Source organism: Saccharothrix sp. (assembly GCF_031180885.1).
Classification (GTDB): Bacteria; Actinomycetota; Actinomycetes; order Mycobacteriales; family Pseudonocardiaceae; genus Actinosynnema.
The window spans coordinates 1-56,110 of record NZ_JAPSLK010000027.1; the positions used below are offsets into that span (position 1 = coordinate 1).

The following is a 56,110-nucleotide window of genomic DNA, read 5'->3' on the forward strand; positions in this document are numbered from 1 at the left end:
GACCGTCGAGCAGTTGGACGCCGAAGTTACCGCGGAGGCACGGCGCATCGTCGTGTCCGACTCCACAGGGCCCGGAGTATGAGCGCCTCTTGCTGGTGTGCCGACCAGCCTGCTTGACATTGAGGCAGGGGAATCCGGCGGTGACCACGTCGACCGGTGGCACCCGCCGCCAGTCGACGGCGCGCAGGTCGCCGAGGTTGGGGACGTTGGGCATGCGGGTGGCGAGGATGGTGGTGATGTGGGGGTCGTTGTCGGCGCACCAGGCGATGCGGCCGGTGCCGAGTGCGGCCAGGACGCCGAGGTCGAGTCCGCCGTAGCCGGTGCACAGCGAGCCGATGAGCGGGGTGGTGTCGGTGGTGGTCATGCCGCCAACCCCTGGGGTGCGGAGTGGACGGTGCGGTCGCGTGGGGTGCGGCGGTGTGCTGTGGCGTGGGTGTTCGGGGTGGGGTGTAGGGGTTGGCGGAAGACGAGGACGTCTTCGTGGGCGATGAGGTGTAGGGGGAGTCCTGCGTCGCGTTGTTTGCGGATGAAGTCGCGTTGGAAGAAGCTGCCGCGGGCGACGAGGTCGGTGTCGGTGGCGCGGGCGAGTAGGGCGACGTTGCGTTCGACGGGGATGAGTCCGGCGTTGCGTCCGCAGGTGAGGATCTGGGCGGGGAGGTCGATGAGTTCGGCGTGTTCTCGCCAGGGGCGGATGGTGATGGCGACGTGCCCGCCGGGGCGCAGGAAGGTGCGTAGGGCGGTGAGGATGCGGGTGAAGCCGGCCAGGAGTCGGTGGTGGCCGATGTTGGCGAGGTTGCCGCGGTCGAGGGTGTTGCCGTAGAGGTGGTGGTACTTCTGCACCCCCTCGCCCGGCGCGACGACGACCTGGCCGTGGGTGGAGGGCCCGTAGGGCGGCGAGGTCACGACGAGCGCGACCTGGCCGACGTAGTCGTTGGGTAGCAGGGTGAGTAGTTGGCGGGCGTCGCCGTGGAAGACGCGTGCGTCGACGTCGAGGCCTTGGTCGCGGGCGAGGTCGAGGTTGGCTTGGGCGACTTGGACCCAGTGGGGTTCGTATTCGACGCCGATGGCGCGGCGGCCCAGGCGGACGGCTTCGACGAGGGTGGTGCCGATGCCGCACATCGGGTCGAGCACCAGCTCGCCGGGCTTGGTGTAGTGGGTGACGGCGTGGCGCACGATCTCGGGGAGCATCTTGGCCGGGTGCGCGGTGGACTCGGGCGTGTACTTGTTCTTGCGCTGCGCGGCGGGGGAGGACTGCGCGGTCGTCCACACCGACACGGCCGGGTCGTCGGGGGTGTGCGGCGCGGCGTTCATCGGATGTCTCCGTCGAGCGCGGCCCGGCTGGTCGATGTGGTGAGTGGTGGTGGGCGGTGGTCGTGGGGTTGGGCGAAGACCAGGACGTCGGAGTGGATGCGCAGGTGCGGTGCGGGTAGGCCGCGAACGAGTGCGCGGTGGCGCGTGCGTGCTTCGGCGTCGGTGTCCTCGTGGTGGGCGAGGTGGAACTCGCCGTCGCGCAGGGGTGTGTGCAGGGCGACGATGTGTTGGAGGTAGAGCAGGTCGGCGTTCTGTCCGGCGGTCACCACGGCGCCGGTCGGGTCGGTCAGCTCGCCGGGTGTCCAGTCGCAGTGGGTGAGCACCGCGAGGGTGCCGCCGACGCGGAGCAGTCGTGTGGCGAGCGCGGCGACGACGTCCGCGGACTGTTCGCTGGAGTGCTCGGAATGCAGCGACGCGATGACGAGGTCTGCGTCGTGGACGCTGTCGGTGGCGACGCTTGTTTCGACCGGGTCTGCCGCTGCGGACTGAACCGGTGCGGTGTCCGGGATGCGCAGCAAGTGGGCGGTGCGGCCGAGGTGTTCGATGGTGTGCAGGGCGTCGGCCAGTTCGGGGTCCGGGTGGGTTCCGGGTGTGTGGTGGATGACGCCGTGCAGGTTCGCTTCGTGTCGTGTGGTCGTGTCGGGGTGAGCGAGCAGGACGACCTTCGCGCCGGGTTGGCTGAACGCGGTGACGAGCTTGTCGACCAGCGCGGCGGGCCACGCGGCGTCGAGGTCGATGGGGTGTTGTCCGGCGTTCCATACGGTGGCCGGGATGGGGTTCTTGGCGGTGGTGCGTGGCTGCTTGTCGGTGGGGGCGGTGGGTGGCTTGGCGGGGCTGACGCGGGTGGTGGTCGGTGCGGTCGGCCAGGCTCGGCGTTCGACCGTCCGGCGCGATACTGGGCGGCTGGGGGCCGGGCGGGTGGAGTCGTCGCGTCGTCGGGGTGAGCGGCGGCCAGGGTGCTCGGGCTGGGTCACGGGTGTCCCCTTTGCCGGGGTGGGGTGCGCCCGTCGATGCGAGCGCGATTACACCCCTGAACTCCGAAATACCGGTCGACCCGGGACAGACTGCCGCGACGTTTTGAGCGAGTGTTCTGGGTCGCGTCCGGAATCTCGACCGCGCCCGGTGAGAAAATCTTGGGAGCGACTTTTTGTTCCAGGCTTTGAGGTCTGAAGCGGGTGTGACCGAAGTGGTACCGGCCTAGTACCGTCGCGCCATAACAGCAGCTAGTGGCCGTGATGTGTGATCGACTGGCAGGCGGGTGACCAAGCTTGCCAGTCGGCTCGGCGAAGCCGTTCGGGATGTGCCGGTGCCTGGTTGGTAATAGTTCGGTACCTGTTTGGTGAGTGGTTGGTACCAGGTGGTGTGGCGTCCTGTGCGGGTCGTTGTTCCGACCCGTTTCGGGGGTTCGCCATGAGTTCGCGTGATGCTGTTCCGCGTTCGGGTTTCGAGCGTGGTTCGATGCCGTTGGACGTCGCCAGGGCGGCGTTCGAGTGGCTGGTCGTCGGGCCGCATCCGCTGTCGTTGGACGGCCGCTTGTTCCCTGGTTTCCCGGCGCGGCGGGTGCCGTTGTCGGAGGTGCGCGACCGGTTGCTGCGCCGGCGTTGTCCGCAGTCGTTGCGGGACACGGTGTGGTCGCATCTGGTGTTGCTGACCCGTACCGAGAGCGCGGCGTGGGTGGTGGGTGCGGTCGGGGTGGCGTTGCCGGCGTTGACCTCGATCGCCGCGACGTTGACGGCGCGGTTCGCGGGGGCCCCGAGTGACATCCACGCCGCGGTGTTGGCGGGGTTCGTCGCGGAACTCGGTGAGATCGATCTGCGTCGCCCGCGCATCATGTTGCGGTTGCGGTGGGCGGCTTACCGGGCCGGGCACACCGCGCTCCGGGAGGCGTTGGATGCGCCGGTGCCCTCCGGTCACGCGTTCCGGTCGGCGACCCCGCCGCCGCCGTGGGGTCACCCGGACTTCGTGCTCGCGCGTGCGGTCGCCGAGCACGCCATCACGGCGGCCGAGGCGGAGCTGATCGGCGCCACTCGGCTGGAGGGTGTGCCGCTCGCGGACGCGGCGATCGCGTGTGGCCTGTCGTACGAGGCGGCGAAGAAGTCGCGTCAACGCGCGGAGCGTCGGCTGGTCGCGTATCTGCGCGGTGATGCGGTGTCGCGTGAGGACGACCTGGTGACCCGGGTCGCGGACGCGGTGCTCATCGACAGCGCGACGCCGTGGTCCCGGACACCGACGAAGCGAGGGCCGGTGTCCCCGGGCGGCCGGGATTCCGGAGTTCAGGGGTGCGGGAGCGCACCGGCCGCGCCCGCGCACACCACCTCCTCGCCCGACCTGCCGCAGCGGTCGTCGGGCTCGAACCCGGGAGTGCCGCGATGCGCCTGACCCGAACCCTGGACCGCCGTCCCACCGACAACCGACCCTCGGGACAAGGCCGTCCTTACTCCGGTCGTCCACATCGGACGGGCTCTACACCTCCGATGTCTGTCCGGTTTGCGGGCGGGCTGGATCGCTGTGGCAGGGCTGTGTTGTTCGCCGAGTTGGTCGTGGCCGCGATGGTGTTGAGCGCGACCGCGGCGCATGCGGACACCGTGGTGCTCGCGGTGGTGGACAGCGTCGAGCAGGTGCTGACGAACATCCGGAATTGGTTGATGGGCATCCTGGCGCTGTTGGCGACGGTGTTCCTGACCATCGGCGGTGTGCGTCGCGTGTTCGGCGGCGGTGACCCGGGCGAGCAGGAGAAGGCCAAGGAGGCGTTCAAAGCCGCGGGCATCGGCTACACGCTAGCGATGCTCGCCCCGGTGGTCGTGTCGGTGCTCAAGGGCATCGTCGGGGGCTGAGTCATGACCCCGTCAACCAGGCTGACGGCGATCGCGGTCGGCGTGCTCGTGGCGCTGGGCGGTGTTCTCGCCGCGGCGGCTCCCGGCGCGGCACCGGTCCACCCTGTTGTCCTCGCGCAGCCGTTGCCGCTGCCGACGGGTGACCCGGACCCGTGCGGACCGGGCTCGCCGCTGTGTAGCTTCCCGACACCGACATCGTCACTGTCCACTCCGGTCACGCCGCCGTGCGTCGGCGAGGGCTGTATCCCGCGACCCACAACACCCACCGCGCCCACGGTGGTCGACCCCGGCCCAGGACAGCCGGGGCACATACCGGAGAACAGCGACGACTGCGGACTCACCGACATTGGCGCCTGTCTGAGTGAGGCGATCGACGAGTTCTTCCGGAACATCGTCACCGACGCGCTCAACCCGTTGCTGGACCTGGTGGCGCGCACGTTGTTGACCACGACGGTGCCGGATTCGCTGCCCAGGCTGGTCGAGTTGTGGGACAACTCCTGGCACATCCTGCTGGTGTCCTACGGGATGCTCGTGCTGGTCGCGGGCGTGGTGGTGATGAGTCACCAGACGTTGCAGACCCGGCACTCGGTCAAGGAGCTGGCGCCGCGCCTGGTGGTCGGGTTCGTGGCGGGTGCGTTGTCGTTGTGGGTGGCGACCAAGGGCGTGCAGGTCGCCAACGCGGCCGTGGCGTCGATCATGGGTGGCGGTGTCGACGCGGCCACCGCGGCCGAGCAGTTGCGGGCGATGCTGGTCGGGTCGACCACGTCGGGCGGGATTTTCGTCCTGCTGATCGGGATCGTGCTGGCCGGGATGCTGGCGGCGTTGCTGGTCTCCGATGTAGCTCGCGAGGCGGTGACGATCGTCCTGGTCGCCGGGGCGCCGTTGGGGCTGATGTTCCACGCGTTGCCGCAGACCGAGGCCATCGCCTACTGGTGGTGGCGGGTCTACGGCGGCTGTCTGGCCATCCAGGTCGCCCAGAGCCTGACCCTGATCACCGCCGCGCGGGTGTTCCTGGCACCGGGTGGGTTCACGATTTTCGGGCCGACCGAGTCGGGCTTGGTGAACATGCTCGTCGCACTGGCGTTGGTCTACATCCTCGTGCGCATCCCGTTCTGGGTGCTGTCGTCGGTGCGCGGCGGCGGCAGGTCGATGGTCGGTTCGATGGTGCGCAGCCTCATCGCGTTCCGGGTTCTCGGGCTGTTCGGCGGAGCGCGCCGGCACGGCGGAGCGCCCAGGCCGGTGCCCACCGGGGTTCCCTCCGGTGTCGGCGGTCGAGGTGGTGGGCAGCCGGATCCGCCGTGGCCGGTGACTCCGGTTTTCGCGCCGACTCCGGGGCTGGTGGCCAACAGGCTGCGGGACGCCTACGACGCCGAACGGGTTCGTGCGGCGCGCCGGTCCCGGGTCCCGTCGCAAGCGCCGCAGTTCCTGCAGCCCCAACCCCAGCAGACCGTGCACGACCCGGCGGTGACGCCCGCGGTCCCCGTGCCGACGATGCCGGAGTTCAGCGCCGCACCGGTACCCGACGCGCCGCGTGCGAAGTCGAGCCGACGTCCGCGCTCGACGACGCCGCGGTTCCAGGTCGCCGGAGGACCCCGTCGCCAGAGCGCCGGGCCGCCGGACCGGCCGATCCGTGTGCCCTCGGTCCCTCCGCAACTGCGGTTCCAGCAGGCCGTCCCCGAACCACCGCAGCCCGCGCCGCCCACGCGGTCGTCGGCACCGGCCGGACCGGTGTTTCGGCCGGAGCGGGCGGAGCCGCGCCGTGGTGACGCCCTGCGACGGACGCCGTCGGTGCCGCCGCCGCTGTTCCACGCACCCCAGCCCCGCCGAGGAAGCGAGAAGTCATGAGTCAGCCGGTGAGGATTCCCGCCGATGTGGACATGCACGACCGGGTGCTCGGTCCGCTCACCGCCCGGCAACTCGCGATCCTGGCCGCCGCGGGCGCGGTGCTCTACGTGGTGTGGACGGCCACCGCCGCGATCGTGCCCACACCGGTGTTCCTGGCCTTCGCCGTGCCGGTCGCGGCGGCCGCGGCGATGCTCGCCCTGGGCAGGCGCGACGGCGTCCCGATGGACAAGTTGATGCTCGCCGCGATCCGTCAACGACTGGCTCCGCGCCGCCGGGTCGCCGCGCCGGAGGGCGTGCACCCCGTGCCGGAGTGGCTGTCGGCCAACGCACACGACATCGGGCCCGTCGAGGGACGCACACGGCGGTCGGAACGGGCGTCGTTGTCGGCGCTGCGGTTGCCGGCGGAGGCGGTCACCGACACCGGTGTCATCGACCTCGGCGTGGACGGGTTGGCGGTGGTGGCGGTCGCGGGCACGGTGAACTTCGCGCTGCGCACACCGAACGAGCAGGAAGCGCTGGTCGCCGCGTTCGGCCGCTACCTGCACGGCCTCACCGCCCCGGTCCAGGTGCTGGTGCGCACCGAACGCCTGGACCTCACCGCCCAGATCGCGGAGTTGCGCGACCGCGCGGGTGGGCTGCCGCACGCGGCGCTGGAAGCTGCCGCGACCGAGCACGCCGACTACCTCGCCCAACTCGGCCGGCAGTCGCAGTTGTTGCGCCGCCAGGTCCTGCTGGTGCTGCGCGAGCCGTGGGAGGCGACCGTGCCGACCGACGGGCTCGGCGGACCCGGCCCGCTGGCGGTGCTCGCGGCGATCGCGGGCAGGCGCCGGGCACGGACCGACACCACGGTCGGCGAGGCCGCGCGTCGGGCGGCGGAGGCGAGGCTGGTGCGTCGGCTCGGCGAGGCGATCGACCTGCTCGCCCCCGCAGGGATCGTGGTGACCCCGCTGGACGCGGGACAAGCCACCGCCGTGCTGGCCTCAGCGTGCAATCCGGACAGCCTGCTGCCGCCCTCCGCCGGGTTGGCCGCCGCGGACGAGGTCATCACCTCGGGCTGGGACGACGACGCCTACGAGGGCGGGCGGTCGTGATGGCCGCCGACACCGGACCCGCGTCGGGGGCTGCCGCGTTCACGCCCGACGCCTTGTCGGTCGGCGCGCGGCACCTGGAGGTCGGCGGCGAGTGGGTGGCCTCGTTCGCCGTGGTCGGCTTCCCGCGCGAGGTGCACCCCGGCTGGTTGTCGCCGCTGCTGACCTACCCGGGTCGGCTGGACGTGGCGCTGCACGTCGAGCCTCTCGACCCGGCGATCGCCGCGTCCCGGCTGCGCAAGCAGTTGGCCAAGCTGGAGTCCGGGCGTCGCCAGACCGCCGACCGCGGGCGGCTGCTCGACCCGCAGGTCGAAGCCGCCACCGAGGACGCCTACGACCTGTCCTCCCGCGTCGCGCGCGGGGAGGGGAAGCTGTTCCGGGTCGGGCTGTATCTGACCGTGCACGCCGGCTCGGAGCACACGCTTGCCGACGAGGTGGCGGCCGTGCGGTCGCTGTGCGCGTCGCTGTTGCTGGACGCCAAGCACACCACCTACCGGTCGTTGCAGGGCTGGGTGTCCACGCTGCCCATGGGCCTGGATCTCATCGGCATGCGCCGCACGTTCGACACCAGCGCGCTCGCCGCGGCGTTCCCGTTCACCAGCCCGGACCTGCCCGCCCCCGACCCGACCACCGTCGCCGCGCCGTCCGGGGTGCTCTACGGCTACAACATCGGCTCGCAGGGCCTGGTGCACTGGGACCGGTTCGGCGAGGGGATGCACAACCACAACAGCGTGATCCTCGGCCGCTCCGGCGCGGGCAAGTCCTACCTGGTCAAGCTGGAACTGCTGCGCTCGCTGTACCGGGGCGTCGAGATCGCCGTGGTCGACCCCGAAGACGAGTACTCCCGGCTGGCCACCGCGGTCGGCGGCGTCCAGGTCCACCTCGGCGCGGCCGGGGTACGCCTTAACCCGTTCGACCTGCCCATCCACACCCGAGCCGACGGCCACCGCACCGCCCCCAAGGACGCCCTGGTCCGCCGGTCGCTGTTCCTGGACACCGTCATCGCCGTCCTGTTCGGCAAGCCGCTGGAGGCCGCTGAACGCGCCGGATTGGACCGGGCGATCGCGGCGACTTACCAGGGCGCGGGTATCACCGCCGACCCGAGGACCTGGACCCGGCCCTCGCCGACCCTGCGCACCCTGCGGGACCACCTCGCCCGCGGCGACCAGGTCGCCACGAACCTGGCCGCGCGGCTGCACCCGTTCGTCGAGGGCGCGTTCAAGCAACTGTTCGACGGGCCCAGCAGCGTCACCGCCGAAGGCCACCTCGTCGTGTTCAGCCTGCGCGAGCTGCCCGACGAACTGAAAGCCATCGGCACGCTGCTGGTGCTGGACACGGTGTGGCGACGGGTGTCCAACCCGGCCATCCGCCGCCCCAGGTTGGTCGTGGTGGACGAGGCGTGGCTGCTGATGCAGGACCGGTCCGGAGCCGAGTTCCTGTTCCGCATGGCCAAAGCCTCCCGCAAACACTGGGCCGGGCTGACCGTCGCCACCCAGGACACCGCCGACGTCCTGGGCACCGACCTGGGCAAGGCCGTCGTCGCCAACGCCGCCACCCAGATCCTGCTGCGCCAGGCGTCCCAGGCCATCGACGAGATCACCCGCACCTTCGACCTGTCCGCCGGCGAACGCGCCTTCCTGCTCTCCGCCGACCGCGGCCAAGGCCTGCTCTCCGCCGGGACACAACGCGTCGCGTTCCAAGCCATCGCCTCCCCGACCGAGCACTACCTGGTCACCAGCGACCCGGCCGAACTCGCCGCCCTCCACGACCCCGACGACCACACCAGCACCTCGTTCGTCGACCTCGGCCTCGACCCGCAGGACGGCGACGAGTCCGAGGACGACCAGATCACCCTCGACGCCGCGTGAACCCGTTGGAGGGCAACGTCATGTTTGAGGACTACCTGCGCGACCCCTCCGGAGCACTGGCCACCGTGCTGGACCGGCTCCGCGACCTCGCGCTCACCCACGGCCCTATCGCGGTCCCGCTGCTCGTCGCGCTCGCGACGCTGTTCGTGATCGGACGGCGGTGGTGGGCCCGTCGCTGCCACGAGCAGTTGGTGGCCGACGCCCGCCAGGTCACCATCCTCGCGCCGCCCGTCGTCGACGCCGCGAGCGGGGCGGCGTTGTGGTCCAACCTGGTCGGCCTGCTCCGGCCCGGGTGGCGCAGGGCAGTCACCGGACAGCCGCACCTGGCGTTCGAGTACGTCTTCTCCGAGGCCGGGGTCACGATCCGGCTGTGGGTGCCCGGTGTCATCCCGCCAGGGCTGGTCGAACGCGCAGTCGAAGCCGCCTGGCCCGGCGCCCACACCCGCGTCGGCCCCGCCGAACCACCACTCCCGCCAGCAGGACAAGACCAACGCCGAATCGTGGTCGGCGGGGAACTGCGGCTGGCGCGACCGGAAGCCCTACCCATCCGATCGGCGTTCGACGCCGACCCGATCCGCGCGCTGCTCGGCGCACCGGTCGGACTGGGGCGGGACGAACACGCCTGCGTCCAAGTCCTGGCCCGGCCCGTCACCGGCCGCCGGGTCCAACGCGCCCGCCGCGCCGCCCGTCGAGTCCACAATGGAACGTCAAGCCATATGGTTGGCCGTCTGCTCGACCTGCTTACACCCGGCCCTACCCGGCGTCGACACCGCCCCGCGTGGACCCGGACCGGCGCGTTGCACAGCGACCCGCAGACTTCCCTGGAATTCTCCGCGCACAACCGCGCCATCGTCACCAAGCAACGCGGCAGCCAGTACGAGACCGTCATCCGCTACGCCGTCGCCACACTGCTCCCCGCCAACACCACCAAGGAGCAACTGCGCCAAGCCCGAGACGTCGCGCGCGGCCGGGCGCACGCGTTGGCCGCCAGTTTCGCCTCCTACACCGAGCACAATCACTACACCCGACACCGCCTCCGCGACCCCGGCCACGCGCTCGGCCACCGCAGGCTCGGTCGTGGAGACCTGCTGTCGGTACCGGAACTGGCCGCCCTCGCCCACCTGCCCACCGACGAGGCCATCCCCGGCATCCAGCGCGCCGGAGCCCGCGCCGTCGCACCGCCACCCGGTGTCGCCGTACCGGGCCCGGAGGCCAAACCGATCGGTGTCACCGACACCGGACACCACCGCCCGGTCGCCCTGCGCGTGCCCGACGCCCGACACCACCTGCACGTCCTGGGCGCCACCGGCTCCGGCAAGTCCACCCTGCTGGGCACCATGATCCTGGCCGACGCCGAAGCCGGCCGCGGCATCGTGCTCATCGACCCCAAAGGCGACCTCGTCACCGACGTCCTGTCCCGCCTGCCCAGCACGGCCGCCGACCGCGTAGTGCTCTTCGACGCCGACAGCCGCTCCCGCCCACCCTGCCTCAACCCCCTCGACGGCGGCGACACCGACCTCACCGTCGACAACCTCGTCAGCGTCTTCCGCCGCGTCTACTCCGCGTTCTGGGGACCGCGCACCGACGACGTCATGCGCGCCGCCTGCCTCACCCTGCGCGCCCAGGAAGGCGTCGCCACCCTCGCCGACCTGCCCAAGCTGCTGGCCGACGACGCCTTCCGCACCCGCGTCACCGCCGGCATCACCGACCCGGTCCTGCGCGGCTTCTGGTCCTGGTACGACGAACTCACCGACTCCACCCGCAGCCAGGTCATCAGTCCGCTGATGAACAAACTCCGCGCCTTCCTGCTCCGCCCCTTCGTCCGCGACGCCATCGCCGCCGGGCCCTCCACAGTGGACATGAGCGCGGTGCTCGACGGCGGCATCTGCCTCGTCCGCATCCCCAAAGGCTCACTGGGCGAGGAGACCACCCGGCTCGTCGGCTCACTCGTCGTCGCCCGCACCTGGCAGGCCACCACCGCCCGCGCCCGCGCCCGCACCCCACAACGCCAACGCCGCGACGCCTCACTGGTCATCGACGAATGCCACAACTTCCTCAACCGTGCGGCCTGAAAGTCGCTTGTAGCCAGTGAATTACCAGAGAGGACAAGGTGATTCCCCGCCCCGTGGTCAAGGTAGGGCGGGTCTCCTAGGGCGAATGCGGGACTGGTAACGGACCCGTGTTAAGCCGCCTGACACGAAGCCCCAAGAGCTGGTGGACCATCACCGGCCACAGGGCAAGGAGAAGATCTGAAGGACGAACGCAAGTGAACCCTCGATGAGGCCTCGTGAAAGTTGACCCGCGCCAATGGTTTGTAGTCGGCGGGAAGGGCCCGGAGCTGTGAGGCTCAGGTGGCAACGGAGGGCGATTTTCCTTCGTTGCGTGACCACCACCGGTCCCGGGGTAAAGAGGGCGTCCTCCCAGATCGCAACTGGCACAAGCGGAACAGGACAACCCTGTAGAGGTCCAGGACGGATGCGCCCTGGTAAGCCGACGGCAACGGAAGCCGAAACCCTCTGCGGGCGAAGGAAGACCCGAGAAGCGAATGCCGCTGGGGCGAAAGCCCAGGGGAAAACGCGGACCAAGGCACCTCAGCCTCCGCGCATAACCCGGCGGATACCGGGACTGTGTTCCCGGGCCCGAAAGGGAGCCCACGCGGGTCTGGTGGGCCTGTGAAGAACCGAAGCAAGAAGCCGGAACCAGCGCCGGAGTTGGATACCGAAGGAGGAGAAGTGGCACACCAAGTCGACACGACCCAGGAGTCCCCGATCCTTCCCGAGGGGAACCAAGCGCTGGACGACGCACGGTACTGGCACAGCATCGACTGGGCCACCACCGAGCGGACCGTACGGCGACTGCGGCAGAGGATCTTCACGGCGTCGCAAGAAGGGGACCTGAAGAAGGTCCGTAATCTCCAAAAGCTCATGCTGCGCTCGCACTCCAACACGCTCGTGAGCGTGCGGAGCGTGACACAGCGGAGCCTGGGACGCCGCACCCCTGGGGTAGACGGGGAAATCGTGCTGCGGCCAGAGGACCGGGGACGGCTGGTGAGGACACTCACCGAGAAGCCCCGGCCCACGGCCCGGCCGGTGCGGCGTGTGCACATCCCGAAGGCGAACGGGAAGACCCGTCCGCTCGGTATCCCGGTCATCCGGGACCGAGTGCAGCAGACCAGGGTGAAGAACGCCCTGGAACCTGAGTGGGAGGCACGGTTCGAGGCACGGAGCTACGGCTTCCGGCCCGGACGCAGCTGTCATGACGCGATCGCCGCGATCTTCAATTTCGCGGCAGGTAAGAAGTCCCGGCGACGCTGGGCTCTGGACGCGGACCTGACAGCCGCCTTTGACCGGATCAACCACGATCGTCTGATGGAGGCCATCGGGGGATTCCCGGCTGCGGCCGAGATCCTGCGCTGGCTCAAGGCCGGTGTGATGGAAGACGGGCGGTTCGCCCCGACCGAAGAGGGAGCCCCTCAAGGCGGAGTGATCAGCCCACTGCTCTTGAACATCGTCCTCCACGGCATGGGGACCGCTGCCGGGGACCGTGAAGACGGCACCGCCCGGCAACGCTGGGTGCAGTGCGCCCCGGCGTTCATCCGCTACGCCGACGACTTCGTGGTGCTGTGCACCACCAAGGAAGAGGCCGAGCAGGCGAAGCAACGGCTTGCGGCCTGGCTGGAACCGAAGGGGCTGACCTTCAACGAGGACAAGACGCGCATCGTCCACCTCGACGACGGTTTCGACTTCCTCGGGTTCAACGTCAGGCGCTACAACGACAAGCTGCTGATCAAGCCGAGCGATGCAGCGGTGAAGAAGGTCAAGGACAAGGTCCGGGACACTGCGAAACGGATGCGCGCGGCCACGTGCGCAGACGTCATCCGCACCCTGAACCCCTTGATCAAGGGATGGTCGACCTACTACAGGGGCGTGGCCTCCGCGGAGACCTTCACGACCCTGGACCACTACGTGCACTACCGCATGTACAGGTGGGCCAAACGCAAGCACCACAACAAGTCGGTGGCATGGATTCGCGCCAGCTACTTCGGGTGCTTCAACCCGACACGGCAAGACGTCTGGGTCTTCGGAGACAAGGACACCGGGCGGTACCTGTACCGGTTCGCATGGACCCACATCGAGCGACACGCCCTGGTCACCGGGCGGGCGTCGAAAGACGACCCAGCGCTTGAGGGGTACTGGAAGGCACGCATCCGGAAGCGCAAGCATCCAGAGGCTGACAAGCGCAACCTGTCGCTGGCTGCCAAGCAGAAGGGGCTGTGCCCACTGTGCGGACTGGACCTGATCGCCGGAGCCGGCTACGAGCCCCAGTCCGTCCGTGAATGGGCGGCCTGGTTCTGGGCCAACTCCCGCACGATCAACAGGCACCACCTGGTCTTCAAATCCCAAGGCGGCTCGGACGATCGCGCCAACCTCATGCTCATCCACTCGGAATGCCACCGGCAGTACCACGCCCGGAGCATTCTCGAAGGAACCCAGGAGATCCCGAATGCGCGTCCATAGTGGCCTGCTTGAGCCGGATGCGGTGAAAGCCGCACGTCCGGTTCTGAGGGGGCTCTCGACCCGAGAGGGTCGTGGAGCTACCCGACTGCCCTACCCGATCGAGGACATGCTCGCCGAAGCCCGCGGCTTCCGCCTCGCCATGACCCTGGCCCACCAACACCTCGGCCAACTCCCACGCGAACTCCGCGAAGGCATCTCCACCAACGCCCGCAACAAGATCTTCTTCAACGCCTCACCCGAAGACGCCCGCGAACTGGCCCGCCACACCACACCCCGCCTGACCGACCACGACCTCGCCCACCTCGGCGCCTACCACGCCGCCACCCGCCTGGTCCTGCACGGCGAACAAACCCTGCCCTTCACCCTGCGCACCCAACCCCTCCCACCCGCCATCCCCGGCCGAGCACGCGAAATCCGCACCACAGCACGACACACCACCCACACCACCCAACCCACCCGCGTCGAACCCGCCACCCGCCCAGCCGACCCACGCCGCCACACCTGACCCCGCCGCACCGGAGGTCCCGACATGATCACCAACCCGACCCGGCAACGCGCCCTACGCGGCCACAAACCCACCAGGCCCACCCCACGCGCCGCCAACACCGTCGAACACCAGGCCGCCCTGGCCTGGCGGCTCACCCCGCGCGACAAGTGGATCGCCCGCATGCTGTGGGAACACCGCGTCCTCACCGCGCACCAGATCACCGCCCTGGCCTTCCCCAGCTTCCGATCCGGACGCCAACGGCTGCGTGAGCTGTACCTGTGGGGCGTGGTCGACCGCTTCCAGCCCTTCGTCACCGTCGGCACCGCACCCATGCACTACGTCCTTGCGCCCGCCGGAGCCGCTGTCCTCGCCGCCGAAGACGGCCTGGACGTCAAAGAACTGGGCTACCGCCACGACCGCGCCTTCAGCATCGCCCACAGCCTGCGCCTGGCCCACACCGTCGGCGTCAACGAATGGTTCACCGCCCTCGTCGACCGCGCCCGCCACCCCCAACCCGGCCAACACCTCGAACTCACCGCCTGGTGGTCGGAAACCCGCTGTGCCCGCCACTTCGGCGACCTCGTCAAACCCGACGCCTACGGCCGCTGGCGAACAGAAGACAACGAGATCGAATGGTTCCTCGAATACGACTTCGGCACCGAAGCCCTCCCCAAACTCGCCGGCAAACTCACCGGCTACGCCGCCCTCGCCCAAGCCACCGGCATCACCACCCCACTGCTGGTGTGGCTCCCCACCACCCGCCGCGAAGCCACCGCCCGACGACTCCTCCACACGACCTGGCGCGAACTCGACAACCCCCACCAACTCCCCGTCGCCACCGCCGCAGCCCAACTACTCGACCCCACAACCCCACACCCCAGCCCCGCCGACAACGTCTGGCTACCCCTCGACACGCCCGGACGCCACGCACTGCACGAACTACGCCACGTCTGGCCCCACATCCCACCCCCGACCACCACACCACTCACCCACGACACCACCCCGCCACGGCCAACCCCACCGTCCCCGATGCCGCCCACCGCACCAGGACACGGGTGAGCCCGGTGTTCACCAAACTCGCCATCGGCGGCACCGCAACCCTGCTGCTCATCCCCGTCGTCCTCGGCCTGGCCACCACCGCCGTCGTCGACTCCCTCTTCCGCCGCACCCCCACCGGCACCATCGACTGCACCACCCCGATCGCCGACATCCCACCCCACTACTGCCTGCTCTACGTCACCGCCGCCCCGCACTGCCCCGGCCTCGACTGGACCGTCCTCGCCGCCATCGGCAAGATCGAAACCGACCACGGCCGCCTCAACGCACCCGGCGTCCACGAAGGCGAAAACCACGCCGGAGCCGCCGGCCCCATGCAGTTCCTCGCCCTCACCTTCAACGCCGTCACCGCCGCCCACCAGATCCCACCCGGCGGCGCCACCCCACCCTCCCGCTACAACCCGCACGACGCCATCCACGCCGCCGCCTTCCTCCTGTGCGACGAAGGCGTACGAGAAGGCGACCTCCACAAAGCGATCTACGCCTACAACCACGCCGACTGGTACGTCACCAAGGTCATCGACCAAGCACACGCCTACGCCCAAGCCGCCGCAGCCCACACCGGCACCGGCGACTGCAACAACATCCACGCCCCGAACACCATCGCCCACACCGCCATCAACTACGCCTGCGGCATGCGCGGACTCCCCTACGTCTGGGGCGGCAACGGCCCCGACGGCGGCCACACCGGCTTCGACTGCTCAGGCCTCACCAAAGCCGCCTACGCCGCCGCCGGCCTCACCCTCCCCCGCACCGCCCAAACCCAACACGACGCAGGCCCCCACGTCCCCGCCGGACAACCCCTCCTCCCCGGAGACCTCGTCTTCTACGGCACCCCAGGCAACATCCACCACGTCGGCCTCTACATCGGCAACGGCCTCATGATCGACGCCCCCGACTTCGGCCAAGTCGTCAAAATCGAGCCCTACCGCTACGCAGGTGACGACTACGCCGGCGCCACCCGTCCGGCAGGCGCCGGTGTAGCGGCCGCGGGTTACGGCTGGACCTGATCATTCAACGTTGTGCCACGTGGCGTTTCCATGCTTGCCTATGGTTCGGCGATCTCGACGCACCGTAGGCCGAGCAGTTCGCACAGCACGGATATCGCCCTCTCGGCCTGACCTGAGCGTCTCGAGTGCTGGATATTGAATCCCAACCTATTCGTAGCTCGTTGCGGGACGCGGTCAGCTTCAGCTTCCAGAACGGGGCACTCGAACGCGTCGTTTAGCAGTCGAGTAGTCACCTGCAAGTTGTCCGCAATTTAGGTTGTCATTGGCCAACGAATAGAAGTGGTAGGCATCAAAACCCATCCGTCTCGCAACACCTGCCAGGCGTTCAACTGTCGCGATATCGGGTGTGGCGAGCTTGTTGCGAACGCTAGCAGCGGTCTCGTTCATTCTCGACACTCGAACGACGCACTTGCCTGCCAGTCCTTCAAACAGCTTTAACGCCGCGACAAAGGTTTCGTCGCTGCTATTGAAGTCGCGGATCACCACATAGTTGAGCCTAAAGGTGAGATTCGTGGTCGTCAGCATAGCTGAAGCAATATCTTCAACGCGATACCCGGCAGGCTTCCCCATCCGCATAATTGAGTGAACTTTGCTGGAATTTGCATGAAGGAGGCTTACCTGAACGTACTTCAGCTCGACTTCCTCCGCCAAGGACTCCATGTGGGCAAATAGGTCCGGACGGAGACCCACGGTGGTTAGGTTGAAATAGCACTGTGGGAAGTCGATAGAGATTGCCTTCGCTGATCTTTCAACGGTCGCTCGCATCAGCGAAGCCTCACCGATGCCGGAGTATGTAAAAAGGAATCGCGAACTCCGAGGCAAGGATTGGTCCTCTGTCACGAATTTGGCGATATCATGCACCTCCGTGTGCGCCAAAGCTTCATGGGTACCGAGTTCGGTAGCCGCGCAGTGGTGGCACCCCACAGCACATCCGTAGCTCGTGGGAAGCTCTACCACATCTTTAACATAAGTGTCGTCTAGGAAGTGTCGAAAGTGCGAAGCCTCGACGATCTTGCCGCCGACGTCGACGACATACCGTGTAGCTTCTTCGCGATTCCAACCTCGTGTAGAGTAGTTCGTTGTCGCCTTCATTCTTTGCACGATCTCCATGGGGGCCTCGCTAGTCAGAATTGCTTGGATTTTCCTCGCAGGGACGTAATATCGGTGACAACACTTCGTGCAAATGGCGAGTTGTGATCGAATGAAAGATGTACGACATCCTTGCTATCTTCGACGTGAAGATATGGGGTAAAGTCCAGTCCAGCGTCTGTAATAATCGCCATATAGTAGGGCTCGACATCCTCTGGTAGATATCGAAGATCAATCCGACTGCGGACGCGAGATGGAAGTGAATCGCGAAACGCGACTAAGGCTTGGGCTGTTCGTTTTGTTTTCGAAGCATGATCGCGGCCGCACATTTCCTGGATACGCCTCTGAGCGGTACCGTTGGGGGCTAGCAGCAGGAAGCAGACGTCCCCTCCGTTGCGGGCAACACGTCCAATTGCAGACTTAAAAAGCGCTTGGTACTCTGGCTTTAACCAGCTTTGTAGGCTGTGTCCCATAATTATTAACCGGCCATTGGTGCCCTGCATTAGGCGATTCCAGTAATCAGGCTTGTCGGAATACTTTCCGTCGACTCGAAGTGCGCCTGTACGTGCCCTGATGTCAGCGAGGGCTTCAAGCTCTAAAAGCCGATCAATGATCTCTCTTTGAGCGCCAAACTCGCGACTGTTCAATGCGACCCAGATTAGCGACGCCATTAAGCTTGATATCGCGCCACTCGCCAGAAGGAACCCAAGCGATGATCGAGATGTGGCGAGTCCGTAGCCGAGGAGTATGAGGCAAGCAACAACGAATGCTACGTAGACCAGTCGTCTATTCACCCACCACCACATTTACTGTCGCTGTGATGTTGCCCACAGGGTGAGTCTACACTATCCTGTGATCACTTTCTAGTGAAACATCGAATCATCTGTATTTCGTTGCATGCACCCGCCACTGAAGTGCGCCAGAGATACAATTATCTGCATTGAGTTTAGCGGCATGGGTGGCACGATTGTCCCCTGCTGTTACGTGCAAAGCTGCTGTGTCGAGTCGGTCAATATGGACACGTATGCGGCGAGTACTCAAGCATTCCTGAAAGTGCTCAAGTTCGAGTGGAAGCTACATGTAGCTGTCGCTTCCTCGCCGATGTGAGCACTTCCGTGTGGACATGAGGCATTGTTCGCGCGTCGAAGCCGTTCCGGTCCGTGCGTTCAGGCTGCCGGACGCTGGCTGGCGAGTATCGCAAGGCTGAGGAGCACCGTTGCGCCGATCACCGCGACCACGGCCAGCCCGGCGGTGAAGCCGTGCCCGCGCTGGACGAAGGTGCCGGTGCTGCCGAGCACCACCACGCCGAGTGCCAGCCCGAACTCCACGCTGGTCTCGGACAACGCCGATGCCGCACCGGCCCGGTCTGGTGGCGCCGCGCTGACCACGCTGTCCATGCTCAGCGCCATCACCGGCCCCAGGCCGAGGTAGATCAGCACGAGTCCGGCGACCAGCGGCGCGACCCCTGGTCGTCCGGGGTCCGGGCCAGCACGGCGAAGCCGACTGCGGACACCGCCAGTGACCACACCAGCAGGCGGTGGACCGGGATCCGGCGGGCCAGTGCGGGTGCCGCCATTGAGGTCAGGACCATCGCCACGGCGGAAGGCGCCACCCACAACCCGGCCCTGATGGGGGACAGCCCCGCCTGCTGCTGGAGGTAGAGCGCGGCGAACAGGTAGACCCCGGCGACGCAGGCGAGCGCGGCGAGCAGGACCAGCAGCGCGTCGCGGAACGGCCGCGCGGCGAACAGTCGGAGGTCGAGCAGCGGCAGGCTCAGCCGCCGCTGCCGGCGCAGGAACACGACCCCGGCGCCGCGCTGGCGCGGATCGCGGAACATGCTGCCGATCAGCGCGAGTGTGGACGGCATGAGCGTGGTGCCGGTGATGCCGAGCAGCCCACGGGCGCTGGCGCAGGCCGATGCCGCCGCGATTGACGACATCGTCCGGTTGGAAGGGCACCACACCGAGCCGTCCACGCACCGGTGTTCGCCGGGCAAGGCACGGCTGGCGGAAGAATTACCAGTCAATGGTTTGTGTCGCGTGAGCGTCCACAAGAGACGATCCGGCGATCTGTTGAGGGCCGACTTGACTTCACACCCGCAAGGAAGCGTTCATAGTCCTGCGGGCTGATTCGACACCGGGTGCGCGCCGGGCCCGTAGCTCCGGCCGGGGCATGACCATTCGCGGTATCACGACGAAGCGAGGCAGTCATGTCCACCTACAGCAACACCGATGGTGCGAAGCCGTCGGCCACCGAGAAGGCACACGGGCGAACCGAAGCGGAGGACAAGCTGTGGCAGGCGATGCTGGACAAGCCGGGCAGCACCGCCGCCGAACTGTCGGCCGCCGCCGGTATCGGCAAGTCCACGGCACCGAAGATCCTCATGCGCTGGCTCGAAGCGGGACTCGTCACGCGCATGTCCGGTATCGCCGACGGAGGACGCCGGGCAGCCGACCGCTGGTCCATCCAGCCGGGCGAGGAGGGGCAACCGGCCGACGAATCGCCCGCTGAGGTGCAAGATAGCGACGCTGCCGTGGAAAGCATCTCTTCAGATGACACGGAGGCGTCGAAGCGATTGGCACCCGGAGCGCTGCGAGGGATGGTCGAGGACTACTTGCGCGAACACGCCGGGGAGGCGATCAGCCCCAACGGGATCGGCAAGGCGTTGCGGCGTTCCCCGGGCGCGGTGGCGAACGCCTTGGAGAAGTTGGTCGCGGCTGGCTACGCCGTGCGCGTGAGCGACAAGCCCAAAACCTACGCGATCACTCGCGCCGACGGCGACGCCGTCGAGACGTCGAGGCAGTAGCGGACGTTCACGGCGACACTCAACCGGACTGTGTACCCGATCGCTCGCCGATCGGGTCGCGGTCCGGTTGTTGTTCTGTGTCCGTGGGGGCGGTGGCGGCGTTGGCGAAGATCATCAGTTTCAGGCTGGGATGGGTGCGCTGGGTTTCGGGATGGTCGTCGCCGAGAAGGCGTTCGCGGATGGCCAGGACTTCGCGGAGTTCGGCTTCGGCGGCGGCGAAGTGGCCGCGTCTGCCCAGGACGACGGCGCGGGCGTGACGGACGTCGAGGGTGTAGCGGTGTTCGGGACCGAAGGTTCTCGTGTACGCGGTGACCAGGCTGTCGTAGTCGGCCGAGGCGGCCTCCAGGTCGCCTTGGTCGTCCAGGTACCCGGCGATCTGGTAGTGGGCGAACAGCACGGCGGAGTGGTCCGGCCCGAGCGCCTGGCGTTGCAGGCGCAGCACTTCACGTGCCTCGGCTTCGCCGTCGCCTCCGTCCTGGGTCATGCGCAACCACGCGAGCATCTGCCGGACGTCGAGGGTGTCCGGGTCCTCGGCGCCCATGACGCGTGTGCGGACCTTGAGCAGGTCGAGCAGTTCCTCTTCGGCGAGGTGGGTGTCCCGCTCGGCCAAGGCGAGTGCGAGCGTGTAGCGGCAGCTGAGCGTGTCGGGGTGTTCAGGGCCGAACGTGCGCTCGAAGTCCTCCACCAGCGCGCGGTACTCCTGCTCGGCGGCGAAGTGGTCACCGCGCTTGTACAGGATCGTCGCCAGGGCCATGCGGATGTTCAGCGTCTCCACGTGCTCGGCGCCGAGTACGTCCAGGCGTGAGGCCAACACTTTCCGGTACAGCGCCTCGGACTCCACGTCCAGGCCGACGTGGTAGCAGAACATCGCGGCGGCCCACGAAATTGCGTCCGGTGTGCCCTCCGGCATGCAGTGCGGCAGCATCGCCCGCCACATCGGCCATACCTGAGGGTCGCTCGGGTCGTGCGTGGAGGTGCCACGTTCGAGTAGACGCCAGCGGACCTCGTCCTGCGAGGTGGTGTCGCCGTGGTGGAGGTTGGCCTCACGCACCAGCGGGTGCAGGACGACGACGTCCACCGGGTCGCCGGAGCGGTACTCGATCAGGCCGAATCCGCGCAGGTCCTCCAAGAGCGTGGCCAGGTGGTGAGCGGTGAGACCGGCGAAGAGGTCGGAATCGGCGAGGATCCGGGCGTCGAGCAGCGCGGTCGGGATGGGCATCTGCTCGAAGGTGGACAGCAGCCGCAGCAGCGGGCGGGTGAGCGGCGCTCCCCGTTCGGCGAGCAGGTCCAGACTCAGTTCCCACGTGCGGGACAGCAGCTCACGTTCGCTCTGGGCCGTGGTGCCGGCGAGATCCAGGCCGTCGGCGAGAGCGACCTCGTACTCGGCGAACGACCGGGGCGTTGCGGCGCCCGGGACCGTCATCATCGTGCTGGTGGACTTCAGGTAGGTGCCTGCCAGCCTCAGCGCCAGCGGCAGTCCGCCTAGCCGCGTCGCCAGCTCGCGCGCCTCGGCGAGGGTGCCTGCGTCGGGGGCCAGGTCCAACAGCACGGCGGCGGCGTCCTCGACGTCGAGCACGCCCACCGGTACCAGGCGGTACCGGCCCCAGGTGGAGGAGCGGCTGTCCCTGCTGGTCACGATCACGGTCCCGCTGGTCGGCGGCCGGCGCAGCCAGCCACGGCCCGCGGTCAGCCGACCTTCGGGGGCGAGCAGTCGCGGGTCGTCGGCATTGTCGAGCACCAGCAGCCACGCAGCCGGGTAACCGGCCAGCCCGGACCACAGCAGGTCGGTGGCCGAGGCGTCGCCCGACCACGCTGCGCGCACTTCATCCGGTAACGCGCCCGTGCGCAGCGCGACCTCGCGCAGGCCTTCAGTGACACTGGCCGCGCTCGTGGCGTCGACCCACCACACGTGATGGGAGTGGGCGACCAGCTTTGCCAGTTCGGCCGCGACGGTGGTCTTGCCGTAGCCCCCGTTGCCGTGCAGCACCACGACCTGACCGCCTTGTCGTACCGTGGCAACGAGTTCTCCCAGCAGCTCGCCGCGCCCGCGGACGGTGTGGGTGACGTCCTCGGGGACCGCCAGCGAGGCAAGTCCGGGGCCGCGGGCTGCGCTGTCGCTGCCCAGGTAGAGGTCGCGGCCTGCCTGGTTGAGCATCGCCCGGTCGAGAGCTACGCCGAACTGGCCTAAGTCGGTCATCCGCCGAAGGCTACTGCGCGCCGGGGCACAGGGTGCGGCGGTCACACGAAGGACCCGAAGCCGTGTTCAGGCTCACCGATTGCGCGTGTTGCTGGCATGAGGCGTCTTTGCCACGGTCCCTGGGTTTCCGGCTGTCACCACGCTGAGTGCCTGGTACAGCTCGTGGAGGTCCTTCTGCGCTCCCTTGCGGCCCCGTCGGTGTTCCGGGCGGCGCACGTCGGGGAACTCGGCGCGCAGGTCGTCGAGCACCGCTCGGACCACCCGGGCGCCGCTGGCGTGGAAGAAGGCCCGCATCGCGGCGCGTTCCTTCTCCGGCATCAGGTCCGGGATCACCGGGACAGCGTCCGGCTCGTCCAAGGCCAGTTCGAGGCGGTTCTTCTCCAGACCGGGGATCGGGCGGCGGAGCACGCCGTAGTTGGGGTTGTCGAACCTCCGCCGCTGCCGGTCGATGAACGCCCTGACCGTGCGCGCCTGGTCATCGGTCGCGACGCCCCACTGCTTGAGCACCGTCCAGGCCGTGGTGTTGTCGCCGCTGGTGTCGCGGCCGTGTTCCTCTTCCAGCAGCTTCCGCAGTTGGTTCAACGTCCTCGTGCGTGCGGGGCCGATCGAGCCGACCGGCATGTTCAACGATTGCGCGACGTCGGCGTAGCTGGTCCCGGAGCTGGTCAGCAGCCTCAGCAGCTCCTGTCCTCGCTCGGGCAGTCGGGCGAATGCTCGCCACAGGGCGGCGTGGTCCTCGTCCTGCACAAGGCCTGTTTCGGGGCTTTCGACGACGTGGGTGCCGGCGGCCGTCTGCTCGGTGACCAAGGACGAGGCCACTCTGTCCAGCGCGACCTGTGAGGACCGCAGGCGCTGCGCAATGCGACGCGCGGTGACGACCAGCCAGCCCGCCAACGACTTCGGCTCCTGGATGCGCTGCATGTGGTCGAGCAGGGCCAGCCAGGTGCTTTGCACGACGTCCTCGGCCTCGGGCTGGGTGCACCCGGCGGCGCGGGCGACGTGCCAGATCAGCGGGGTCAGTTCGGCTACGAGTGCGTCGAGCGCGGCCCGGTCGCCGTTCTTGGCGTCGGCGAGCAGTTGCGCGTGGCGAGCGTGTCGGTCGGTGTTGGGCACGCCGGTGTCCCGGTCCCGAACGTTCGGGACCGGGACACCGGCGGCCGTCGAGCCCATCTCAGGCGCCGTGCGGTGCCAATGTGGTGTTGAGCGTCAGCAGCACGAGCATCGCCAGCGCGCCGAGCAGCACCGCGGGCTGCGCGGTCTCCCACCCGGTGCCGAACATGAGGACGACCACGACCCACACGGGGCTGGGGCGCGGCAGGGTACGTTCGAGGCCGCCCACGGGTGTGGGCGGGGACAGTCGGAACATCTCGATCTCCAGTTGTGTGTTCGGACGGGAAGCCCGCCGCCCCGCTCCGGCCAAGAAGACTGAGGACGAAGGACTCGTGGGGATCAGTCTGGCGGTTGACACTGTCAGGGGAACCGCGACAGTCGCGCCGTGAAGTGTGATCCTCATCACACGAGTAACGTGACCGGGGACCGCCGGAGCGCGCACCTTTCCACTGTCCGGATCGATGGTCCGGCACCCGAACACCGGTTTCCGCTGGTAGTTCGGACGGGAAGCCCACCGCTCCACGCTCCGGCCAAGAGACTGAGGACGGTGGGCTTCGCTATGCCCAGCGCTCGTTCGTCCGGCTGGACTGGTGCGAGCGCGGCCGTTCTCGGCCGCTGCCTCGCGGGCTCAGGGTGGCAGTAGAGCCCACACGATCTGGTCTCGTTGGTCGTCTTGGACCGCCCTCGCAACGAGCCACGCGGTGAGGAGCGCTCCCCGCTTGGCGTAGTTCCGCACGTTGATCTTGTCGTGCCGAGCGTTGTTCGGTTTGGTCATCGGCGACCACCTCCTTCGTCCTGCTCGTCGTCGGCTACCAGTTCGGCCCGGAACATGCGTTCTGCTTTCCGGCCGATCCATCCTGCTGACAACCACACTGCGAAGGCGGTCCCGAGCGACCACAGACTCGTGGGATCCACTGCTCCCGTGGCGAAGAGTTCGACTGCCACCCTCAACCCGCGAGCACCGACCGATCATATCGCGCGACCCGGGCCCGGCGGAGGGTCTCGCGGGGAGTCGATCCTTTCCCGGGGCTGGGGCCTTCCGGGCCGGTGTTAGGCACGCAAGCGCGTAGTCCCGTCCCTAAACGGCGTTCCTGGGACGCTCACGTCGCCCTGATCCGGCCAGAGCCTGTGTGCTGGCGTGGCGGTGTTCATCCGAGCCAGCCGTGGCGTCGAAGCGTCGGAGCGCGGTTGGCACAGTGTGGCGAGCAGTAGCGCCGCCTCATTCGGTGTGCCGCGTCGTCGAGGCCGGTGCCGCATACCGGGCAGCAGCCGCGGGCGATGCGCGTGGCCAGTTCTGCGAGGAGGTGGTCGACGATGATGCGTTGTTCCGGCGTCGGGACCGAGTCGGCCGGGCAGGCGGGGTGGCTCAGCAAGCTGGCGAACACCGTGCGGAAGTCGCTCAGGTCTCGGCGGCGGGCGCCGAGCAGGTGCAGGTAGTCCTCGACGGGCCAGCTGACCAGAGCACCGGCGCGGGTGAGGTACACACCCACCGCGTCGATCTCGTAGTGGTCTCCGTAGTCCATCAGGGCGTAGCCGAGCAGTTGCTGCATGGTGAGTTGCGGGAAGTCGTGGATGCGGCGGGTGCTCTTGAAGTCCAGGAGCAGGCCGTCGACGATCAGGTCGGCGTCCGCGGTGACGTGGTGGCTTCCGTCGAAGGTCGGTCCTGGGTGGCAGCGATTCGGCGTCGAGGCAGAGCGCAGTGCGGCGAGTGGGCCGTGCTGGGCGAGGTCGAGTTGCGCCAGGACGTCGTCGACGAGGTCGTGGTGTGGGATGGCGAGCATCCGCGGCAAGGTGAACCCGCCGGGGTCGGCGATGACGGCCTTGAACAGCGGTGTCTCGGGAAACGCGATCGGTACTCGGTACCGCAGCGCGTACCAGGCGGCGACCAACAGCATCCGCGCCAGGCGTTCTTCGTCCTCGTCGACACGGGTGAGGGGCCGGCTGCGGTCGTCGAGCGCCAGGTCGGCGACGAGTGCGGTGATCGCGGCGATCAGCTCGCGACCGAGAGCGGCCAGCACCGTGTTCACGTGCGCGCGGTGTCCGTAGAGGTCCGGCTCGGACGCGTACTCGTCACTCAGCAGGACGCCGGCTCGGGTGGCCAGGTCGACCGGGTCGGCGGTGGTGAACGCCAGGCGCAATCGTTGATCGACCGCCGTTCCGACGGTTCCGGCCTCGTTTCCGACGCCCTCGCCCGGCAGCACCAGGTGCGGGGTCGCCAGCCGAGCACGGTAGTTCGCGCGCAACGGCCGCGTGCCGGCGGACAACTCACGATCCAGGAACCGCCGGAGGGGAGTCTGCGGCGATCCCAGTCCCGACGTGAGACTCATGGGCGGACGGTATCGAGCACCACCGACAAAAAGTCGTCTGTGCCGGTCGACCACCCCGTCGTGGTCACACGTCCGGTGGAACGCCGTTCTCGCCGGGTGGTCAGATCAGGGCGGAGAGGTCGCAGTCGCCGTCGGTGGTGCCGCAGGCGGTGCAGCGTTCCGGCCGTTCCGTGGTGCCGCCGATGCTCTCGAACGACTCGCCTTCGGCGGTGTTGATCGCGCCGCAGAGGGTGCACCGCAGGTCGTCGGTGTTGTCGACGGGGGTGAACAGCGGTTCGCGGGGTGTGGTGGTGGTTGTTGGGTGGACGAGGGTGCAGTCGGGGTTGTGGTGGGCGGGGTCGCGTGCGTGGTCGGCCAGGTGGGTGTGGGTGCGGGGGTCGAGGTGGTTGCCGAGGTCGGTGAGGGTGGCGATGCGGGTGAGTGGGATCTGGGTGGTGCAGTCCGGGCAGGGGGCGAGGAGGAGCCATGCCTGGCCGGGGGTGGTGTGGTCGGGGATGAACTGCCATGTGCGGCCGGTGGGCGGGTCAGTGATGGTGATCAGGTCACCGGGGACCGGTCCGGTGCGGGTGGGGTAGGTGCGGTGTGGGTCGTCGGTGACGAGGACGGCGTCGACGGGGACCTGTAGTGCGGTGGCCAGGGTGCGGGTGACTCGGGCGCGGCGTGCCCAGCGGTTCCATGTGTCCTGGGTGTCGTGGCGGTGGCGGAACCCGTCGGGGTCGGCGGCGCGGTGGGCTCGTGCGGCGCGTACGGCTCGGACGGCGAGGCCGGGTGTGGTGGTCATCGGGGCCGGCCGTGGTCGGGTGGGGCGGTCCAGATGTGGTCCTGTGGGTCCCAGACGGCTTGGGTGAGGAGGCGGGCGAGGTCGGGGAGGCCGGGGCCGATCATCCAGCCGAGTCGTTCGCAGTCGAGGTGGCCTGGCCACCAGCCGGTCCACGTGTCCTGGCCGGAACAGCCGACCACCCCATCCGCCCACACGTCGCCAAGATCGTCATGCGCATCCTCGATCGGCGCGGTGCCGAACACCTCCCCACCCAACCTACACCGCCACTACGCCGGTTCACTCGTGTTCGGCGACGAGACCGGTTCCCGGGACGGACCTTGGTACCCACACAACCTCCACAAACGCCCTCGGCCGAAACCAATCCCGACGGACAACGGGAAGTGAAGGGAAATGATCAGGGACACCGCTCGAACCGCACCGCAATCGGGTGTGATCGCGGACTTCTACCACGCACCCGACAACGCCGACCCGCCACGTTGGTTGGGATCGCTGCACGGTGGCGACATTTCATCCGCCGCGCTTCGCAATGTCCGTTGTGGACACCTGATGTTGGAGGCCACCGACCTCAAGGAGTTCCTGTTCGCGGTCTCGGACCTGCTGTCGGTGTGGGGTGAGGGCGAACCCACCACCGCGCACATGCCGGTCGACGGCTGGCCCTGGCCGTGGGAGGACGATCGCCACGCCGACTGGATCTACACCTTCGACGGCCGCCGCGTCTGGGCCACCCACCGCTCCACGACACGCACAACCACCACCGCAGCGCTGATCCCCGACCCCGACGACATCCTCCTCGACCGCGCCGCCGTCATGTTGAGCCTCGCCTCCCACTTCGACGACACCAAGGCGGCCGGCCCGACCGAACCCGACCGGCCGACCGTGCACCGCTCCCGCTACGACATGGTCCACACGCACGTCGAACAAGCCGCCACACGAACCACACGCCTGTCCGACTTCGAGGTCGCCGAGTTGACCTTGGCGTTGTCCGACAACATGGTCCACGACTGCTGCCTGTCGTTCGCCGTCGGCGAGCACGCCGATGCGGCCGAGAAACTGTGGATCGAACTCGTCGCCGCAAGCCCATCCCCGGCGCGCGCCAACCCGGCCGCACTCCTGGCCATGTCGGCGTTCATCCGAGGCGACCACCGCCTCACCGACGCCGCCCTAGCCCACCTCGACGACACCGCACCGGGCCACCCCGTAGCGAACCTCCTCCGCCCCGGTCGTCCGCTTGTGTCCCAGGAGGAACTGCGTCGCACCGCCGAAGGCAGCCGGCAACTCATCGAATGCCTGTGACCTTCCACCCCGCCACAGGAGCCACCGATGCTCATCGATCAATCCTGGACCCCCGGCGTGTGGATCGACGGACAGGCCTCCACCCTCACCGACGACCCCATGACCAACTTCGCCCACCAGGTCCACGACGACCTGGTCGCCGCCCGCACCGCCGGACGCCTCCCCGCACACATCGAGATCACCGTCAGCCTCGCCCACGTCGAAGCACAGGACGCGACACCGGCCGGGACGCTGATCAGCGTCCGCCTCCAACCCACCCTCGCAGACCCCGCCGTGCGCCAAAGCCTCAAGCGTGAAGCCATCTCCACCATGGACCGCCTCGCCGTCGAACACATCCCCCCGGACCGCTACCACCAGTACGCCGGGTTCGTGTTCCTCGTCGACGAACAACACCAACCCACCGACTACAGCCCACACTCACTCGGCTTCTGACCAACCAACCCCGGCCCACCGCGTTCAGGAAACCAAGGGAGACAACGCCATGACCGCCGCCATCGTCGAACGCGACGAAACCGCCGAAACCCACCGCGACTACTACCGACTCGTCCGAACCGTCGAGATCACCGGACGCACCGTCCGCGCCACCGTCCACCGCGACTTCTACGCCGAGCAAAGCCTCGCCCACGTCGAAATGATCAACGACTACGGCACGTGGACCCATCTCGCCGACGAACCAACGGTCGAATGGTGGTACGACACCCCGCACCCACGCACCGACCTCACCGCCGACACGTTCCTCGGCAAGACCGCAGAACGCCTCATCCGCCGCGCCGCCGCGATCCTCGCGCCCCCGACCACCAGCGCCCCCGCCCTCACGCCCCACCTGCTCGACGCGATCAGCGCGCTCCTGGCCAACGCCCACGGCTATGACAGCCAACACCGCGTCGACCCGGACGACATCACCTGGGCGACAACCCACGGCAACCGATTGCACATCATCCAGCACGACGACGGCAGCGTCACCTTCACCCAAGCCCACCGCGACGACTGCCCCTTCATCACCACCACCGGCACCCAGGAGTGCGACGAAGACTGCTACCTCCCCCACGCCGCCGACCAGTGACCGCCGATCACCAACACGAGGAGACAACGCCGTGGTGCACAACGAGACCACCGATCCCCGGACACCATCGCCACCCCTGATCGACTTCATCGAGCGGTGCCCGGACTGCGCCGTACCGGTCGGCGAACCCCACGTCTTCGACCCCGACGACGGCGGCTGCGACGTCGCCCGCTGCCTCGTCACCGGATACCAACGCCTCATGTGCGCCCTCGACCACGACTGTGGCGAGGCCGTTGATGCGGACGGTCAGGAGCATCGAGGAGGGTTCGCCGTCGTCGTTCCACAGCTTGCTGAGGGTGGTGGCACCGACCGTGAACTCGACGTGGTCGGGGAGTTCGCCCGTGTCGCGCGCGGTGATCAGGTCGGTGTGCGCGCTGTGGGCGAACGCGCCGAAGCAGTCGGTCCCGGCAGGATCTTCGGAGCGGCGTCCGTTGATCCACACGCCCGGTTCCCAGTCGTGGTTGACCAGCATGATGTTCCTCCCGTGCGTTTAGCGGGCGGTGCGGAGGGCGGCGACGGCCGCGCGGCCGACTGCCTTGGCGATGTCGGTGGCGGGTGGTGCGGTGGCGAGGTGGTGTGCGGTGTGCGTGTCCGCGTCGGTGGTGGTCGGGCAGTCCTTGACCCATCCGCACGAGCAGTAGAGAGTCACGCTGCCCCGGCGGTGGGGGATCGTTTGGATTTCGTGGTGGGTCAGGCGGTGGACGGTCGCGCCGGCCAGTGGGGTGTCGCGGTGGTTGAGGGTCAGCCACAGGACGGCGCAACCTCTGGCGCGCAACCGGTCGAGTCGTTTCTGCCCGTCGTTGCGAGGCTGCTCGCGGAAGTCGCCGTCGGACACGATGACCAGCAGGCGGGCGGCGTCGGGGCGGGACAGGCCGAGTGCGCCGTCGATGGCGTCGATGGCGGTGGGAATGTCCTCCCAGTTGTCGCGCGCGTCGAACAGGGTGACCTCGGCCGGGGTGGTGCCGGGGCGGGTGATCGGGCGGACGTGGTGACCGAAGATCACCGTTGCGGTCCGGGTCGGGACGGTGGTGTGGCGGGCGGCGTTGGCGATGATCCAGGCGGTGGAGGCGACGGCTTTGGTGACGGCGTGAGTGGAACCGGACACGTCGCAGGCGATGCCCAGCCGTAGCGGTGGTGTCGGGACCGGGGTGCGGGTGGTGCGGGTGAACGGTGCGGCGGTGGGCAGCGCGCCGGCGGCGCGTTGGGCGTCGGCGGCCAGGGCCCCGCGCATCCGCAGCCGTCCGGGCGGGACGGGCGAGGCGGTCTTCACCGCTACGCGGTCACGGATTCCGGCGGTGGTCAACGTCCGGCCGAGGACGCGTGCGGCGTTGCGTTCCTGTGCGGTGGGCGGGCGGGTGCCGGCGGTCTCGGTCGTGCCGTCACCGGGTTCGGACGAGTCGAACACGACCTCGCGTGCGTGTTCGGCCGCTGTTGCGGCGGCGGACTCGCGCGCGCGTTCATCGGCGGCGCGGGCGGCGGGATCTTGGGGGAGGCGGTGTTTGGCGACCGCGCGGGCGACTTTGCCGAGTACGGCGTCGATGGCGTCGGACAACGGCGTCGGCTCCGAGGAGGTGCCGGACGGGTCGGGTGTGCCGGACGGGTCGGATTCAGGGTCGGTGGCGACGATCTCGCACCATCGGCGGCCTAGTTCCACCATGGTGTCGGCGTCGTCGTCGGCGGTGCGCAGTGCCTCACGCCACAACGCCCGTAGTTCGCGCAGGGTGTCCTTGCCGAGTACGCCTCGGACCACCGAGGTCAGCGGCGCGGTTTCGGCGCGGGTGAGGATGCCGGCGTCGACCCGTCCCAGCAGCAGGGTGGCGGACCGCGCGGCGTTGTACTTGGTCATCTGCGGCGGCTCGTCGGGATCGTCGAACAAGTCGGCGGCGACGATCTCCTTGGTGCACGCCCGCAGCCAGTGTCGGTCGTCGGGGCGGCGGCGGACCTGTGCCGCCTCCATTCTGGGCTCCTCCATCAACTTCGCGGCGTCGAGCACGTCCGGCGGTGTGTCGTCGGGTGGTTTCCACGTGGTGTGCTTGGCGTGTCCGCATTCGTGGGTGAGCGCGCCCCACACGCCTGCGTAGCGGGTCCGGTCGGACGGGTTGGCGGGGTCGGCGGTCGCGGGGTCGATCTTGAGGTGGTCGCCGTCCACCTCGATCAGGTCGAGGGTGGGGTAGAAACACGCCGCAGCACCGTTGCCCGCACCGGGCGCGATGGTGACCACGATGCCCTCGCGGTCGGCGATCAGGGGCACCTCGCCGGCCAACGCGGCGGACAGGGTGAGCCATTCCGGGCGTGCCGGGAACACGGCGGTGCCGGTCGCGGTCGGGTCGGCGGTGATGTGCGCGCTCATCGGGTCTGTCCTTTCGGGACGGTGCTGGTGTGGTGGTCAGATGCGGGAACCGAGTGCGAGCGGTTCGAACGGGGATCCGAACACTTGGCGTACGACGGCGGCGACGGTGTCGCGGTCCTCTTCCGGGGCGGTGCCCACGAGGTTCCCGGCGGCGGCACCCACGCCCAACACGCCGGCGATCTTCTGAAACGCCAACAGTTCCCGTAGTTGCGGTGCCCACCCGATCTCGCCGTTGGACTGCCGGGTGGCGAGGTTGCGGGCGACGGTGACCGCCCGTTTGTCGATCTTGAGTTGGGTCGCGAGGTCGTAGTCGGTGGACACCCGGATCTGCGCGCTGAACCGGGAGGACAGGGCGTCGGTGAGCACCGCGCCGTGAACCCCGGGGTTGTGGCCGGCGACCACGTAGAACCCGGGTGCCGCGTCGACCACTTCGCCGCCGTTGGCCTTGACGATGATCTGCCTGCGCCCGTCCATCGCCGGGTAGACCACGGCGAGCACGGTCGGCGGGATCAGGGTCGCGTCGTCGACGAACAGCGTCCGACCTTCGCGCATCGCGCGGACCAGGGGTCCGTGCACGAAAACGTAGCGCCCGTCGCCGGTTTGCGTGTACTCGCCGACCAGGTCGGCGACCGTGGTGTCGCCGTCGCCCTGAACCGTGATCAGGTCCGGGAACGCCGCCTCCACCACCGAGGTCTTCCCCGTCCCCGGCGGTCCGTACATCAGCGCGGCGACGCCCGCCTCACGCAACTTCCGCAACGCCGTGACGTCCGGCATCCCGGACAACCGGCGGGGGTGGTACGCCATCCCGTTCGGTCGCATGACCGGACCCGTCACCGCCGCAGTCGACAAGGACACCGCCGGCGGGGGTGGGGACGTCGTGGAGGATGCCTTCGAGCGGCGTTTCCGGGGCGGCGGCGGGGTCCCGGCAATGATCGCGACGGCGGCGACCGTGGACGTGGTCGCGGTCGCCCGGTACGCCAACGGCGAGCCCGACACGACCTCCGCCTCACGCCGCGAAGCCAACACCCGGCAGGCGTTGCCCACCGCGCCCGAGGACCGGTTGAGCGTGCGCGCGATCGCGCGCGGCGTGAGCGTCGACCCTGCGGGAGCATCGGCGAGCACCCGGGCGACCATCGCGCGCAGTTGCCCATTGCGCAGCCGTGCGGACGACGTGGACGCGGGCGGTGGCGTCGGAGGTGGTGTGGGAGCGGACATCGTCGCAACCCCTTTCCGGTCGCGGGTGTTCGGTTCGGCGCGGTGGGGACCGGGCGGGTTACCGGCGGTAGTAGTCGGATGCGGGACCGGGCGGGGGAAGTTCCGTGCAAAAAACGTCGTGGATGTCGATGATCTCGTCTTGTCGGTAAACTGAGCCGGCGGGTGCCACCTGCAAAAACCGTCGGCCGTCCGAACAACCCGGGCAACCCGTGGACGGTAGTTCGAAACACCCGTTCTGCCATGCGCGGGCGATGTCCGGACGCACGCCCGGGAACTGTTCGGTTGTCATGTCGGACCCCTGATGTGCGGGCATGGCTCACGCCACGCGTGGATTTGGGAAATGATTGCCGGGATGTGGTCGGCGTTTCCGCCCCGTCCCGTCTGCCAATTCAATTGTTGCTCGACTTGTGGCGGTGTGCAACCGGTTTGACGGACTTTTTCAAGACTCTTTTGGTTGCAATGTCGGCAGCTTGTACTTGAAAGGATTTCGCCAATCGCGCGACATGCGCGAACGCCGCGCGAATGCGAACCGGTCGATTTCGTTCGCGCGATGACAATGCAAAATGCAAACGGGCTGACTGAAGTGAGAGGGAATGGGGTGGCAGGAATCAAGGAAGGTGGATGGCCGCGAGAGCGGCAGGTGACCGCCTGCTGGACCGGCCCCAGAGAGTTCCGAGGAGCCAGCCCGCCACCCGGCCCGATGTCTCCACCTGCTTGTGGTCAAGCGAGTCTGGGAGGACGGCGAGCCCCTTGCCGTCCCGCCTTCCGGCACCTTCTCCGGCTGCGTGGGCACCGGTCTAACCTGATCCCCGACCTGATCCCCAGTGTGATCCTCTGTCTGCACCTCGGTCGCCTCGCGGAGGATGGGTCGCACGCGTCCCGACCGTTGCAGTCGGTGCATCTCGCGGCTGCCGCGCCGGCACTCCCCAATGCCTTTTCGGGTGCGCGAGTGAGGATCTTCGCACGTTCTACTCATCTTCTGTCTTGGTGAATGATGCGATCCTGCTCGATGTGTTTGCACATTAGCATTGACGGCCGGTCGATTGAAAACCGGTACAACGACGGAGGATGGATACCTCTCTCGTATTCGATCGATGCGGAAGACGCGGAAGTCTTTCAGTCGCCCGCTGGCTGCGTGACTTGTTCGGTGTCGCTGCGTGCGCGCAGGCGTGCGGCCAGGCTGAAAGCGTGCTCGGTGGGGCGCTCGTCGATTTCGGCGAGTCGGGCGGTCAGCAGGTCGAGCGTGCGTGGGATGGCGTCCAACTGCCCGAGGCGTTCCTGCAATCGCATGATGTCCCGGTAGATCAGCTCGTTGTGCGGGTCGAAGGAGCGCGCCACCTCCAGCAGGTCGAGTGTCCTTTGCGGGTCTTGGTCGATCAGCGTGCGGGCGAGAGCTGCCACGGCGTCGATGGCGTCCCGGCGAACTGCTTCCCTAGGCGTTTCGATCCATTCGGCGTCGAGTCCGTCGGCCAGCGGGCCGGTATAGGAGTCGACGATGTCGCGGTACGCCTCTGCCCGTTGCCGGTCGGTCGTCGCGGTGCGGCGTCGGGCGACGGCGGTCGTGAAGCGGTAGTAGTCGACTTCGACGAGGGCCGTGTTGAGCCTGAAGCGACCCTCGCCGACGAGGATGATGTCGGGGACTGATCCTTCGGTCGCGGCGGCCACACATCGGCGGAGCCGGCTCATGGTGGAGTTCAGGGCGTTGGTTGTCTTGTCCGGGCGGCTGTTCGGCCAGAGCGCGGATGTCAGCGCGTCACGGTTCACGCCCTCGAGGTGCAGTGCCAGGAACACGACCAGTTCTCGCACGCGTGGCTGGAACGCTGAAGTGACCTCGCGCTGCTCATCGATAGCCCCGGGACGCCACCACACCCGCGGCGGGCCCAACACCGTGATCCGCAACGGCGCCGGGGCCGCCTCGCTGCTCGCAGGTGGCTGGCCGACCGGTGGTTTCGTCACGTCAGGTGGCGGACTGACGGCGCTGGTGTCGGCGGCTGGTCGGTCGTCCTCGCCATCGAGGAGTTCGAGTTCGGCGTCGGCGGCCGAGGCTTCGTCGGGCTCGTTCGAATGCGCCAGGAGCAGCAGGTCAAGGATTTCTCGGGCGTGGTGATCACCCAAGCGGAACATGCTGGTGCCGCGCAAAGGCTCGCCGGGGCCGGGGCTCGTCGCCGACACGGTCCCGTCCTCGCGAACGTAGGCGGTCACACCCGGACTCCACTGGCCCAGCAACAGCCCGACCACGCCGACACCGGCCCCGTTGTCCAGCACCGCCTGCAACCGCCGGGACTGCGGTCCGGGCACGCGCGCCACCAGCACGACCGGTCCATGGCGGTCGTCGAGCGGAAGTCGGCTGGCGCGCACCAGGGTCTCCGTCTCCAGAACGTCCAGCGCGGTATCGAGGTCCGACACGACGCACACGCTCGCCGGCAGGGAACTCCGGGCAACCTGCCGACCGAACAGCTGCTCGACGTCCTCGGCGGGCACGACCACCCGCGCGCCCTCGGCGTTGGACGTCGAAGCCAGGGCAGTGACGACCAGCGCGCGGATTGCTGCGGAGGCGCCCGCGCCGATCAGCCCAAGGCCGTGCAGCGCGGCCAGGTCCACGGCGATCTCACGACCATCCCGAACCCCGGCTGGCACGACACCCGGCTCGTCACAGCTGCCGTCGGACCCTGGCACCACCAGCGGAGGTCGGCTGGCGACGTCCGGCTCGTCGAAGTCGCGATCATCACGGCTCGTGCGTAGGTGCGCCAGCCGGAGCTGGTAAACCACAGGTGCGACAGGCAGGTCGCTCCGATCGCGACTGCCTGGCCGGTACCGGCGGCGGTTCCGCCGGCGAACGACCACGAGGGCCGTGCTCACCGCGGAAGCCAGACCCAGCCCGACGAACAGTTCCTCGCCCCACCTGAACCCCGGTTCGCCCGAAGGTGCGGTGCTTGCCGTCGTTGGGGCGCTCGTGGGTGGCGTTGTGGTGGGGGCTGGCGTTGTCGCCGGCACGGCTGGGGCTGTCGGTGTCGGGGCTGGCGGAGATGGCTGAGGGTCGGGTGTCGTGGCGGTTGTCGCGTCGGCGGGCAAGATCATCTCTTCGCCGGGGAAGATCAGGCTGGGTTGGGTGAGGGTGTCGCCGTTGGGTTGCGGTTTGCCCTTGTTGAGTTCGAAGATCTCGGGCCACCGGTTGCCGTTGCCCAGGGTGCGTTCGGCCATCCTCCACAGCGAGTCGTACACATCGGTTTCGGGGTCGTACGGCTGGACGACTGCGGACTTCGCGCGGGGAGCCTCCTCCTCTGCACGTGGCCATTCCTCGTGTGAAGCGGCGGTCGGCCTGCCCCACGTGTTTGACGACGCGGCGACTGCTGGGACTTCTTGTTCGATGACGTGTTCGGAGATGGGGATCAGGAGCGTGCCGACGAGCACGGCCGCGATCCGGTACACCGGTCCGACGGCTGACAGGTCCGGCAGTCGCCTGCCGCGGGCGATCGTCGTGGCGCAGCGTGTGACGTCAAGGGCGAACAACACCCACGCCAGCCAGGTCGCGGCGGTCAGGACGTCCAGCAGCAACGCTGGTGTCATCGGTCCCAGCAGGACGTCGCGGACTTGCTCCCAAGACGGGAGGCGGTCGGGCAGCGGCCAGCCGATGAAGTGCGTGAGCGCCCACGGCAGGCCCGCCAAGAGCGTGGCCAGCGCCGCGGCGGCAAGCGACGTCCGCACGTTGTCACCTCATTCCCCGGCCACTCCTGCGAGTGCGGTCGAACTCCGGCCGTCGTGCCGGGTGGGCGACTGCTCCGGGATCGGAGATCGCGCGCCGGAGGAAGGTCGGCGCGCGTCGCCACGCTCGCTCGCGGTCTTCGTGCGTTTGCCCCGTCCGGACCTGCGTCGTCCGAGCCACTGGTTGAGGTCTGCGGGTTTGAGATCGGTGAACTCGGCCAGCTCGTCGATGTCCATGACGTCTTGCGCCTCGGCGAGCACGGCTGCGAGTGCACGATCGACCTCGCCGAGCTGCTGGACGATCTGGGCCCGTTGCTGGGCGAGTTCGGCGATCTTTTGCGCGGTGTCGGCTCGGCGCGTGCTGCGGGCGGTGTCCGCGGTCTCGACGCGTCGGCGGATCTCCTCGGGTGTCGCCATGGTGTATTCCTCCTGGGGGGTTGGGTGTCATGGGTCGATCGCGGTCACGCCGTGGACCGGTCGGGCGCTGCCTGTGCCGTGTACCTGGAGCGAGCCGATGCCGATCAGTCCGAGTAGCTGGGTGCGCTGAGCGCGGCTGACGGTGACCAGGACGGTGTCAGCGGAGACGGTGACTGTGCCGACGGCACCTTCGGCGGCCAGGTGGGCTTGGGCACCGGCAACGGCCTGCTCGGGAACGAGCCGCACCGTCCCGGTCGACCGGTAAGCCGACAGGTCGATCGCTTGGGCTCCGGCGCGGGCGGCGGCTTCCGCCTGCCGCCTGCCCGCACATGTGAGGCCAGCGCGAGGCCGCCGTCGAGGACGAGCCCGGCCATGGCAAGCATTCCGGTGGCGATCACCACGACGAACGCGGTCGCTCGCCCCTCGTCAGCGGACGACCGGAGGACACGACGGGTCATGGCGCCGACCTCGCGTTCGGTGTGGAACGCCAGAGGTCGACCGGCTCGACCGCGCTGGCCGAGAGCGTCTTCCCGCTGGGCACGCCGAGGATGAGCGCGTCGCCGAAGTCCACCTGGCACGTCACCGACACGCCCACCGCACCGCCGGGGCGCAGCTCGCCGGTCGAGGCGCTCACGGACAAGGACGTGCACACGACCCCTGCCTGCGCCAGGGCGCTCGTCGCGGCGGCCTGGGCGGCGGTGGCGGCTGCGGACGGAGTGCGCTCGATGCTGGCAGCGCGTGCCGCCTGGTGGGCGGCGTCGTCGATCCGGATGCGAGCGTCCACGCCGCGATGGATCACGGCGCCCACGAACACCAGGAGCATGACCAGGAACGGCGCGGCGATCGCGACTTCGGCCGCTGCGGAACCGTCGTCTGGTCGCGCCGTCGTCGGGGTGGACATCTTCTCTCACCCGCTTTCCAGATCCGGGACGAAACGTTCGACGGGCCCCGTCGCCTCGGCGTGTACCGGCAGACTCAGGAACGGCAGCACCGGGGTTGCCACTCCACGGACCGCGACAGCGGCCCTGTCCGCGCCGCGCTCGGACGTCACGGTCGCGTTGCGCAGCGGCCCGGCCGCGAGCTGGTCGAGCACTCGTTGCGCGGCTTCACTTCCCGCCGTGGACGTGCCGTCTTGAACCCGGGCGGTCGCCAGGCCCCGTGACGCGGCGGACTGGGCGATGTGGGTGGCGTGGGACCACAGCGCGAACTGCACGATCGCCATCAGCGTCAACAGCAGCAGCGGGGCGGCGACCACCAGCTCGGCGCTGGCCGAGCCGCGATCCTCCCGGGGCCGCAGAAGACGACGCAACCACGGCCTGCGCGTTCTTCCCTTGTCGCTCATGAGGATCACAACGTGATTCCGCTGGCCTTCTCGGTGACCTTGGCGATGACGATCGCGATCACGGTCAGCGCCCCGAGCACGAGCAGCGCGGTCACCAGGACGGTTTCGGTGGAGTACCCGGCGTCCGAGTGGCTGCGCAGCCGCTCCCACTGCGCACGAAGCAATGTCCACCAAGGGTCGATAAGTGCACGCATGACAATCTCCGTTCGTCATAGTCCACTGAGGACTTGGATTAGCGCTGGATACGCGATGAAGGCGAGGAACCCGAGGAACAGCGCCATCACCGGCAGGCTCATGCGCTCGGTGGCGGCTTGTGCTTCGCCTTCAGCCTCGATCACCTGACGGGTGCGCATAGCGCGGGCTTTGGCGGCCAACGACGAGCGGACCTTGGCCCCTTCGACACCCGCAAGGTCGGCGGAGGCGGCGAGTTCGGTCAACTCGGTCACGTCGAGTTCCTCACCGAGCCGCCGAAGCGTGGCCCACGGCGTGGTTCGCGTCAGCCGAGCCGTCTCCAAAGCGCGCCGAATGAGGTCGAACGCCCATCCGGTTCCGGTCCTGGCCGAGTCGTTGAGCGCGCTGTCGATCCCGGCGCCGCCAGCCAGCGTGATCCACACGAGGTCGAGGTACGCGGACAGGGCGAGGCGGAAGCCGGCTCGCATCCGCGCCGCCGCGGACCTGGCCTTCAAGTCCGGTACAACGAAGGCGATGGCCGCGAGCACCAGCCCGGCGATCAGCGGGACCCCGAAACCCGGAGCAAAGCCCACAGCGGCGAGGCCGATCGTCGCCAGCATCGGAACCAACAGCCCGGCAATGCCGAAAGCGACCTTCTCAGCGAGGTGAGCGGACACCGACCTGCCGGTAACTGCCAGATCACGCTCCACCCGAACGCCGGGAAGTCCGAGCCCACGCAGCAGTCCCACCACTGGCCGCACAACGCGCGGGTGCCGGTCGGCTGTGGTCGTGTACACCGCCGGGGAAGTCGCGTGGACGAGGGCAGTCTTGAGCGACGGACGTGGTGGGAACAACCAGACCGCCAACGCCCACAGGCCGAGGCCGGTGCCCGCACCGAGCGCGATGGCCGTGCTCATTGCTGCCCTCCCGCGCTCAAAGCGGTCGTGGCGGACAGGAACCGCTCCGGCTCCGCGATCCGCGCGATCCGGGCCAGCCAGGCGAAGCCTGCCGCGAACAAACCTCCGATCATGAGCAGCACCAGTTGACCGGTGATGCCGTCGAATGCAGCCAGGTAATCGCGGTTGAGGACGACCACAGCGGCGGCGAACGTCGCGGTAGTGCCGACGATGACCCGCACGGAAGTCCGCGTCCGGGAGCGGCCGGCCTCCACGCGCATCCGCATCGTGGCCTGACTGCGAGCGGCGTCGGCCAACGAGCCGAGCAACTCGGCCAGTTGAAGGGTCTGCTGACGAGCGGCCAGGAGCAGCGCGGCAACGACGAGGTCGCCGACCGGGTCCTCCCACCGGTCAGCCAAGCGACGCAGAGCGGGTTCGAGGCGTTCGCCGGTCCGGATGCCCGCCGCGAGTTCGCCTACGTCCTCGCGGATCGGCGAGGGGGCAAGCGGCGCGGTGGCCAAGATCGCCTGCTCCAGCCCGGCGGCGGCCGACAGGGTGTCCCGCAGCATCTCCGCCCACGACGCGATCGCCTCGATGCGTTCCACGCGGCGCGTGTGGCCAGGATCGCGGCCCAATGCGCGGGGAAGGCTCCAGCACGCGAGCCCTGCCAGGAGGGCGCCGACGACCCACCCGGTCAACAGTCCGACGACCCCTCCGACGACGGCCGCCAGTGCACAGCGGCGTGCTCGACGGGGGTCGGCCGGAGGACGACGCGGTCGACGTTGAGGCCCGCCGCGCCACCCACGGATCGCCAGTAGCACGCCGACCGCTGTTCCAAGACCCAGCACCGCGGCCACAGCCGGGCTCGATGGGATCATGGCAGCCACCAGCCCTCCGGCCGTTCCAGCAGCTCGCGGTCGAAGCCGACGTCCTGGAGGTCTTCGGCGGTCTCCCCGCGAAGGGCCCCGGCGACAGGCCGGGCACGGCGATCGGGACCTGGACGGAACACCTCGTTGGACACGACCTCAGGGCCATCGGCGCCGACGACCTCGCGGATTGAGGACACCACTCGGTGGTGACCGTCCGCAGTGCGCGTGAGGTGCACCACGAAGTGCACCGCCCCGGCCACCAGCATCGTCGTCGCCTCCACCGGTAGCCGTTCGACGCCCTGGGCGGCGTAGGAGGCGAGCCGGGTGAACGCGATTCGGGAACTGCTGGCGTGGAGGGTGGCCATCGAGCCGTCGTTGCCCTGGCTCATGGCGTTGCACATCGGGATGACCTCGGGACCGCGGATCTCACCGACGATCACGCGGTCCGGCGACATGCGCAGCGCCCACCGCACCAGATCGGCTTGGCTGACCGCGCCGACCCCTTCGACGTTGGGCTCGCGGGCCTGGAGGGCGGTGACGTCGGCGTGGATGTCCGGATCGTGGTCGAGCCCGAGTTCGAAGGCGTCCTCGATGGTCACGATGCGCTCCAACGGGTCCATCTCGCCCGCCAGCGCGCGCAGCAGCGTGGTCTTGCCCGCCGCCGTGCCGCCGGTGATGAGGATGTTCTTGCGTGCCTTGACCAGCGCCCGCAAGAACTGCTCCAGGCCGCGGTCGAGCGTGCCCCGGCGGCGCAGCTCGGACAGGGTGACCGAGAGGTAGCCGTGGCGGCGGATGGACAGCGCGGTCACACCACCGGCGGTCAGGGCCATGACGGCGAACATCCGCTCGCCGCCCGGCAATTGGACGTTGACCGCCGGACTACCCGGATCGAACCGGCGTTCCTGACTCGACGCCCGCGCCGCCAGCAGCCGCACCAGCTCGGTCAGCTCCTCGTTGGAGCCGGCCACGGGCTCGAACTGGGCGCGACGGCCGTCGGCGTACTGGACGAAGACCCGGTCGAACCTGTTGACGTTGATCGTCTCGACGGTCGGGTCGTCCAGCAGCGGCTGGAGCCCGGCCAGGCCGAACAGGTCGTTCACGACCTCGGCGACGACGCGCTGCTCCACCTCCGAGGGCAGCAGGCGGCGGCCCGCGGCGAGTTCCTGCTCGGTGTGGACCCGCAGCGCTTCGCCGAGCGTTCGAGCCGCCCACTCACGACGAGACCCGTTCGACGTGGCCTGGTCGCCGACCCGCTGGGCCAGTTCGGTGTTCAGCTGGGAGCGGAGGAACTGCCGCAGGCGCGCCACAGCCTCCGACTCGCTCGCCACGGTTGAAGCGGACGACCGGGAGGTCATGGCGTCCACCGCCCTTCAAGATCGCCTTTCGTCGCAACAGCAAGCGCAGCCGGCTGAGCGCTCGGCGGCACAATGGAAAGCTCTGCCGGTTCCGGCGTTCGGGATGTCAGCTCGACCGCGAGCTTGTGCGCGAACCGCCCGAGCGCGGAGCGCGCCAGCCCTCTCCTCGACCGGCCCCACAATGCGGCTGCGCCGACGCGGTCCCATGGCACCCGACCCAGGGGTGCCACACCCAGCGCCCACGCGACCTCGACCGTCGAGTACCCAGTGCCCGCAAGCAGGAATACCGCACGCCGACCCCAACGACCGACCGCGTCGAGCCGGTTGAGCAGGTGCGCCAAGTCCTCAGCATGCGCGCGGGACAAGAGAACGACCACGTCCGAGCGCTGCACGATCGCCATCGCCGATGACCCGGGATCCATCCGACCACAGTCGGCCACTACAACTGTGTCGGACTGGTCTGCCGCCGCACGAATCACGTCGACCCCTTCTGCGAGCGCGCGCAATGCCCCGCTCGCCTGCTCTGCGTCCGGCGGCGCGACGACCACTCCCAACCCGCCGGGCAACTGCCGGGAGTGACGCCACAACGCCTCGGCATCACAGCCATGCCGCACTGCAGCGGCCACACCGACCAAACCCAGTGCCGCAGGCACACCCAACCGCACGGCCAGGTCACCACCTGACGGGTCCGCCTCAACCAGTAGCGCGCGGCCGGCCGACGGCCAGGACGCCGCCAAAGCCACCGCGAAGGTGGTCACACCGGGAGAGCCCTTCAACGACACGACCGACACCAACATCAGCGACCTCCGTTGGGTAGCACCACGACCGCCAGGTGACCCGCTGGCACGGCAGCAACCTCACGGGCCGCCGACTCACGCAGCTGCACCGTCACCACCGACGCCTGGTCGCCAGGCGTGCTGGACACGTCCAGGACCACCGCCTGCCACGAGGGCACTGCGGTCGAAGCACCGCCGGCGGCCAACTGATCTGGGGCGTGCACCAACACCACCGTCGAGCCCGCCGCAAGGCCGGGCGGGAACCGTCCGGGTTTGAGCGCCAGCGCGGCGATCCCGTAGCCAGCTTCGGGATTCCCTGCCAGGCCGATGGCACTGGGGAATAGCAGCGACCCGGCGGGAAGGCTCGCCGCAGCCGACCTCCCCACCACCGCGCTGGCGTCGCGCGCCGCAACTACCGCGACGCCTGCGTCCACCGCGACGAGGACCTCCCGCAGGTCTCCCGCCGACAAGACTTGTCCGATACGGACGTCACGGGCCAACGCCAACACGGGATCGCGGTGGTCCGCCTTCATCGAGACCATCACGAACCCACCGACACAACCCAGCAGGAGCAGCACTCCCAGAAGCAGGTGCGGAACACTGCGACGGCGGGCCGCTCCGCGAAGCCGCGATGTGGCCGTCGTCGCGCTCTTGCCGAGCCACTGTCCGTCGCTCGCTGTTCGACGGCCTTGGCCAGATGTCGTCAGAGTCTCGTTCATAGCCTGTCCTCCAGGCATGGGTGTAGTGCGCCGCGTCGTCGAAACGGTTTCGGCGAGCGGAGATCCGGTAGGAAGAAGGCGGTCAGCCGCCGTTGTTGAGGGCCTGCGCCTCCGCGACGCGGAGGCCGACAGTGCTCGACGTGCTCATGTCGGGGAACACGCCACTCTGGCCGGCACCCGACCACGACACGGCCCAGCGCACGGTCACCGTGACGGGGAACGCCTGCTCGGGTTGGCTGGCGGACGAGCGGCGGTACACGTGGCCACAGTCAGGAGATGGAGCCTTCGGGTCCATACCCGAGGTGTAGGGCGTGCCCGGGCCGGAACAAGTCACGACCGACCCGTCGCCCATTGACCAGATCACCGAGGACGCGGCGGCAGTCGCCGTCACCGACACACCGGGAACCGAAGCGGTCGCCGAGGTTGACGTCCAGCCGCTCGACAACCACATCCACGTGGGCAGGTTCACCAATTGGTCCCCAGCCGGGTTCACCGCGATCCCTGGCGAGGGCAACCGAAGACGGGCCCGCGCAATCTGCGCCAGGCTTGCGGGTGAAATCGGCTCGTCGGGGGAGTCGACTATCCACACCGGACCGTGCGACAACGGGTCCTTGCCGTCAGGAGAGCACAACACCATGAACCAGCCGCCAGTCTCACCCGCGTCAGGTGGCGGTGCTCCGTTCACTGGAACACGACGACATCCAGCGAACGGGTCTTCGCCGCCAGCAAGCGGGTCTCCAGGAACGACGTCCCATCCCGGTTGCTGCCCGATACCGGCACCGATGTCGCACGTTGCCACGTCACAGTGGACGTTGCCCCAGGTGTCCGCCAAGGCATCGGAGGAGTTGAGCGACAGCAAGACCGCCACGACTACCGCTCCGCGCGTCAACATGTCCCTATCCCACTCACCGCGAACTTCACGACTCGCCATGCGCCGTCCCCCTGCTTGGTCACGATCGCCTCGATACGCCGCCGTCCCCTCGGATCGTCCGGAACGTGTCGCCCGCTGCCCGACTCGTACCTGATCCAGTTCGTGGAGTCCCCGCAGTCCAAGACCAACACCTCCTTCGGATCGTGGGCCGGCGTCACTGCTTTCACCGAAGGATTGAGGACCGGTTGCCCTCGGCTGATCCAGCCGCGGTCGTGATCGGCTTTGACCCCTTGGGTCAAGGTGGACAACGCTTCGCCGGTCGCGAACTGCGCCATGCGGGCGGACGTCCAGTCACCTGTGGCCGCGGCATCGGCGAACGTCTGCCACATGCCGCGGTAGGCGGTCAGCGCAGCCTCCTCGCCACCCGGCGGTTCGGGTGCCGGTGCGGACGCCTCGGTGGGGGAGGAAGCATCCGCACCGGCGGGCGTGCCCGACTGCGCGGGCGAGCTGGAAGTCGCCGGGCTGCACGCCGTGACGGTGATGAGGGCCACCAGCGCGGTCGCGGCGCTGTGGAACACGTGCATGTCACTCCTCAGGTCGTTGTCATTGCAGCGGAAGGGAAGACACATCGACGTCCTCCGCGGTGTCATGGCAGCAGTGCTATGAGCGCACCGCCGAAGATCGCGGGGCCAACCGCGATCGGATCGCGGCTGGAGACCCGTCGGAGCGTGACCAATGCCAACGCCGCGCAGCCGGCCAATGCCACGGCAGCCGCCAGCCCGTGGACGAGTTGCTCCCACCCGGCCTTACCGAGGTATAGCCCGACAGCGGCCAGCAGATTCGCATCACCTCCGCCGATGCCGCCGCGACTCACCGCCAGGTGCATAGCGATGAACAACACGCTCGCGGTGGTCAGCCCCCGAAGCAGTCCGCCGAGGTCGTCCTCCACAAGGGCTGCGCGGGTGAGGAGCGGTAGACCGCCGAGGACCATCGCCCCGACGTGTAGATGGGGAAGGCGGCGGCTGACCAGGTCGAGCTGGATGAGGCGCACGCCGATGGCCGCGAACCAGCACATTGCGGGCAACTCTGGAGACCCGGCGAACCGGTACCCGACCAGCGCGACGAGCCCGGAGGTCACCACCATGCACGTCAGCACCTCGCCGATGCCTGTCGGATGTCTTCCGCTCACCGGAAGGAACAAGGGTTTTCGAGAGGTTCGCGTGGGCGGCCACATGAAGTGTCGTGAGACGCACATCGATTCTCCTCCCCGCACTAGTAGTAGCTTGATTTGCCTCACCGATCCCTCGATCGGTGGCGGTGTCACTCGAACGGGGATTTGATGCGCTTGCGTGTGACCCTGAGTTGAATCCCGTGTCGAGGCCGCGGCCCTTGGAGGCAAGTTCAGTGTGGGAACCATTGCTCACCGCGACAAGGGATGGCTGTATTCGTTCTCGAAGGAATAGCGAATAGTCGTGGCTCAAGTCCCGCTGTCGATCACGCCGGTGGCTGCCGGCGCCCTGAACGGAGGAACAGGACCGATCCCCAGGTTGTGGCGCAACCGCGGTACCTGTAGCCGTTGTGGTGGTCGAAGCGTCGGTTGCAGCGGCGTCGCGGCCTGCGAAAGGCTCCGAATACTAGAGAAGCGTCGGTGTCGTCCCTGCGGTTCGCGGGCTGCGGAGGTAGACCGTTCCTCCGGACGCAGTGACGAGGGCCTGTGCTCGGAGGTTGTGTTCGATCATCCTGTTGAGGATGTCCGGTGAGTTCGGCGGGGCGGTGCGAAGCACGGCGAGCAGGAAGATGACCGGCGTGGCCGGCAGGGCGAGTTGCGGTGTGCGGAGCCGGACGCGGGGGATGGGGTAGAGGAGGACCAGTCCGGTGTCGCCGAGAGCTTCATGGTCCACTTCGGACAGTGTTTCCGTGACGATCTCCTCGACGGCGTTGTCGGGTACGAGGAGGTTGTTCCAGGGGTGCGGGTCTTGCCACGGACCGATGCGGCGAAGGAGGGCGACGTCGTCGGCGATGCGGTTAAGGAAGTCCCAGTAGGTGGTGTCGCTGACTTCGATCTCGGCCGTGGCGAGCCCGGCGAGCAGCAGCGTGTCGTCCGGCTGCGCCGGAGGGGTGAAGAAGTGGGCGACCTCGAGGACGAAGGTCCAGTTGCCGTCGTCTTCGAGCTTGGCCTGGCCCTCCAGGTAATCGAAGCGTTGTTCGACCGCGAGGCTGCGTTGCATGGCCAAGAAGTCGGTCAGGCGCCGGTAGCGCAGCCGGTAGGTGCGGGTGTGGGTCGGCGCGGGGATCAGGCGCAGGGTGGCCTGGACGATGACGCCGTGTTCGCCGTAGCCGCCGCGGACGGCGTCGAAGAGGTCGGGATCGACCGTGGGCGAGCACTTGTGGAGGGTGCCGTCGCTGGTGACGACCTCCAGTTCCAGGACGTTGTCGGTCTGGGCACCGTGTTGGTGGCTCGCTCCGCCCAACCCTCCGACCGAGAGCGTGCCGCCGACGGAGAGTTCCAGGTAGTCGGTGAGTACCGGGGGAGTTGCGCCACGGGCGAGTGCGGCGGTGACGACTTTGCTCCATGTGGCCCCGGCATCGACGACGATGCGGTCGTCCGCGATGTGGTGGATGGTCTCCAGTTGGTTGAGGTCGAGCACGATCCCGCCTGGGGCCTGAGCTTGGCCGTTGGTCGAGTGGCCTTGTGCACGTGGAACGACGGTCAGGTTGTGAGCGCGGGCGAACCGCTGGATGGCTGCGACGTCGTGTCGTGATGCGGCGTGCATTACGGCCATGGGGCGGTGGCGGACGACTCGACCGAAGTCCTCGGCAGCCCAGGCGAGGTCGGCCTCGCTGGTCGAGAGGACGCCCTCCAACTGCGGGAGGGGAACGGCGTCGGGCCGCGGGTGCCCGTCCAGGAAACTGCGTTGCTCGGGGTCGAAGTGGGTCACGATCCCGTCGGGCACCAGGTCACCTCCGGTGGTGGTAGATCAGCCCGCCTGGCGGGGCGTCGGAACGGCCAACTGGTCGAGGGAGTCGAGGTCGCCGCGAATCCGCGCTGCGCGTGGGTCGCCGAGTGCCTCGAATTCGCGCTGCGCTTCGGTCCAGGCTTGGCGGGCTCGTGCTCGGTCGCCTGCCTCAAGGTAGCGGTGGCCGAGCTTGCGGCGGTACTCCGCGCGGCCCCAGCGGTCGGCGGCCGAAGCGCTGGCTTCCAGTGCCTTCTCGAGGTGGGCGAGGGAGGCGGCGTGGTCGCCACGGTCGTAGTACACCTCCGACACCCTCTCAAGCGCGCACGCCTGTGCCTGGGGATCACCGTGGGTGCGCAGTATGCCGATCGCTTCGGTCAACATGTCCAAAGCCGTTTGGTGGCGGCCCGCGGCCCGTTCGGTGTCGGCGATGTAGGACGTGACGACCGCCCAGGACCACTGGCTGCCCGGGTCGGTGCACAGCTGAAGGGCTCGGCAGTAGTACGACGCCGCTGCGGCATGGTGACCCTTGGCCTGTTGTACACGGCCGACCCCGACCAACCCCCAGATCTTCCCGATCCCACCATCGTGGAGTTCGGCGGCCTCGCTGAAGCTGTGTTCCGCCTCGCTCAGCCGCAGTTGTTCGAGGAAGGCGTTGCCGAGGTTGATCAGGATCCACGCTTGGGCGGTGCGGTCACCACACCGCCGCGCTTCCTCCAGACACGCCGTCAGCGGCTCGAGCCACAATCCCCAGCAATGCCTCCAGTACAGATAGTCGCCCAGCACCGTCGGCAGACCGAACGCCACATCATGGAACCCCAACGTCGACGCGTGCCGGACCGCAGCGGCGAGATTGGGCAACTCCGTGTCGAACCAACGCAGCGCTTCCTCCGACGAGACGAATGCGCGCGGCGTCGGCATCGGCGAGATCGTCCACTGGTCGACCGGTACCTGCGGCCTGTTGGGCGACATCGTCAGGTTCGCTGCAGCGGCGCTGTGGAGGTACCAGTAGAGCAACTGCCGTTCCGCCGTCGCAGCGTCCGCGGGTGCCTCCTCGGCCGCCAGGAGTTCCACGGCGTAGTCCCTGACGAGGTCGTGGAAGCGGTAGCGGCGGACACCCGACTCCTGAAGAAGGTGGACACCCACCAACCCGTCGAGAAGTCGTTGAACTTCGCCGTGCTGGTGGCCGGTGATCGCCGCTGCCGCGTCCGCGCCGAACTCGCGACCGGGGTGCACGCTCAGTAGGCGAAAAAGCTGGCTCTCCGCCGGGCTCAGCGCCCGGTAGGACCACGACAGGACCGCGCGGACAGCGCCATCGGTGGCGGGCGGCGACAACACGTCCAGTCGTTGGCCGACCTTGGCCAAGTCCTCGGCCAATCCGGTGAGGGTCAGGTGACTGCTCGCCGCCACGCGCTCGGCAGCCACCCGCACTGCCAACGGCAAACCGCCGCACAGGCGCGCGATGCGCTCGGCAGCGATGCGTTCGGCGTCGACTCGCTCTGGCCCCACCACGTCGCGCAACAGGGCAACCGAGTCGGCGTCGCCCAACATGTCGACGGTCAGGCAGTGGGCGCTGTAGTGCACCGCGAGGCCGGACAGGCGCTGACGACTCGTGACGATCACCAGGCAGCCGGGTGAAGCCGGGATCAACGGCCGGACTTGTTCGAAACGGGCGGCGTTGTCGAACACCAACAGCGTGCGCGTCCCGTCCAGCACAGTGCGAAGCAGAGCTGATCGCCAGTCCAAGGTCGCCGGGATCTCGGCAGGCGGCACGCCGAGAGCTTTGAGCAGATGCTCCAACACCTCGTGCGGCCCGATCGGCTCACCCTCGGCGGCGTGTCCGTGGAGATCGACGAACAACGCGCCGTCTGGGAAGCGGTTCTTCACGTGGTGGGCCCAGGCCACCGCCAGGGTCGTCTTGCCGACACCGGCGTTGCCGTCCAGTGCGATCACGTCCGCTGACGTCCCGCTTGGCTCATGGTCCAAAAACCGCTCCAGGACGTCGAACACCCCGGTTCGGCCGATCAATCGTGGAACAGGCGGCAACTGCGCCGGCCGTGCTGGGGTCTTCCGGTGCGTCGGCAGACATTCGGCCTCGTACAACTCGACGAACCGGCTTCCCGTGTCGAACGCGATGTCACAAGCGCGGGCGAAGTCGAAAGTAGGGGGTTTGTGCCCGTTTTCGACATTCGAGTAATGGCTTGCGCTGTATCCGACTCGGCATGCTGTCGCGGTCTGCGACGAGCCTCCCCTCGCCGCGCGCAACTCCTTGGCGAACGTCCCGCCTGCCAGGGCGTCCCTGTGAAGCGCATTCACGTTCCTGGTCATTCGAGTGCCCCCGTTGTGCCTGGCTCACCCCTCGCTCAGGTGGCCATGCGTTCCAGCCACCTCCCCCGAGGAGTCGAGGATAGGTGGAATAAAACGCCGTTTCGGTCTTCTGGCAGCACATGTGCCTGTTCAGGTGACGTGGTAGCTCTCCGTGACAACTCGCTGGCCGCGGCCCGTGCCTGCGATCAAACGTCAGCGTCGCGCTGACTGATCGTCCAGGAACGCGCGCCACGAGTTCCTGCTGAACACAAGGACACAGCCGTCCGGGCGCTTCGTGTCCCGGACGCCGATGCTTGCGCCCGACCGTCCGACCTCCAGGCAGTCGCCGTTCGGGGTGGGTTGGCTGTGACTGGACTTCCGCCAGTTGGTGAACACGGTGTCGAGCCGTGTCGTCTGCTCGTCCATGACGTCCGTCCTTCCGAGCTGCATCGCGGCTGGCTCACGACGAGGTGACTGGGGCGCGTTGCCCGACGACACTGCCGTCGGGCAACGCGCCCAACCCGATGCTCAGGCGCCAAGGCGGTCGTCGCTGAGGTTCGAGAGGAACTTCGCCCAGGCGTTCGCTGAGAACCTCAAGGTTCCAGCCGTGCGGCTCTTAGTGTCGCGCACGCCGACGACTCGTGCGTCCGGGTTGCCTCCAACCTCGACGCACGACTGTTCAGGATCGCTGTGCTTGGACTTGCGCCACCCACCGAGTGTCGGCTCCTGGGGCAAGGGGCTGATCATTGTCGATTCCCTCCTCGTGTGCTGCATCGACCGATCACGACGTGAGCAGGAACGCGCGAGACTGCTCCGGGCCGAGCGCGGCGGCCCGTTGGTGGTCCCACACGGTGAGGTAGTCGTTCACCTCTTCCAAGTTCGACGTGACGTGACCGTCCCGGAGACCTTCGACGTGAACCAGTTCCACGTGCGGGTCGCTGTCGAATCCGAAGATCGTGTAGGTGAACGCCTGTCCGATGTAGTAGCCGACGTGCCACGGCACGACCTGCACCTCGACGTTCGGCCGGTCCATGGCCTCGACGATGGCGGCCTTCTGCTCGCGCTGGATCGTCGCGCTGCCGTCCATGTTCGTCATGCGTTCCAAGGCGGCTTGGTCGATGACGAACCAGAACTGCTGGTCGACGTTGTCGATGATCTCCTGTCGTCGCAGCCGCAACATCGTCCTGTGCTCGATCTCGTCGTGGCTCTTCGACGGCCGGGCGGCGCGGAACAGCGATCGCATGTACGCCTCGGTCTGGAGCAAGCCAGGGATCGTCATGCTGTTGTGCTGCCACAGGTAGTGCGCGCTCGTCTCGAGGTCGACGACTTCGCGCATGGTGCCCTGGAAGCTGGCGCGCAACGCGGTGCGCGACGCTCGCTTCTCGCGTCCCTTGGCCAGCACCGTCAGGCGCGCCTTGGTCGGCTCGTCGGCGCGGTAATGCTCGAAGAGTGCTCGCAGGTCGGGCAACGTGATGCTGCTGTCCCCGCGCTCGATGTTGCCGATCTTGTTCTGTGTGCAGTCCAGAACCTTGCCGGCGGCGGCTTGGCTCATGCCGCTCGCCATCCGAAGAGCCGCCAGCTTGCGGCCGATGATCACGTCGGCGACGCGCTTCGGGACGGCAGCGGTGGTCATCGATCCTCCGGGTCGAAGAGCTGTCTGATGACGGAACGTAGCAGCAATGTTCACCCTGTTAGGCAGCTAGCTAACTTGTTTAAACAAGTTTACGGTGATGCTGCTGTTCAGTGCGTTGCATCGGAGGCACACATGGTCTCGGTTGTTCAAGTTAGCAGTGTCCAGAAGAACGTTGACGGTGGCGCACCGTCTCCAAGGTTCGATCGGTTGAGTACGGCCGGAACCGGCTCGGCGGCCATCCGTCCGGGTCCCTCGCCGAGTGGCTGGCGGTTGTGAATGGCTACCCGGGCGTTCCGCTGGCTGCCGTACGCCGGCGGGCGGCACGCGATTTCGGTCCGGCTCGTGCCGTGCGAGGCCGGTGTGACGCTGTGCGGTCTCGAGGTGGTCGTTCCGCACGATCCGCCGCCCGCGTTCCCGGACGGCTGTTGGCCCACCTGCGTGGAGTGCGACGCGAAGTGGCGGGCGTTCGAACGGATTCCGGTGTTCCCGAGGCCCAGGAAGGCCGGCGATTCGGTCGGTGAGGTGCGGGCGGTTGCCAAGCGTTCAGGAGGTGGGCGGTGACGCTGACGAGGGACAACAACGTGGTGTTCCGCGCGGTGATGGGGGAGATCTTCACGCATCTGCGGGTCGCGTGCGAGGTCGCGTTGGATGGCGACGATCGTGCTGCGGCGTCCGTTGCGCGTAGGGAGCTTCCGGGATTGGTGGCGGGCTTGCAGGAGTTGCTGGCGGGGCACCAGCCTGATGAGAACGGTCACTGCCGGCGTTGCCGGGCGTGGCGCTGGTGGCGGAAACCCGTTCCGTGCCGGGAGGTCCTGGCCTTCCGCAAGGCGCTGCACCATCAACCCGTGTCGCGGGCCAAACACCGCTTGCTCGGCGAGGACCACGATTCCCGCCGATCGGAAGACGCGGACGGCTGAACGTGCCTGCCGCTTCGTCGTGCGAGCGGCTCCAGCAACGCGCGCGGTTCGGTTGCCCCCTCATCCGGACCGGGGCTGGAGCGCCCTGGCGAAGCGGTTCCCCGGGGTCGGCAGGGCAGGCTTCTGGCCTGCCGACCCCTCTAGCGGCTTGCGAGTCGAGAGTGGGTGGAGTTGTGGCGTTTCACGGCGATGGTGTGGTGGTGAACATCGGGTTGCAGGTTCCTGAGGGCGTGCCGGTGCGTCTGTGTGGGAGCTTGGAGTCCAGAATCTTCTTGGTGATCGGGGACGGTTGCGAGATCACGTTGGATCCGGCGCACGTGCGCGTGTTGGCGGAGCAGTGCGGCACGGCGTTGCGGGACACGAGTCTGGTGGCTGCCGCAGAGGAGGTCTTGGACGAGGTCTACGAAGCGGGTGCGCAGGCCCGGACGGCGGCGGAGCGGGCACTGCGAGAGGCCGAACGGGCGGACGAGGTGAGCGCTCGCGACCAGGCAGATGATGCGCGTGCTGCGGCGCGGGAGGCCACGGTGGCGGCGGAGCGGGCCCAGAATGCCGTCGAGACGGCTTTCGTGGCGATGGAGGGTGCCGAACGTGCCGCGATGAAGGCTGAAGTCGCGGCGGCAGTGGCGGCCTCGGCCTTCGAGCGCGCCCGAACCGATCGGTGAACGCCGCGCCATCGACTTCGAGACGTTGCCTTCCCGGCGTGTCCGCCCTGGCCTACTGACAACCCGCCGCGACGAGTGCTGGATGCGAGGGGCCGACGGGCCGTTCGGCCAGTTGGGTTCACTGTCCGCCGTTGGGTCCGAAGCGCAGGAGGGGGACGTCGTAGAGGTCGGGTTGGCGTTCGCGGTGCATGGTGGGGTTGGTGACTTCGATGACGAGCATTTCGGTGAGGAACAGGACCTGGGCGCGTAGTAGGTGGCTGGTGTAGCCGGTGGCGCTGTGTTCTTTGAGGCCGACGGCGACGTGGATGTGGGGTTGGACCTGGTCGGTGTCGGGGTCGTAGGCGAGGGTGCCGCCGCCGAAGGCTTCGACGTTGGTGAGGTGGACTTTGGACCAGACCGGGGCGGCGGGGTCGTCGAGTTTGTCGCAGGTGCCGACGATGTCGACTTCGGCGAAGCCGGCGATGAAGGAGGGGATGTAGCCCTGGCGGACGTTGTTGGTGCGGCAGAACTCGGTCAGGGCGGTGAAGAAGTCTTCGCCGTGGTCGAAGGTGACGCCGAAGGTGCGGCCCAGGGTGAGGTCATGACTGCGCATCGGTGGGGTTCTCCGCGGAGGTGGTCGGCCAGGGCCAGGTGTGGTGGTCGCCGTGGCCGCCGGCGGTGTGGAAGGCGGCGCTGATGGTGGTGTGGTCGGCCTCGGCGGTGAGGAGGCGGTGCAGCAGGATCCGTGCTTTGAGCGGGTCGAGGAAGCCTGCGGGAATCAGGCCGCGGTCGAGCAGGTCGCGTTCGCTGCCGGGGAAGGCGTAGGTGCTGCGCAGTGTGGTGCCCGCGCCGGCGCGGGAGGCCAGCACGACCGGGATGCGGGCGGCGGCGTCGCCCAGGAGCGGGACCAGCTTCGCGGGAACGTGGCCGACGCCCATGGCGGCGACGACCAGGCCGTCCACGCGGTCGGTGATGGCCTCGATGACGGTCGGGTCGTCGTCGAGGGTGATCGTGAGCAGGCCGACCCGTTTGTCTGGCGCGGTGCTGGTGGTGGGGATGAGGGTGCGGTGGGTGAGTCGGTTGAGCAGGATGGGTCGGCTTTCGGTGATGACGCCGAGTGGTCCGCCGTTGGGGGACTGGAAGGTGGCGCCGCTGGTGGTGTGGGTTTTGCGTACGCGGCGGGCGGCGTGGATCTCGTCGGCGAGCACGACCAGGCAGCCCTGGTGGGCGGCGGTGGGGTCGGCGGCGGTGAGCACGGCGGCCAGGACGTTCGCGGGTCCGTCCGCGCCGGCCAGGGTGGGGTTGCGCATGGCGCCGGTGACGACCAGCGGTTGCGGGGCGGCGTGGTGCAGGTCGAGGAAGTAGGCGGTCTCTTCGATGGTGTCGGTGCCCTGGGTGACCACGACGCCGTCGACACCGCCACGCGCGAGCCGCGCCGTGATCGCCTCGCCCAGCGTGGCCAGGTCGCCAAAGGTCAACGACGCGCCAGGGACGCGGCGGAAGTCCTCGACCTCCACGGTGATCCCGGTGTCGGCCAATCCCGGGACGGCGGCCACGAGCTGCTCGGCGGACAGGGCGGGGACGACACCGCCGGACTCGGCACGGGTCATGGCGATGGTGCCGCCGAGACCGAACACGACGACCCGGCGGCCGGTGGGTTGTGCTGCTGCCACCCCGAGGCTCCCTTGATCACGAGCGGACAGTGATCGGCAGCCTACTGCGGGGCATCGGATGAGCCGAGGCCGCCGAGGAAACGGCAGGCCCGGTCCAGCGCGGTGGTGGACAGCAACCTGCTACGGGGACCGGCGAGACCCGCGGTGCCGTAGTCGCCGAGTTCCGCGCAGCGCCGGGTCAGCCAGTGCCAGTCCAGGTCGAGATAGTCGGCGAACGCCCGCAACCGGGCCGCGGGCGTCGGGCCCGCGATCACCGAGTGCGCCTGGGCGTAGCCGTGGGCGTCGGCGAACTCGCGCAGCTGGGGCCGGTGGTCGGTGACGTCGACCTGCCAGATGCCGTCGCCGCCGACCCAGTTCGCCACGATGGCGCGGCGCCGCTGGTCGAGCGCGAACCCTTGGACGGCGCTGTACTCCGGTTCGGCGCACACCTCGACGCGGATGCCCGAGGCTTCCATCAACGCCACGGTGAGCAGCAGCAGGATCCGCTCCGGCCGACCGGAGTCGGTCACGCTCTCGGGCGGGACGCAGAACGAGCGGGTGGGCGGGGTGTCCGCGTGGCGGAACAGCGCGGCGGTGCGGGACAGGTACAGGTGCTTGTGGGTGAACAGCAGCCAGGTGCTGGCCTCCTCGCCGCGCTGTTCGCGGGTCCAGAACGCCGGAACGTCCTCCAGGACACCCACATGGCGCAGGATGTGGCGGGCGCAGAAGTCCGAGCCGAGCCACATCCTCGACGCCACGGACAGGTCGGCGCCCAGGTAACGCCCGCCGCTGGACCGGGCGTCCCGGGCGTAGGTGCGGAGCGTGGACTGGCGGTCGGCGAGGCCGCTGTCGTCGTCGAGCAGGGCGTCGTCGTAGTTGGCCACCGCCCACAACACGCCCAGCGTGAGGTCGTCGAGTTCGTAGGCGGGCGGGATCAGCAGCGGCGCGCCGTCGACAGCCTTGGCCACGCGGGTGCGGGCGACCCGGTTGTCCAGCCCGAACAACCGCCGCCCGCTTGGACCCTCGGTGACACCCACGACCAAGCCCCGGACAGGGCGACGCAGCAACGGGCTGTCGGAGAAGTTCGGCGGAACGCTCACCACGACGCGTCCGTCGTCGGAGGCCGGGTAGCTTTCGCCGACAACCGTGGAACCGGCGACGAACCGACCCGGCGGCAAGTCGATGCTGAACCCGCCATTCGACAGTCCTTTCAGGACCTGCGCGTCGAAACCCTTGTGGGAGTGGGGCAGCGTCACGGGTGTGCTCGTGTTCGAGAGGGACCGGCGCCGGTCACGCTGTTCAGCGGCGGCCCTCGCCCGCAGCGCGATCAACGCGCCGCCCATGTCGAACCGGGCATCGAGCGCGGCGACCAGTTCCTTCGACGGGAGGTTGCGGTTCACACGTTCGGCCAACGACACGTACTGCCGGGTGTAACCGACTTCGACGGCGAGCTTCTGGTGGCTCAGCCTCGCCTCGCCACGCAACCGCCTGATCTCATGCGCAAGCTGCGCCGCGGCCGTGGTCGCGGCGTCGGTTTGAGCTTCGCCTTCGCTCATTGCGCTCCGACTCACATCGCCCGTACGAAATGCCCGGGTAGCACGCTCTGTAGCCGAACGACCTCGTTACGTGATTGTATGTTGTTTCGGGTGCTGAGAGGAAGGCGACGCCCGGATTCACTTCAAACCGATTTGGGCCGCGCGGTTCCAATGGCCTTGCTGCCGGCAGGGGCGGGATGTGGTGAGGAGTGGCGGCGGTGACGTCCGTGGCCGGTGTTGGCGGCGGCGTGGACTGCCAGTTGGAACTCCAGCAGCGGACGGCACGGTACCGGCCGGCGGCGCCACCACCGGCCGGCGCGGCAGGCCCGGCAGCGGCCTTGGTCGTCGGGCCGGTGCAGGGAGATCAACGCGACGGTCCCGGCGAGCAGGGCGGGAACCTCGGTTCTCGCCATGGCGAGGACCGTGTCGTCGTCGGCGTCCTCGGCGATGTCACGTACTTGGTTTAGATGTGCGATCACTGACGCGCGGATTTCGTTGTAGGACACGTAGTTGGGTTTGAGGGCTGTCAACACGCACCTCCTACCGAGCGGCCACTTGGGCAGTCGGGTTACAACCGTTGGTGCTCAGGAGTTCCGGTCGGTTCGACGTCTTCGGACAGGCGGTCGAGGATGAAGTCGACGCTGTCGGCCACGGCCTGGTCGTGCTGGTGTGCTCGCAGGAGGCGGTGGGCGATGTCGAGGTCACGTAGGACGTCGGCCACGTGCTGGTCGGCCAGTTCGCGGAAGGTCGTGTCGTTGTCGCGGGGTTTGTCGGTTCCCAGCGGGATCGACTCGTCGAGTGTCGTGCGGTACAGCAGGTCGTAGACCTGGCTGTGGTTGCGGACGATGGTCTCCATGTGCGCGGTGAGGTCGGGGTCGGGTTCCTCGCTGCGGTGGGCCAATGCGGCGCGGTAGTAGCCCAGGGCGTCGGGTACCGCGCGGTCGACCAGGATCACGTCGGCGTGCGGCCACTGCGCCATTTCCTGGCTGATGCCGTGGGTGATGAACCACATCGTGGAGACCCACGTGTGGTTGTGCAGGATGGGCAACCCCAGCTGCTGGGCGTGCTCGCCCAGGTCGACCACTGTGGACACCTGGACCGAACGC

General features: G+C 68.4%; 57 protein-coding genes and 1 pseudogene (1 of these 58 cut by a window edge). 18 read left to right on the plus strand and 40 right to left on the minus strand.

What is annotated here, in order from left to right; translation table 11 throughout:
- The 3 genes from RIN75_RS26210 to RIN75_RS26220 form a co-directional block, all read right to left on the minus strand.
- Positions 1–364 (minus strand): DNA cytosine methyltransferase (locus tag RIN75_RS26210; protein WP_309114684.1); only part of this gene is annotated, 364 nt, incomplete at its 3' end.
- The gene (locus tag RIN75_RS26215) at positions 361–1,311 is read right to left on the minus strand and encodes a DNA methyltransferase (RefSeq protein WP_309114685.1); all 951 of its coding nucleotides are present in this window, start codon (positions 1,309–1,311) and stop codon (positions 361–363) included. The genes RIN75_RS26215 and RIN75_RS26210, both read right to left, overlap by 4 nt.
- Positions 1,308–2,285, minus strand: coding sequence for a hypothetical protein (locus RIN75_RS26220; RefSeq protein WP_309114686.1), 978 nt, complete (start codon positions 2,283–2,285; stop codon positions 1,308–1,310). The genes RIN75_RS26215 and RIN75_RS26220 overlap by 4 nt, the downstream gene beginning before the upstream one ends.
- Positions 2,286–2,769: 484 nt before the next feature.
- Here RIN75_RS26220 and RIN75_RS26225 point away from each other — a divergent pair, with 484 nt between their 5' ends.
- The 10 genes and pseudogenes from RIN75_RS26225 to RIN75_RS26270 all read left to right on the plus strand — a co-directional run bounded on the left by RIN75_RS26225 (position 2,770) and on the right by RIN75_RS26270 (position 16,016).
- On the plus strand, positions 2,770–3,690 hold the full coding sequence (locus RIN75_RS26225; protein ID WP_309114687.1) for a hypothetical protein: 921 nt from the start codon (positions 2,770–2,772) through the stop codon (positions 3,688–3,690).
- Positions 3,691–3,860: 170 nt separating this feature from the next.
- Positions 3,861–4,145 (plus strand): pilin, encoded by a 285-nt coding sequence (locus RIN75_RS26230; protein ID WP_309114774.1) that lies wholly within the window; start codon positions 3,861–3,863, stop codon positions 4,143–4,145.
- A 3-nt stretch (positions 4,146–4,148) separates the two neighbouring features.
- Positions 4,149–5,990, plus strand: a complete 1,842-nt coding sequence (locus tag RIN75_RS26235) for a hypothetical protein (RefSeq protein ID WP_309114688.1) — start codon at positions 4,149–4,151, stop codon at positions 5,988–5,990.
- Complete coding sequence (locus RIN75_RS26240; RefSeq protein WP_309114689.1) at positions 5,987–7,081, plus strand: PrgI family protein; 1,095 nt, start codon at positions 5,987–5,989, stop codon at positions 7,079–7,081. The genes RIN75_RS26235 and RIN75_RS26240 overlap by 4 nt, the downstream gene beginning before the upstream one ends.
- Positions 7,081–8,946, plus strand: a complete 1,866-nt coding sequence (locus tag RIN75_RS26245; RefSeq protein WP_309114690.1) for a helicase HerA domain-containing protein — start codon at positions 7,081–7,083, stop codon at positions 8,944–8,946. Before RIN75_RS26240 ends, RIN75_RS26245 begins: the two co-directional genes overlap by 1 nt.
- Before the next feature lie 20 nt (positions 8,947–8,966).
- Entirely contained in the window at positions 8,967–11,018 is a 2,052-nt protein-coding gene (locus tag RIN75_RS26250; RefSeq protein WP_309114775.1) for a helicase HerA domain-containing protein, read from the plus strand.
- Between the two features lie 600 nt (positions 11,019–11,618).
- A complete protein-coding gene (ltrA, locus tag RIN75_RS26255) occupies positions 11,619–13,463 on the plus strand; it encodes a group II intron reverse transcriptase/maturase (RefSeq protein ID WP_309114691.1) in 1,845 nt (614 codons plus the stop codon).
- Between the two features lie 85 nt (positions 13,464–13,548).
- A pseudogene (locus RIN75_RS26260) lies at positions 13,549–13,968 on the plus strand (type VI secretion protein); the annotation flags it as partial.
- Between the two features lie 24 nt (positions 13,969–13,992).
- On the plus strand, positions 13,993–15,009 hold the full coding sequence (locus RIN75_RS26265; protein ID WP_309114692.1) for a replication-relaxation family protein: 1,017 nt from the start codon (positions 13,993–13,995) through the stop codon (positions 15,007–15,009).
- Between the two features lie 5 nt (positions 15,010–15,014).
- Positions 15,015–16,016, plus strand: coding sequence for a bifunctional lytic transglycosylase/C40 family peptidase (locus RIN75_RS26270; RefSeq protein WP_309114693.1), 1,002 nt, complete (start codon positions 15,015–15,017; stop codon positions 16,014–16,016).
- 180 nt (positions 16,017–16,196) lie between these two features.
- On the opposite strand, the gene RIN75_RS26275 is transcribed toward RIN75_RS26270, so the two are convergent.
- From RIN75_RS26275 to RIN75_RS26290, 4 genes are all read right to left on the minus strand, one after another.
- Entirely contained in the window at positions 16,197–17,126 is a 930-nt protein-coding gene (locus RIN75_RS26275; protein WP_309114694.1) for a radical SAM protein, read from the minus strand.
- A 14-nt stretch (positions 17,127–17,140) separates the two neighbouring features.
- Positions 17,141–17,752, minus strand: coding sequence for a hypothetical protein (locus RIN75_RS26280; protein ID WP_309114695.1), 612 nt, complete (start codon positions 17,750–17,752; stop codon positions 17,141–17,143).
- Positions 17,753–18,271: 519 nt separating this feature from the next.
- Complete coding sequence (locus RIN75_RS26285) at positions 18,272–18,544, minus strand: hypothetical protein (RefSeq protein WP_309114696.1); 273 nt, start codon at positions 18,542–18,544, stop codon at positions 18,272–18,274.
- Positions 18,538–19,044, minus strand: coding sequence for an MFS transporter (locus RIN75_RS26290; RefSeq protein ID WP_309114697.1), 507 nt, complete (start codon positions 19,042–19,044; stop codon positions 18,538–18,540). The genes RIN75_RS26285 and RIN75_RS26290 overlap by 7 nt, the downstream gene beginning before the upstream one ends.
- A gap of 270 nt (positions 19,045–19,314) precedes the next feature.
- On the opposite strand from RIN75_RS26290, the gene RIN75_RS26295 reads away from it, so the two are divergent.
- On the plus strand, positions 19,315–19,911 hold the full coding sequence (locus RIN75_RS26295; RefSeq protein ID WP_309114698.1) for a hypothetical protein: 597 nt from the start codon (positions 19,315–19,317) through the stop codon (positions 19,909–19,911).
- Positions 19,912–19,930: 19 nt separating this feature from the next.
- Here RIN75_RS26295 and RIN75_RS26300 read toward each other — a convergent pair whose 3' ends face one another.
- The 6 genes from RIN75_RS26300 to RIN75_RS26325 form a co-directional block, all read right to left on the minus strand.
- Positions 19,931–22,108 carry a tetratricopeptide repeat protein gene (locus RIN75_RS26300; RefSeq protein WP_309114699.1) on the minus strand — a complete coding sequence of 726 codons (2,178 nt, stop codon included), beginning with the start codon at positions 22,106–22,108 and terminating at the stop codon, positions 19,931–19,933.
- Positions 22,109–22,180: 72 nt separating this feature from the next.
- Positions 22,181–23,278, minus strand: coding sequence for a sigma-70 family RNA polymerase sigma factor (locus RIN75_RS26305; RefSeq protein WP_309114700.1), 1,098 nt, complete (start codon positions 23,276–23,278; stop codon positions 22,181–22,183).
- 1 nt (position 23,279) lies between these two features.
- Entirely contained in the window at positions 23,280–23,474 is a 195-nt protein-coding gene (locus RIN75_RS26310; RefSeq protein ID WP_309114701.1) for a hypothetical protein, read from the minus strand.
- An 892-nt stretch (positions 23,475–24,366) separates the two neighbouring features.
- Positions 24,367–25,545, minus strand: a complete 1,179-nt coding sequence (locus RIN75_RS26315; protein ID WP_309114702.1) for a hypothetical protein — start codon at positions 25,543–25,545, stop codon at positions 24,367–24,369.
- Between the two features lie 100 nt (positions 25,546–25,645).
- On the minus strand, positions 25,646–26,326 hold the full coding sequence (locus tag RIN75_RS26320; protein ID WP_309114703.1) for a hypothetical protein: 681 nt from the start codon (positions 26,324–26,326) through the stop codon (positions 25,646–25,648).
- Positions 26,323–26,568, minus strand: coding sequence for a hypothetical protein (locus RIN75_RS26325; RefSeq protein WP_309114704.1), 246 nt, complete (start codon positions 26,566–26,568; stop codon positions 26,323–26,325). Before RIN75_RS26325 ends, RIN75_RS26320 begins: the two co-directional genes overlap by 4 nt.
- 304 nt (positions 26,569–26,872) lie before the next feature.
- On the opposite strand from RIN75_RS26325, the gene RIN75_RS26330 reads away from it, so the two are divergent.
- From RIN75_RS26330 to RIN75_RS26340, 3 genes are read left to right on the plus strand one after another with little or no spacing between them, the layout of a single operon-like run.
- Positions 26,873–27,619, plus strand: coding sequence for a DUF4192 domain-containing protein (locus RIN75_RS26330; protein ID WP_309114705.1), 747 nt, complete (start codon positions 26,873–26,875; stop codon positions 27,617–27,619).
- A 27-nt stretch (positions 27,620–27,646) separates the two neighbouring features.
- Positions 27,647–28,051, plus strand: a complete 405-nt coding sequence (locus RIN75_RS26335; RefSeq protein WP_309114706.1) for a hypothetical protein — start codon at positions 27,647–27,649, stop codon at positions 28,049–28,051.
- A 49-nt stretch (positions 28,052–28,100) separates the two neighbouring features.
- On the plus strand, positions 28,101–28,682 hold the full coding sequence (locus tag RIN75_RS26340) for a hypothetical protein (protein ID WP_309114707.1): 582 nt from the start codon (positions 28,101–28,103) through the stop codon (positions 28,680–28,682).
- Positions 28,683–28,689: 7 nt separating this feature from the next.
- Here the strand turns inward: RIN75_RS26340 and RIN75_RS26345 are convergent, their stop codons facing one another.
- From RIN75_RS26345 to RIN75_RS26355, 3 genes are read right to left on the minus strand one after another with little or no spacing between them, the layout of a single operon-like run.
- Positions 28,690–29,154 (minus strand): hypothetical protein, encoded by a 465-nt coding sequence (locus tag RIN75_RS26345; RefSeq protein WP_309114708.1) that lies wholly within the window; start codon positions 29,152–29,154, stop codon positions 28,690–28,692.
- Positions 29,155–29,172: 18 nt separating this feature from the next.
- Positions 29,173–31,032 carry a hypothetical protein gene (locus RIN75_RS26350; RefSeq protein WP_309114709.1) on the minus strand — a complete coding sequence of 620 codons (1,860 nt, stop codon included), beginning with the start codon at positions 31,030–31,032 and terminating at the stop codon, positions 29,173–29,175.
- 36 nt (positions 31,033–31,068) lie between these two features.
- Entirely contained in the window at positions 31,069–31,851 is a 783-nt protein-coding gene (locus tag RIN75_RS26355) for an AAA family ATPase (RefSeq protein ID WP_309114710.1), read from the minus strand.
- Positions 31,852–31,909: 58 nt separating this feature from the next.
- On the opposite strand from RIN75_RS26355, the gene RIN75_RS26360 reads away from it, so the two are divergent.
- Positions 31,910–32,401: a hypothetical protein gene (locus RIN75_RS26360; protein WP_309114711.1), complete on the plus strand. Its 492-nt coding sequence runs from the start codon at positions 31,910–31,912 to the stop codon at positions 32,399–32,401.
- A 962-nt stretch (positions 32,402–33,363) separates the two neighbouring features.
- On the opposite strand, the gene RIN75_RS26365 is transcribed toward RIN75_RS26360, so the two are convergent.
- The 19 genes from RIN75_RS26365 to RIN75_RS26455 all read right to left on the minus strand — a co-directional run bounded on the left by RIN75_RS26365 (position 33,364) and on the right by RIN75_RS26455 (position 50,259).
- Positions 33,364–35,802: a BTAD domain-containing putative transcriptional regulator gene (locus tag RIN75_RS26365; protein WP_309114712.1), complete on the minus strand. Its 2,439-nt coding sequence runs from the start codon at positions 35,800–35,802 to the stop codon at positions 33,364–33,366.
- Between the two features lie 159 nt (positions 35,803–35,961).
- A complete protein-coding gene (locus tag RIN75_RS26370) occupies positions 35,962–36,366 on the minus strand; it encodes a hypothetical protein (protein WP_309114713.1) in 405 nt (134 codons plus the stop codon).
- Between the two features lie 27 nt (positions 36,367–36,393).
- Positions 36,394–36,612 (minus strand): hypothetical protein, encoded by a 219-nt coding sequence (locus RIN75_RS26375; RefSeq protein WP_309114714.1) that lies wholly within the window; start codon positions 36,610–36,612, stop codon positions 36,394–36,396.
- A 208-nt stretch (positions 36,613–36,820) separates the two neighbouring features.
- Complete coding sequence (locus tag RIN75_RS26380) at positions 36,821–37,267, minus strand: TadE/TadG family type IV pilus assembly protein (RefSeq protein ID WP_309114715.1); 447 nt, start codon at positions 37,265–37,267, stop codon at positions 36,821–36,823.
- 6 nt (positions 37,268–37,273) lie between these two features.
- Positions 37,274–37,708 carry a TadE/TadG family type IV pilus assembly protein gene (locus RIN75_RS26385; protein ID WP_309114716.1) on the minus strand — a complete coding sequence of 145 codons (435 nt, stop codon included), beginning with the start codon at positions 37,706–37,708 and terminating at the stop codon, positions 37,274–37,276.
- 5 nt (positions 37,709–37,713) lie between these two features.
- Positions 37,714–37,902, minus strand: a complete 189-nt coding sequence (locus RIN75_RS26390) for a hypothetical protein (protein ID WP_309114717.1) — start codon at positions 37,900–37,902, stop codon at positions 37,714–37,716.
- Between the two features lie 15 nt (positions 37,903–37,917).
- Complete coding sequence (locus RIN75_RS26395) at positions 37,918–38,796, minus strand: type II secretion system F family protein (RefSeq protein ID WP_309114718.1); 879 nt, start codon at positions 38,794–38,796, stop codon at positions 37,918–37,920.
- Positions 38,793–39,380, minus strand: coding sequence for a type II secretion system F family protein (locus RIN75_RS26400; protein ID WP_309114719.1), 588 nt, complete (start codon positions 39,378–39,380; stop codon positions 38,793–38,795). The genes RIN75_RS26395 and RIN75_RS26400 overlap by 4 nt, the downstream gene beginning before the upstream one ends.
- 269 nt (positions 39,381–39,649) lie before the next feature.
- Positions 39,650–40,999: a CpaF family protein gene (locus RIN75_RS26405; RefSeq protein ID WP_375296024.1), complete on the minus strand. Its 1,350-nt coding sequence runs from the start codon at positions 40,997–40,999 to the stop codon at positions 39,650–39,652.
- Positions 40,996–41,796, minus strand: a complete 801-nt coding sequence (locus RIN75_RS26410) for a chromosome partitioning protein (protein WP_309114721.1) — start codon at positions 41,794–41,796, stop codon at positions 40,996–40,998. The genes RIN75_RS26405 and RIN75_RS26410 overlap by 4 nt, the downstream gene beginning before the upstream one ends.
- Complete coding sequence (locus RIN75_RS26415; RefSeq protein WP_309114722.1) at positions 41,796–42,494, minus strand: SAF domain-containing protein; 699 nt, start codon at positions 42,492–42,494, stop codon at positions 41,796–41,798. Before RIN75_RS26415 ends, RIN75_RS26410 begins: the two co-directional genes overlap by 1 nt.
- An 82-nt stretch (positions 42,495–42,576) precedes the next feature.
- Positions 42,577–43,362, minus strand: a complete 786-nt coding sequence (locus RIN75_RS26420) for a hypothetical protein (RefSeq protein ID WP_309114723.1) — start codon at positions 43,360–43,362, stop codon at positions 42,577–42,579.
- Positions 43,363–43,379: 17 nt separating this feature from the next.
- Positions 43,380–43,949, minus strand: coding sequence for a hypothetical protein (locus tag RIN75_RS26425; protein ID WP_309114724.1), 570 nt, complete (start codon positions 43,947–43,949; stop codon positions 43,380–43,382).
- A 62-nt stretch (positions 43,950–44,011) separates the two neighbouring features.
- Positions 44,012–44,509: a prepilin peptidase gene (locus tag RIN75_RS26430; RefSeq protein WP_309114725.1), complete on the minus strand. Its 498-nt coding sequence runs from the start codon at positions 44,507–44,509 to the stop codon at positions 44,012–44,014.
- Between the two features lie 490 nt (positions 44,510–44,999).
- A complete protein-coding gene (locus RIN75_RS26435; protein WP_309114726.1) occupies positions 45,000–46,229 on the minus strand; it encodes an FAD-binding protein in 1,230 nt (409 codons plus the stop codon).
- A 114-nt stretch (positions 46,230–46,343) separates the two neighbouring features.
- Complete coding sequence (locus RIN75_RS26440; RefSeq protein ID WP_309114727.1) at positions 46,344–48,647, minus strand: NB-ARC domain-containing protein; 2,304 nt, start codon at positions 48,645–48,647, stop codon at positions 46,344–46,346.
- A gap of 192 nt (positions 48,648–48,839) precedes the next feature.
- Positions 48,840–49,052: a DUF397 domain-containing protein gene (locus RIN75_RS26445; protein ID WP_309114728.1), complete on the minus strand. Its 213-nt coding sequence runs from the start codon at positions 49,050–49,052 to the stop codon at positions 48,840–48,842.
- A gap of 102 nt (positions 49,053–49,154) precedes the next feature.
- Positions 49,155–49,400, minus strand: coding sequence for a DUF397 domain-containing protein (locus tag RIN75_RS26450; RefSeq protein ID WP_309114729.1), 246 nt, complete (start codon positions 49,398–49,400; stop codon positions 49,155–49,157).
- Positions 49,401–49,407: 7 nt separating this feature from the next.
- Positions 49,408–50,259, minus strand: a complete 852-nt coding sequence (locus RIN75_RS26455) for a helix-turn-helix transcriptional regulator (RefSeq protein ID WP_309114730.1) — start codon at positions 50,257–50,259, stop codon at positions 49,408–49,410.
- Between the two features lie 276 nt (positions 50,260–50,535).
- Between RIN75_RS26455 and RIN75_RS26460 the strand changes: the two genes are divergently transcribed.
- The 3 genes from RIN75_RS26460 to RIN75_RS26470 all read left to right on the plus strand — a co-directional run bounded on the left by RIN75_RS26460 (position 50,536) and on the right by RIN75_RS26470 (position 51,838).
- Positions 50,536–50,820, plus strand: a complete 285-nt coding sequence (locus tag RIN75_RS26460; protein WP_309114731.1) for a zinc finger protein — start codon at positions 50,536–50,538, stop codon at positions 50,818–50,820.
- Entirely contained in the window at positions 50,817–51,176 is a 360-nt protein-coding gene (locus RIN75_RS26465; protein ID WP_309114732.1) for a hypothetical protein, read from the plus strand. The genes RIN75_RS26460 and RIN75_RS26465 overlap by 4 nt, the downstream gene beginning before the upstream one ends.
- Before the next feature lie 200 nt (positions 51,177–51,376).
- Entirely contained in the window at positions 51,377–51,838 is a 462-nt protein-coding gene (locus RIN75_RS26470; protein WP_309114733.1) for a hypothetical protein, read from the plus strand.
- Positions 51,839–51,956: 118 nt separating this feature from the next.
- Here RIN75_RS26470 and RIN75_RS26475 read toward each other — a convergent pair whose 3' ends face one another.
- The 5 genes from RIN75_RS26475 to RIN75_RS26495 form a co-directional block, all read right to left on the minus strand.
- Entirely contained in the window at positions 51,957–52,430 is a 474-nt protein-coding gene (locus tag RIN75_RS26475; RefSeq protein ID WP_309114734.1) for a PCC domain-containing protein, read from the minus strand.
- Complete coding sequence (locus tag RIN75_RS26480; protein WP_309114735.1) at positions 52,417–53,490, minus strand: asparaginase; 1,074 nt, start codon at positions 53,488–53,490, stop codon at positions 52,417–52,419. Before RIN75_RS26480 ends, RIN75_RS26475 begins: the two co-directional genes overlap by 14 nt.
- A 41-nt stretch (positions 53,491–53,531) precedes the next feature.
- Entirely contained in the window at positions 53,532–55,025 is a 1,494-nt protein-coding gene (locus tag RIN75_RS26485; RefSeq protein WP_309114736.1) for a helix-turn-helix transcriptional regulator, read from the minus strand.
- A gap of 122 nt (positions 55,026–55,147) precedes the next feature.
- A complete protein-coding gene (locus tag RIN75_RS26490; RefSeq protein WP_309114737.1) occupies positions 55,148–55,537 on the minus strand; it encodes a hypothetical protein in 390 nt (129 codons plus the stop codon).
- A 35-nt stretch (positions 55,538–55,572) separates the two neighbouring features.
- Positions 55,573–56,110 carry the 3' portion of an AAA family ATPase gene (locus tag RIN75_RS26495; protein ID WP_309114738.1) on the minus strand. Its footprint extends 62 nt past the window's final position, so the window shows 538 of its 600 coding nt (coding positions 63–600); its start codon lies off the right edge, out of view — the gene reads right to left on this strand; it ends in the stop codon at positions 55,573–55,575.

Bases quoted from the DNA above. Each gene is read 5' to 3' on its own strand.
- RIN75_RS26370 (WP_309114713.1), bottom strand. From the start codon at position 36,366: ATGGCGACACCCGAGGAGATCCGCCGACGCGTCGAGACCGCGGACACC.
- RIN75_RS26380 (WP_309114715.1), bottom strand. From the start codon at position 37,267: ATGTCCACCCCGACGACGGCGCGACCAGACGACGGTTCCGCAGCGGCC.
- RIN75_RS26345 (WP_309114708.1), bottom strand. From the start codon at position 29,154: ATGCTGGTCAACCACGACTGGGAACCGGGCGTGTGGATCAACGGACGC.
- RIN75_RS26460 (WP_309114731.1), top strand. From the start codon at position 50,536: ATGGCTACCCGGGCGTTCCGCTGGCTGCCGTACGCCGGCGGGCGGCAC.
- RIN75_RS26415 (WP_309114722.1), bottom strand. From the start codon at position 42,494: ATGAACGAGACTCTGACGACATCTGGCCAAGGCCGTCGAACAGCGAGC.
- RIN75_RS26405 (WP_375296024.1), bottom strand. From the start codon at position 40,999: ATGACCTCCCGGTCGTCCGCTTCAACCGTGGCGAGCGAGTCGGAGGCT.
- RIN75_RS26450 (WP_309114729.1), bottom strand. From the start codon at position 49,400: ATGCAGCACACGAGGAGGGAATCGACAATGATCAGCCCCTTGCCCCAG.
- RIN75_RS26310 (WP_309114701.1), bottom strand. From the start codon at position 23,474: ATGTTCCGACTGTCCCCGCCCACACCCGTGGGCGGCCTCGAACGTACC.
- RIN75_RS26305 (WP_309114700.1), bottom strand. From the start codon at position 23,278: ATGGGCTCGACGGCCGCCGGTGTCCCGGTCCCGAACGTTCGGGACCGG.
- RIN75_RS26320 (WP_309114703.1), bottom strand. From the start codon at position 26,326: ATGACCACCACACCCGGCCTCGCCGTCCGAGCCGTACGCGCCGCACGA.
- RIN75_RS26410 (WP_309114721.1), bottom strand. From the start codon at position 41,796: ATGTTGGTGTCGGTCGTGTCGTTGAAGGGCTCTCCCGGTGTGACCACC.
- RIN75_RS26355 (WP_309114710.1), bottom strand. From the start codon at position 31,851: ATGCGACCGAACGGGATGGCGTACCACCCCCGCCGGTTGTCCGGGATG.
- RIN75_RS26350 (WP_309114709.1), bottom strand. From the start codon at position 31,032: ATGAGCGCGCACATCACCGCCGACCCGACCGCGACCGGCACCGCCGTG.
- RIN75_RS26440 (WP_309114727.1), bottom strand. From the start codon at position 48,647: ATGACCAGGAACGTGAATGCGCTTCACAGGGACGCCCTGGCAGGCGGG.
- RIN75_RS26230 (WP_309114774.1), top strand. From the start codon at position 3,861: ATGGTGTTGAGCGCGACCGCGGCGCATGCGGACACCGTGGTGCTCGCG.
- RIN75_RS26475 (WP_309114734.1), bottom strand. From the start codon at position 52,430: ATGCGCAGTCATGACCTCACCCTGGGCCGCACCTTCGGCGTCACCTTC.
- RIN75_RS26275 (WP_309114694.1), bottom strand. From the start codon at position 17,126: ATGGAGATCGTGCAAAGAATGAAGGCGACAACGAACTACTCTACACGA.
- RIN75_RS26225 (WP_309114687.1), top strand. From the start codon at position 2,770: ATGCCGTTGGACGTCGCCAGGGCGGCGTTCGAGTGGCTGGTCGTCGGG.
- RIN75_RS26430 (WP_309114725.1), bottom strand. From the start codon at position 44,509: ATGGTGGTGACCTCCGGGCTCGTCGCGCTGGTCGGGTACCGGTTCGCC.
- RIN75_RS26330 (WP_309114705.1), top strand. From the start codon at position 26,873: ATGTTGGAGGCCACCGACCTCAAGGAGTTCCTGTTCGCGGTCTCGGAC.
- RIN75_RS26385 (WP_309114716.1), bottom strand. From the start codon at position 37,708: ATGAGCGACAAGGGAAGAACGCGCAGGCCGTGGTTGCGTCGTCTTCTG.
- RIN75_RS26455 (WP_309114730.1), bottom strand. From the start codon at position 50,259: ATGACCACCGCTGCCGTCCCGAAGCGCGTCGCCGACGTGATCATCGGC.
- RIN75_RS26390 (WP_309114717.1), bottom strand. From the start codon at position 37,902: ATGCGTGCACTTATCGACCCTTGGTGGACATTGCTTCGTGCGCAGTGG.
- RIN75_RS26395 (WP_309114718.1), bottom strand. From the start codon at position 38,796: ATGAGCACGGCCATCGCGCTCGGTGCGGGCACCGGCCTCGGCCTGTGG.
- RIN75_RS26315 (WP_309114702.1), bottom strand. From the start codon at position 25,545: ATGAGTCTCACGTCGGGACTGGGATCGCCGCAGACTCCCCTCCGGCGG.
- RIN75_RS26245 (WP_309114690.1), top strand. From the start codon at position 7,081: ATGGCCGCCGACACCGGACCCGCGTCGGGGGCTGCCGCGTTCACGCCC.
- RIN75_RS26295 (WP_309114698.1), top strand. From the start codon at position 19,315: ATGTCCACCTACAGCAACACCGATGGTGCGAAGCCGTCGGCCACCGAG.
- RIN75_RS26445 (WP_309114728.1), bottom strand. From the start codon at position 49,052: ATGGACGAGCAGACGACACGGCTCGACACCGTGTTCACCAACTGGCGG.
- RIN75_RS26250 (WP_309114775.1), top strand. From the start codon at position 8,967: ATGTTTGAGGACTACCTGCGCGACCCCTCCGGAGCACTGGCCACCGTG.
- RIN75_RS26335 (WP_309114706.1), top strand. From the start codon at position 27,647: ATGCTCATCGATCAATCCTGGACCCCCGGCGTGTGGATCGACGGACAG.
- RIN75_RS26240 (WP_309114689.1), top strand. From the start codon at position 5,987: ATGAGTCAGCCGGTGAGGATTCCCGCCGATGTGGACATGCACGACCGG.
- RIN75_RS26265 (WP_309114692.1), top strand. From the start codon at position 13,993: ATGATCACCAACCCGACCCGGCAACGCGCCCTACGCGGCCACAAACCC.
- RIN75_RS26290 (WP_309114697.1), bottom strand. From the start codon at position 19,044: ATGTCGTCAATCGCGGCGGCATCGGCCTGCGCCAGCGCCCGTGGGCTG.
- RIN75_RS26300 (WP_309114699.1), bottom strand. From the start codon at position 22,108: ATGACCGACTTAGGCCAGTTCGGCGTAGCTCTCGACCGGGCGATGCTC.
- RIN75_RS26485 (WP_309114736.1), bottom strand. From the start codon at position 55,025: ATGAGCGAAGGCGAAGCTCAAACCGACGCCGCGACCACGGCCGCGGCG.
- RIN75_RS26425 (WP_309114724.1), bottom strand. From the start codon at position 43,949: ATGCACGTGTTCCACAGCGCCGCGACCGCGCTGGTGGCCCTCATCACC.
- RIN75_RS26340 (WP_309114707.1), top strand. From the start codon at position 28,101: ATGACCGCCGCCATCGTCGAACGCGACGAAACCGCCGAAACCCACCGC.
- RIN75_RS26215 (WP_309114685.1), bottom strand. From the start codon at position 1,311: ATGAACGCCGCGCCGCACACCCCCGACGACCCGGCCGTGTCGGTGTGG.
- RIN75_RS26235 (WP_309114688.1), top strand. From the start codon at position 4,149: ATGACCCCGTCAACCAGGCTGACGGCGATCGCGGTCGGCGTGCTCGTG.